The organism is Caldicellulosiruptor obsidiansis OB47, from assembly GCF_000145215.1.
Classification (GTDB): domain Bacteria; phylum Bacillota; class Thermoanaerobacteria; order Caldicellulosiruptorales; family Caldicellulosiruptoraceae; genus Caldicellulosiruptor; species Caldicellulosiruptor obsidiansis.
The window spans coordinates 1,346,030-1,403,700 of sequence record NC_014392.1; the positions used below are offsets into that span (position 1 = coordinate 1,346,030).

The following is a 57,671-nucleotide window of genomic DNA, read 5'->3' on the forward strand; positions in this document are numbered from 1 at the left end:
TTTATTGCAAGCATTATTCTCGAAAGTTCCCCGCCTGAAGCAATGGCAGAAAGAAGCTTTGGCTGCTGACCAACGTTTGTTGCTATCAAAAATTCAACTTCGTCAATTCCCTCTTCATAAAGCTCTCTTTCAAGAAACTTAATATAAAACTTTACATTTTTCATTTCAAGCTGTGAAAGAATTTCTAATACCTTTTGTTCAAACTCATTAGTCTTTTTCCGCCTGATCTCTGACATTTTCTTAGAAATTTCTTCAAGTCTTGTTTTGGTTTTGCTCAAATACTCTTTTAGTTCAAGAGCTTGTTCATTACTACTTTTGATTTTTTCTCTTTCTTCTAACAAATTATTTCTGTACTCCAGTATCTTTTCAATTGTGCTTCCATATTTTTTCTTTAACCTGTTTATTTTATCAAGCCTATCCACTATCAGTTCTATTTCCTCTTTATTCACTTCGTAATTCTGGCTTTTTTTGGAAATAGAAAATACGATATCTTCGATTTCATAATACACGTTGTTCAATCTTTCAGATATTGTCTCAAATTCCTTGTCAAATCTTGAATTTTCGTTAGCAAGTCTGATACACATCTCAAGAGAATCTATGATTGTGTTGTTAATAGTATCGAGAATCTTTTCACTGTTGTGCTTAAGTTTCCAACTGTTTTGGATAATCTCTTTTCTTTTTTCAAGCTCTGTATCCTCACCTATTTGGGGTTTTACACTTTCAATTTCATTTATTTGATAATTTAGTAAATCAAGTTGTCTTTCCCGCTCTTCTTCTTTTGTTATTATCTGTTCATAAAGCCTTTTTTTCTCTTGATAATCATGGTATAAATCCTTATACTCAGCTTTTAACTCTTCAAGTTCTTTCCCACAGAACCTATCTATGTACAAAAGTTGAATCCTTTTATCGTTTAGAAGATGAGTCTCATTCTGTCCATGAATTTCAAAGATGTGCTTAGTTATTTCTCTTAAAGTTGAGAGCAATACAAACTGATTGTTAACCCTGCAGATGTTTTTGCCACTGCTGTACACTTCACGGCTAACAATCAAAAAATTGTCTTCAAGAGAAATTCCCATTTGAATCAGCGCATCAAGAGTACTCTTTTTTTCAATTTCAAAAATTGCAGACACGCAGGCCTTTGAACATCCTGTTCTTATAACATCTTTTTTAAATTTTGTACCCAAAAGCAAGGATAATGAATCAATGATAATAGACTTGCCGGCACCAGTTTCACCTGTCAGTATAGTCAGACCTTTGTCAAATTCAATGTCAAGTCTATCAATTATAGCAATGTTTTCAATTAATAATCTTTTTAACATGATATCTACTCACCTTGGCTTATGATAGCTTTTATCCTCTCAACTATCTTGTCAGCTGCTGCACTGCCTTTAGTTGCTATAAAAATGGTATCATCACCTGCAATTGTACCCACAACTTCGGGCCAGCTCAGAGAATCAATGGCAGCAGCAGCACCCTGTGCAGCACCTGTAATTGTCTTTATAATAACCAGGTTATCAGCAGTGTCGTATTTGATTATCGACTCAGAAAAGACCTTGATAAGTTTTTCGGTAATATTTGCTTCTGGACCTGATAAAACTGCATATTTGTATTTCCCTGTTTCAGTCAAAACCTTGGTAAGTCTTAGCTCTTTGATGTCTCTTGAGACTGTAGCCTGTGTCACATCGTAGCCAAGTGCCTTGAGTCTTTCTACAAGCTCTTCCTGTGTTTCTATATCTTCATTTTGAATTATTTCTAAAATCTTTTGTTGTCTTTCAGACTTCATAGCAAAATTTCACCTCTATCTTTTACTGTTACTCTTTTATTTTTTCTCTAAGAATCTCATAAAAATTTCTTTGTTTAAGCCTTATAAGTTTTAACTTGTGTTGAGAAATTTTACATTCAATAAATTCTTCTGGCGCAAGCTCATCCACCAATCTACCATCTACTACTACCTGAACATTTTCAGAAGATGAATTTTCCACTTTTATTGTTCTTGTACTGCCAAGTATAAGACTTCTTGAACTCAAAGAATGAGGACAAATAGGGGTGACTAAAATCACCCCCAGCTGTGGCTCAACTATAGGTCCGCCTGCCGAAAGTGAATATGCAGTCGACCCAGTAGCTGTTGCTACTATGATACCATCACTTCTATACTCCTGAGCAAACACACCATCAATATAAAGACACAGATCCACTATATTAAAAGTATTTCTCACAACACACACATCATTCAGTGCAAAGAAAACCTTCTCCTTTACACCAGCTTCAACAATGTGCCTCTCTTCAATGAAATACTCTTTTTTTAACAGCTTAAAAATTACTTTTTCAATATCCTCTTCTACCTCTTCGGTAAGATACCCCAGCCTTCCACAGTTAATGGCAAGGACTGGTGTGGCTTCTATAGAAGCCTTTTCAACCACATTCAGAAGTGTGCCATCTCCTCCTATTGTTATAAGGAGGTCAAAATTTTTAGCTTTTTTGTTCTCTTCATTTATCAGTAACCAATTAACTCTGTTGTGGTTAAAAATAGATACAATATTTTCTAAGATTTCGCTGCTGTGTTCTTTCTGAAAATTCACAAAAATTCCAACTATCATTTGCAAAACCATACTCCTTTATCATGGCCAAAGCAAATTGTTTATTTAGCCAGCTGGCCAGGAAAATTTTCTGCCGCCAAGTAAGTGAAAGTGCAAATGGTCAATAGTTTGACCCCCGTCAGCTCCACAGTTTACCACAATTCTGTATCCTTTCTCGTCAATTCCAAACTTTTTTGCCAATTCTTTTGCTACAAGAAATACATGACCTATGAGTTCTTTGTGTTGCTGCTGGACAGCGTTTAAATTTTCTATATGTGGCTTTGGAACTACAAGGATGTGCACAGGTGCAGTAGGGTTTATGTCTTTAAAAGCACAAACAAGTTCGTCTTCATACACAATCTCAGACTGAATTTCCTTATTTAAGATTTTGCAAAAGATACATTCTATCATTTTTAAGCACTCCCCTTTAATATATCTTTCAAAATATTCTCAGCTGTCTGCACTGCTATGTCTATCTTCAGTATATCATTTCCACCGCCTTGGGCAAATTCAGGTCTTCCACCGCCTTTTCCACCAAGTACTGCACATATTTCTTTTACTACTTTTCCACAATCAACTCCCTTTTTAACTGCTTCTTTTGAACATGACATGAGTACAGTGACCTTGTTACCCTGCTCTAAGATATTGAGCACAATTGCTTTTGAATCTCTTTCTTTAATCTTGTCAGTAAAAAGTTTTACATAGTCCATATCGTCTGTCTCTTTTCTATTTACAATCAGCTTGAACTCGCCATAATTAACTGCTTTGTCAATAAGTGATGAAATTTCACTTTCGATAACTAAAAGCTTATACTTCTCTACCTCGTTTTCAAGATCCTTTATTCTATTTTCAAGCTGTTCTATTTTAGCTAATATTTCAGAATCAGTGCTGGCTTTCACTTTACTTCTTAACTGTTTTAACGTCTGCTGGGAATTTAGAATAAACTCATATACCTTGTTTCCAGTAATTGCTTCAATTCTTCTAACACCTGCAGCTACACTCGACTCAGATATTATCTTGAACATTCCTATCTGGCCTGTGTTATCAACATGTGTTCCACCACATAACTCCATACTAAAATCGCCTATTTTTATAACTCTTACCACATTGGAATACTTTTCGTCAAACAGAGCAGTAGCACCCATTCTCAAGGCGCTGTCCAAATCTGTTACAATTTTTTCAACTGGTATAGCCTGTTGAATAACATTATTGACCATCTTTTCAATTTCAATTATTTGTTCCTCGGACAATGGTTCATAATGAGCAAAGTCAAATCTAAGCCTATCAGCACTAACCTGCGAACCACTTTGTTGTGCATGCTGCCCTAATATTTTTCTGAGTGCACTGTGTAAAAGATGTGTTGCTGTATGATTCTTCATTGTTGCAAATCTCAAACCTTCATCAACCTTGGCAATCACACTTGACAAAACAGAGATCTCACCTTTTAAAACCTTTACCTTATGAAGAATTGTTCCTTTCGGTCCTTTCTTGACATCTAAAACCTCCGCTAAAACTCCTTCGCCTTCTAAAATACCCTTATCTGCAACTTGTCCACCACTTTCTGCATAAAAAGGAGTTTTATCTAAGATAACAAAGCACACATCTTCCTCTTTGGCGTATGCTACCTCTTCATCCTCCATAAAAATCTTTAGTATCTTTGACTCTTGTTTTAATGTTTCATATCCAACAAAGACTGTTTCAATATCCTCCTCAATGACAATGTTTATATCCTTCCAGCCAGCATTTTCAAGCTCTTTTTGAGCTGCGCGAGCTCTTTCCTTTTGCTGCTGCATAAGTTCATCAAATCTCTCTTGGTCAACAATAATTCCCTTTTCTGCAGCTATCTCCTTTGTCAGGTCAAGAGGAAATCCATAAGTGTCGTACATCTTAAATGCAATCTCACCATTTAGAATGGTTTCCTTGTTCTTTTTAAGCTTTTCAATCTCATTTTCAAGTATCTCAAGACCAACATCAATTGTCTGATTGAACCTGCTCTCCTCGTTATAGAGCACCTTCTTTATATACTCAGCCTTTTGAACAAGTTCTGGATATGGATTTTTGTAAGACTCTATAACTGTGTCTACAATAAGGTGCAAGAACGCTTCTTTTTTACCAAGCATCCTACCATGTCGTGAAGCACGCCTTATAAGCCTTCTCAAAACATATCCTCTTCCTTCATTCGAAGGCAAAATACCATCACCAATCATGAACACTATGCCACGAATATGGTCTGTGATAACACGTACCGACACATCTTTTTCAGCATTTTTTCCGTACTCATAGTTTGTAACTTCACATACTTTGTTACGAATAGCTTTTACTATGTCAATGTCAAAAAGAGAGTCAACCTCTTGCATAATTGCTGCAATTCTCTCAAGACCCATACCTGTGTCAATGTTTGGATTTTTCAACCTGTGGTATACACCATTCTCATCCTTATCAAACTGAGTAAAAACTAAATTCCAAAACTCAACAAATCTGTCACAGTCACATCCAATGCCGCAAGTGGGCTTGCCACAACCCTTATCTTCGCCTCTATCAAAGTATATCTCAGAACACGGTCCACATGGTCCTGTTCCTATTTCCCAGAAGTTATCTTCTTTCCCCATTCTCTTGATTCGCTGCGGCTCTAAGCCTACCTCTTTGTGCCAAATTTCAAACGCTTCGTCGTCTTCCTCATATATTGTAACCCATAACCTCTCTCTTGGAAGTTTCAAAACTTCTGTGACGAACTCCCATGCCCAGATAATAGCTTCTCTCTTGAAATAATCACCAAACGAAAAATTGCCCAGCATTTCAAAGAAAGTAGCATGTCTTGCTGTTTTACCCACTCTGTCAATATCCGGCGTTCTTATGCACTTCTGACATGTAGTAATCCTTCGGCGAGGAGGTTCTTCAATCCCCAAAAAATACGGTTTTAGTGGTGCCATACCAGCGTTTATCAAAAGAAGGCTCTTATCATTTTTAGGAATAAGCGAAAAACTTGGCAGTCTCAAATGACCTTTTGATTCAAAAAATTGGAGAAATTTTTCTCTTATTTCATCAGTAGACATGTACATCTTTCAATCAGCCTTTCTTTATGGTATTTTTTAAAAAATGGTTTTTATATTTTTTCAATACAATCAAAATTTTATTAAAGCCAAAATGCAAAGTCAACAATATTCACTCAATCTCTTCAGGTTTTATCCTTTTCATAATGTTAATAAATATAATTTTTATCACTGCAGCAATGGGAATAGCAAAGAACATGGCTACAAATCCAAATATTTTGTTTGCTAAGATGATAACTATAATAATTGTAAGAGGATGAAGTCCGACTTTTGAGCCAATAACTCGTGGGGATATGATAAAACTATCCACCTGCTGAAGTAAAACTAAAAAAACTATCACCAATATAGCCTTTATGTAGGAATCAGACAGCGCTATTATCACCCCTGGAATACTGCTAAATATTGGTCCAAAATAGGGAATCAAATTGCCAATACCGGTTATCACACCCAAAAGAGCTGCGTATCTTACAGAAAGTAGTGAGAACCCAAAAAAGCTCAACAGTCCAACTATAACAGCATCAAGAAGCTGTCCTCGAATATACTGATGAAGAACCCTATTTATATCAGCAAATATATAAAGTCCTTCCTTTCTATATTTCTCGGGTAATAACCATTTTATCCACATAACTAATCTCTTCCAATCTCTCAGGATGTAAAAAGATATAATAGGAATAAGAAGATAATACAAAATGTTAGAGGAAATACTCTTTACAATGTTCAAAAATATAGACAAAGTTTGTTTAGAAACTGCCTCTATATTGATGGAATTAGCATTTAGTATTTCTTTGATATCAATATTTAATTTGTTTAAAAGCTTGGAATCAATCTCGTAAAACCACTTTTGAATAAGTGCTATATATTCAGGAACGTTTTGAATAAGCTGCTTAGTTTCGCTAACAAATAAAGGAATAAAATATACAAAGACCATAACGGTGATACCAAAGATTATTGCAAACGAAATCAGGATTGAAATATCTCTTGACCGAATCTTTGTTTCTAAAAAATCTACGCAAGGTTTTAAGAGATATGAAAAAAATAGTGCAATCAAAAACGGAATCAGAATCGGCCAAAATGCCTTCATATTCGCAAAAAAATAAATAACGATTGCAATTAGAGCTATGAACAATATATCTGTAAAATATCTTTTTACCAATTTTATTATGTGCACTTTTTAACACCTCAAATAGAATTATTCTTATCCCTTAAAATATTAAAAAAGTAGGGAAGAAAACCTTCCCTATCGCAAAAGCTTATTTAGCATAGCCATCAGCTTTTTAGCAATCATTCTCTTTAAAAGCTTATTTTTCATATTCTTTGGAGATGACTGAGACAGCATGGCAGATATAATCCCGCCTACTATGCTTCCTATCAATACGTGTTTTGCAGAAATTCTTTTCAAAGTATGACACCTCAGCTTAATATTTTATTTTCTTTTAATATTATTTCCTCAGGGCTCAATATTATTTTTTTATTTTTTATATAGCTCCAAATACTCTCTGAAACCTGATATTCTGTTATTTTAAAGTTGTCAGAATCAAATACTATGTCAATTACAATCCCAATTAAAAACCCATTTTCATCTATCACTTCTTTCAAAAAAATTTCTTGTGCTCTTAAAAATGGCAAGCTGTCAATGGAAGTATGGATGCTGCGGACAATCATCAGTTGACTGTTTATAGACTCAATGTCCTCTGTCGGCACATATGCGCACGATGATACTTTAAATGAGTTTTTGACTCGTACCTTAAACCCAATCACCTTGTCATCTCTGAGTAACATGTCTTCTACTTTTCCTGTTATCTTATTATCTAAATTAAGGACGGGTTTGTTTTTCAAGATAGAAAATGAAATCTTCATAGGCTCTTAAAACATTAAATTTATTGTTCTAACTTTATATTCTTCACAAAATCAGCAAGTGTTATCACAAAGTCTTCGTTATGCTCAGTATCTATGTTTTCTTCTTCGTGCAAATCTTTTAAAGACAACGCAACCCTTCGCTTTTCTTCATCAATCTCTATAACCTTTGCTTTCAAGCTATCTCCAACTTTATATACGTTATGTGGTCTTTGGTTGTATCCAAGTGGAATATTTGAAATGTGAACAAAACCATCAACATCATGTTCTGTGATCCACACAACAAGTCCAAAAGATAACACCTTTGTGACTTCACAGTCAACAAGCATCCCTAAATACAAGTTTTTAATCCTTTTTGCCCACTCATCGTCTTGAGTCTTTTTTATGCTAAGATAAATCTGTTTTTTATTCTTGTCTATATCAAGAATCTTCACCTTGACTTTTTCGCCAATCTCAAACAATTTTTTAAGGTCTGCACCTTTTTTCAAATATCCAACTTCACTTGCAGGTACAAAACCACACAGGTTCTCAAAATTTACCACAATGCCTTTTTGTTTTATCTCAACAACAATGCCCTCATATTCTCTGGAAAAATCTAAAGACTCAATCTGTTTAATAAATCTCTCTTCTTCTTTTTGTTTTAGCAAAGATTTCCGACTACCAAAAGCTATCTTTTTTTCTTTGTTGACATCTGTAATTTCTATTTCAAATATCTTTCCTATATCCGAAGTTTGAACGTCTTCACCCCACTGAGAAATTGGCACATACACATTTGTCCCTCTAAAGTCACAAACAACACTTTTTTCTTTAATTGACTTTACAACCACTCTTACAGGTTCTTTATTTTCATACCTCGAAAGCAGCTCTTCAAACCCGTGAAGTACATCTGCCCGATACTTTGATAAAACCACATTTCCTTCTTCATCTGACTCTTTTATCACAACCGCTTCAATTGTCTCACCTATCTTAAACAGGTCCTTCAAATTTACATTTCCATTTTTAATTACCTCGTCTTTGTAAATTATACCCTCTGCCTTGTAACCAATATCAACAAGTACATAATCTTCCTCAACTTTTATTATCCTGCCTTTTACAACTTCACCTCTTTGCACTGTCAAAAAACTTCTATCAATAAGTCTCTCAAAATCTTTCAGATTCATCTCATTAAACTTTTCTTCCAGATGTTTTACCACCTCTTCAATCTGCTCAGGAGAAGTGGAAGCTCCTGCTGTTACCCCGATACTCTTTGCACTGCTATCTAATTTTATTGAATCTAAATCTTCAACTTTTTCAATAAAAAATGTGGGTTTTATCTCCTTCAGAAGCTGATACAATTTGTTGGTATTAGAACTTTTCTTATCACCGACCACCAACATTATGTCTACATGCTGTGCAAGTTCTGCTGCTTCCTTTTGCCTGTTTATTGTTGCTTTGCATATGGTATCAAATACTTTATAATTGGTATGAGACTCTAAAAAATCTTTTATACTGGTCCACTTCTTGCTGTCAAACGTGGTCTGACAGACAATTGCAGCTTTGCCTTCAATTTGATTAATCGCTTCTTTTACTTTTTCAATACCATCTACAACAAAACATTTTCTATTATTGCTAACATGGCCTACAATTCCCTTTACTTCAGGATGGTTCATATCTCCAACAACAATTATATCATACCCGTTTTCTGAATGCTCCATTACAATCTCATGAATCTTTTTAACATACGGACATGTAAAGTCATAAACTTTATCTGCCCTTTTTTCAATTTCAACATACTCTTCCTTTGAAACACCATGCGAACGTATAAAAATAATATCTTCTTTACAGATTTTTTCAATATCCTCTACAACTTCTACACCTAACTCTTTTAATTTATCTATAACATAGCTATTATGTATTAACATTCCATACACCTTTATAGATTTTCCCTTATTTGCTTTTGCCCATGCCAAAACGCCTTCTACTGCCCTTTGAACACCAAAACAAAATCCAGCACTTTGCGCAACTTTAATAATCATTCTTTTTACTTCCCCTCTTCCTTTATTTTAGGATAAGTTCTTTAATTTCATTCATAATTTTATCTACAATCTCTCGATTATCCATGCTACTGTCTTTTAGTTCCATTGGCTTTCCAATTTTCACCCTTATCTTGCCAAATGGAACTATTCTTCCAGAAATACCAACTGGTAAGACCTTTGCACCTGTTGCTTTTATTATGGTTGCAACTCCTTTTTCACCTTTTAAAATGATTTCTTTTGTCCTGTTTCTTTTTCCTTCCGGGAAAATACCCAAAATATTGCCAGATCTTATAACCTCTATAGCTTTTTTTATTGCACCAATATCGCTTTTGCCACGCTTGACAGGAAAAGCTCCAAAAGCTTTGATGATTGGTGCAAGCCACCATATTCTAAAAAGTTCACTTTTGGCCATGAAATACACTCGTTTGTCAAATATTAGTATAAGCAAAACTGGGTCAAGATAACTTCTATGATTTGCACAGATAATAAAAGGACCTTCAGGTATATTTTCTTTTCCTTCAACTCTTATAAAAAAAACACATTTCAAAATGATAAAAGCAATTTTTCTAATAAGATTGAGAAAAAAATTATACCTCATCTTTTATCACCTTGTTAATAAGCTCCAAAATTTTTTGCAAAACCTCTTCAATTGAAAGAGAAGTTGAATCTATGACAATGGCATCCTCAGCTATCCTCAAAGGTGCAAACTCTCTTGTCATATCATTTTGATCCCTTTTTTTTATCTCATCTAAAAGTTGATAGTAATCTACGTCATAGCCTTTTTGCTTTAGTTCCAAAAATCTTCTCTTTGCTCTTTCCTCTGCCGTAGCCGTCAAAAAAATTTTTAGTTCAGCATTGGGTAAAACATGTGTTCCGATATCTCTACCGTCCATTATAACGCCTTTTTGTTTTGCCAGATCTTGCTGCATCTTTACAAGTCTTTCTCGTACTTCCCTGATCTTTGACACGTCAGATGCATACATCGAAACTTCTGGTTGGCGAATTTCTTCTGTAACGTCTTCACCATCTAAAAAGACAAGCTGTTTACCATCAACAAGTTTTATTTTTATATCAGTTGAGTTTAAAATCTCAACAATTTTTCTACTGTCATGCGGGGAGATGTTATTCTTAAGTACTTTGAGCCCAACAGCTCTGTACATTGCTCCTGTATCGATATGAATATACCCAAGCTGGCTTGCCAAAAGCTTTGAAATTGTACTTTTCCCTGCCCCTGCAGGACCATCAATTGCAATGTTAATTTTCTTCATAAATCTTCACCTTTCTCGTCAGTCAAGTCTTCTCTGAGTTTCTTTGCATCTCTCAAATATACGTGTTTGGGAATAAAATTACTATCTCTTTGAATAAGCATAAGAAGCCTTATACATTTTGTAAGCGCTCCCTCAATATCAAGCTCTTGAGCACATATAAGAGGAATGTCCACAAACCCCATGAGTCTTGCTGCATACGCTGGAAAAGCCGATTTTAAGTCTTTGGTCATTGTAAATAAAATAAAAACAATCTCCTCTTTTTTAAGATTGTTTCTGAGCATAATTTCATTCAAAAGCTCCTGAGTACAGCTGACAATCTCATCTCTAGAATCTTTCTCAACAGTTGTAGCACCTCTTATTGCAAAAACCAAGGTCATTCCCCCTACTAATCATTCATCTTTTGCCAAAAACTTTCATATAACCCTGTGACCAAGTCCTATTGCTACCTCATTTAAATGTAAAAGACCTATCCCAAAAAATATGGCAACCGCAACATGCTCCTCAAACCTTGCAATGCCAATCTTTCCTCCTACGTTTAGCCCAATTGCTTTTTGCATGATTTGAGATATCGCTTCCCTTGTTGCTCCGGCAACAGCACCTTCCTCTTGATGTACCTCGTTTATAACACCTTCTCTTTTGGCAGCAACAACTGCTCTTTCAACAATTTTCATAACAGAGGTTATAAACTCCCCTCCAAAATCCACAGCTGCGCATTTAATTCCGATTTTAGTAAAATCTTCTTGAATCTTTTTTTCTTCTTGTCTGTTTTGGCTTAAAGCCATCAAAATAGCTGCTCTCGAAACGTCCTTGCTTCCAAATTCCTTCTTATCCACCATTTCATAGACCTCACTTTTTAAATTATCGGACGAACTTGTTCTGCTGTCAGATGAGACATGTCATTCAAAAGGCTGAGCATTGTCCTTTCTCCTTTTATATCAACAATGCTCAAACTTGCATTCCCAATCCAGCACTTTTTATAAAAATCAAGGGGAAGGTTCAAAAGATAGATAATCGAAAGTTTTACTATACCACCATGCGTGACAATCACAATATTACTAAAATTTTTTTGCAAAATATCATCAAAAAAACTTTTAACTCTTTTCATAACAGCACACAAGTTGCCTTCACCCGGAAAAATAGCCTTATCGGGATTGTTTTTCCACATTAAATAGACATGAGAGTATTTTCTTTCAAGCTCTTCAAAGCTCAATCCTTCCCACTCGCCAAAATTTATCTCATTAAGTTTTTCAGAGGTTTCAAATAAAGTGTCTGGATGATAAGATTTTATATAATTTGCAGTAGTATAAGCCCTTTTTAATGTGCTTGAAAATATTATATCAATCTTTTTGTTTTTAAGCCTCTCAGCAATCTTTTTTGCCTGTTCAATACCAGTTGAATTTAGTTCTGTATCGATTGAACCCTGAACAAGGTTTAATCTATTCCAGTCAGTTTCACCATGTCTTACTAAATAAATTCTTTTCAAACTGCATCACCTATTTTCCTTTTCATAGACCTGAAATTCATCCCAAATTTCTTCAAGTTTTTCAAGTGTTTTTGCAACCTCTTCTTTTTTCCTAAGACCTGTCGCAACAATTAATGCGTTTATTACACTCAGTGGTGCCACAAGCGAATCAGCAAATGATACCATATCGCTTCTGCAAATAAGAACATAATCACTGAATTTACACAGAGGTGATATTTTGCTATCTGTAAGCGAAACTATCTTAGCACCCTGTTTTTTTGCATACTGCAAAACCTTTAAAGTGCGCTTTGAATATCTCGGAAAACTGATGCCGATAATTAAATCGTCGCTTGTGATTCTGAAAACCTGTTCAAAGATATCACTAATACCACTTGTTGTGATGACCTTGACATTATCTAAAATCATGTTCAAATAAAAACCCAAAAAATCAGCAAGTGCTGCTGAACTTCTAATTCCAATGATGTATATCCTTTTTGCATTTACTATCTCATCTACAACCTGGTTAAAAATGTTTTCATCTATCTGCTCTAAGGTCTGCTTTATTTTGTCCATGTCAGAAAGGAGGACACTTCTTAAAACCTCTTTTTCGTTTATCCTACTTGCAGAAAGTTCTACTCTTTGCACAGATGTAAGCTTTGTTTTCATAAGCTCCTGCAAAGCTCTCTGAAACTCAGGATAACCTTCAAAACCAAGTCTTTCTGCAAATCTTACAACTGTTGACTCACTTACACCAACTGAATTGCCAAGTGCGAGTGCTGTCATATAAGCTGCTTTTTCCCCATGTTCTAAGATAAACTGGGCAATTTTTTTTTGCCCTTTACTAAACTCTGGCATAAGTTCAATTATCCTGGCTTCTAAATCGTGGGTCATCTTGCATTTCTCCTTATGTTTGGTAGATACTTATAACAATCTTATTGTGGCTTCTTGAAAGCCCTACAATAATATTTTTGTCTTTTAAACTTTTGTTAAGAAAATCTATTATCTTATAGATTGGAACATTTTCTTCGAATTCCATCGAAGAGATAAGTTCAAGCTTTTCATTTTCCATTTTAAAATTCCACATCCTGTTTTCTTATTTTATTCTTTATTAATTATATCACAATACTTACGTTCTTATAAGAGTATCTTTAAAAGAAAAAAGGAAGAACACAATTTTATATGTCCTTCCCCTCTCATACAGGATACACTTTGTTGTTCTGAACAAGATCAATGTCAACTTTGTAATTTTTTGCAAACCTTAATCTGAAAAAATTTTCTGCAAGTTGAGGGAATAAACAGTAAGTTACTACATCAGTATCATTTTCAATATACTCCTTGATTTTTTCCTTTGCATTTTCAAGCTCTGGTAAAATCAAATCTGCAGGTCTGCAGGTTATCTCTTTTTCATCTTTCAAAATTTTTCTTTTCACTTCTTCATTCACAGGAGCTGGAGGTTTTCCGTACTCACCTTTAAAATACGCTTTTGTCTCCTTTGTGACAAGCTTGTATCTCTCTCCTGCTACAACATTCAAAACAGCTTGCGTTCCCACAATTTGACTTGTAGGAGTTACAAGTGGTGGATATCCAAAATCTTTTCGAACCTCAGGGACCTCTTTCAAAACCTCATCTAACTTGTCTTCTTGCCCCTGTTCCTTTAGCTGGGAAATGAGGTTTGATAACATCCCTCCAGGTATTTGATAATGAAGAGCGTTTATATCAACACTTAATACTTTCGGGTCAAGCAACCCTTTTTTGATATACTCTTCTCTTAGTACTTTAAAATATTCACTTGCCCTGTTTATCATTTCTAAATCAAGTTTTGGAGCGTATTCTGTATTTTCAAGTGCATACACAATTGTTTCAGTTGGCGGCTGGGAAGTGCCCAGTGCAAGCGGAGATAGAGCTGTGTCAATACCATCCACACCTGCTTCGATAGCTTTCAAATATGTCATTGACCCAAATCCTGTGGTGTAGTGTGTATGAAGATGAATAGGAAGTTTTATCTGTTCTTTTAACGCTTTTATAAGTTTGTAAGCGTCGAATGGTGAGAGAAGCCCAGCCATGTCTTTTATACAAATTGAGTCTGCCCCAAGTTCTTCTATTTGTTTTGCTAAATTTACATAGTTTTCAATAGTATGATAAGGAGAGATAGTGTACGATATGGCAACCTGGGCATGTCCTTCTTCTTTTTTTGTTGCTTTTAGAGCTATTTCAATATTCCGAATGTCATTGAGTGCATCAAATATTCTTATAATATCAATACCATAGTATATAGCCTTTTTTACAAACTCTTCAACAACATCATCAGCGTAGTGCCTGTAACCAACAAGATTTTGTCCTCTAAGAAGCATCTGGAGCTTTGTCTTTTTAAAAGCAGTTCTCAGCTTTTTTAATCTTTCCCATGGATCTTCATTGAAAAACCTCAGACACGCATCGAATGTAGCCCCGCCCCAGCACTCAACTGAATAGTAGCCAACTTGGTCAAGCACAGGAGCAATTTCAAGCATCTGTTCTGTTGTCATGCGCGTCGCAATGAGTGATTGGTGAGCATCTCTTAGTATTGTCTCTGTTATTCTAACTCCCATTATTTTTTAAACCTCCAACAAATTTTCTATTCTATTTCGAACAGCAAATCTCCTTTTGCCACTTTCTGTCCTTCCCTTACATGTATTTTTTTGATCTTTCCCTTGCCAGGGGCAACTACTTCATTTTCCATTTTCATAGCTTCAAGAATTAAAACAGGTTCATTTGCATCAACAACATCGCCTTCACTTTTTAGTACTCTCACAATAGTGCCTGGAAGCTGAGCAATAACCGAGTTTTTATCAGAAGAAGGTACAGGATTTCGCTTTGTTTTATCTTCATACTTTTCCTGCCTCGGCTCAAAATGACCAATTTTGGGCCTTGGTACGACAGAAGTTTTATTTTCAACCCCTATCTCTTCCACTTCTACAACAAATTCTTGGCTATTAATCTTTACCTTGAATTTTCTCATCGCAAACTTTACCTCCATCTGTAAAACATCTGTGACTGATTGAGTATCATTTCTCTTGCACCTTTGACCCACTTGTTTTGCTGTTTAGTTATGTTGGTGATTTTATATTGACCTTCACCCATCACAATGTGCAAACATGCACAAATACAAGCAAGCTCTTCTTTAGTAATGGTTGAAATAGTGCTGACCAGAGCATACATTTTAAAACACTCTCCTTTTTTCACAAAAATACATTTTACAATGGAATATTGCCATGCTTTTTGGGGGGCCTTTGCTCTCTTTTTGTAATGGAAATTTTAAGCGCCTCGATGACCTTGTTGCGGGTAAGCTGCGGCTCAATTACATCGTCAACATACCCACGGGCAGCTGCAATGTATGGATTTGCAAACTTTCGAGTATACTCTTCTATCCTTCTTTTTCTTTCCTCTTCGGGATTTTGAGCACTTTGTATCTCTTTTCTAAATATAATATTTGCTGCACCGTCTGGTCCCATAACAGCTATCTCGGCAGTTGGCCATGCAAACACAAAATCTGCACCAATGTGTTTACTGCTCATTGCGATGTAAGCACCACCATATGCTTTTCTCAAAATTACATTTATTTTTGGAACTGTTGCCTCTGAGTAAGCATACAAAACCTTAGCTCCATGACGAATTATTCCATTGTGCTCTTGGTTAACGCCTGGCAAAAATCCAGGCACATCAGTAAATGTTATTATAGGAATATTGAAAGCATCACAAAATCTTACAAATCGCGCTATCTTGTCAGATGAATCATAATCAAGTACTCCTGCATTGACTTTTGGTTGATTTGCCACAATCCCTACACTGAAACCTCCTATTCTTCCAAATCCTATTACAGCATTTTGAGCAAAGTATGGTTGAACTTCCAAAAATTCTTCGTTATCTACTATTTTATATATAATTTCTTTGACATCATAAGCTTTGTTTGGCTCTGATGGAATTATGCCTTCAAGCTCGGGAACAAGTCTTTTTTCTGAATCAGATGACATTATAAACGGCGGATCTTCCATGTTATTTGAAGGTATAAATGTCAATAAATACTTTATCATGTCAAGCAGGTGATACTCATCCTCTGCAATAAAATGAGCAACTCCACTTTTGGAGCTGTGGGTAAAAGCGCCACCAAGCTCTTCAAATGATATCTCCTCTCCAGTGACAGCTTTTATAACCTGAGGTCCTGTAACAAACATTTGGCTGGTTTTGTCCACCATAAAAATAAAATCCATAATAGCAGGAGAGTATACAGCTCCACCTGCACAAGGTCCCATGATAGCTGCAATTTGCGGAATTACACCTGATGCCATGGTATTTCTATAGAAGATTTCACCATACCCTGCTAATGCATCAACACCTTCTTGAATTCTTGCACCACCAGAATCATTTATACCTATCACCGGGCAACCATATTTTAGCGCTAAGTCCAAAACTTTGCAAATTTTCTTTGCATGCATCTCTCCAAGTGAACCGCCTATGGAAGTAAAATCCTGGGCATAAACAAATACTTTTCTGCCGTTGATTGTTCCATAACCTGTTACAACACCATCACAGGGGACAAATGTATCTTTCATATCAAATTCTTGACATCTGTGTTCAACAAACATGTCTATTTCATTAAAGCTTCCAGGGTCAAGTAAATATTCTATCCTCTCTCTGCACGTAAGTTTTTTGCTATCATGCTGTTTTTTTACTTTATCTTCTCCACCAAGTTGTAATATTTTTTCTCTCTTTTGCTTGAGTTCTTTGAGCTTATCTGTCATTAAAAATCCTCCTTAAAGGCGATTTATCAGGTAGTATTAATATCTGGTATTAATATATTATGCTAATTTCTATTTTATAACATCCAAGTATTTTTAGCAAGAAAAAATTGAAAAAACAAAACAAGGGTGTGGACTTTTAAGGTACTCTTTTGTAAGTACTCCACACCCTGCTATTTTAAAAAAACCTATTAGAATTTTTTTACTTCATCATCAATATTAGCTCTCTTACTATTTTTGCAGCAAGTAATGCTGTTCTGTCAGAAATATCGTAATATGGTGCAACCTCAACTATATCTGCTCCTATTATGTCAAGATCTTTTAATTTAAGTAAAATGTCAAAAAAGTCCGAAGATAGAATTCCACCTGGTTCAGGTGTTCCTGTACCAGGGGCAAAAGCTGGATCAAAAACATCTATATCTATCGAAAGATATACCTTCTTGCTTTTTAGATTTTTTATTACATCATCAATTTTACCCCATTTGTTAACAAAATAAAGATTGCTATTCTTTTTCGCAAATTCAATTTCTTCTTTAGACCCAGACCTTATACCGAAGTGGTATATACTCTTAAAACCTATTACCTCACCCACTCTTCTCATGACAGTGGCATGAGAAAACTTTTCACCAAGATACTCCTCTCTCATATCAGCATGAGCATCAAAGTGAAGTACATAAAACTCCCCATCATTTGAGTTTGCCGCCGCTTTTATTAGAGGAAAGCTGATCAGATGTTCACCGCCTAAGAAAATAGGGACTTTTTTATCTTCAAACAGCTTACAAGCAAATTGGTATATTGTTTCAATACTTCTTTCGATGTTTCCAAAAGGAAGTTCCAGATCACCCATATCACAAAAAGTCTTGTCATACAGGCTTTTGTCCTGATAGATAGAATACTCTTCCAGCTCTATTGACACTTCTCTTATTTTTGCAGGAGCAAAACGCGAGCCAGGTTTAAAGCTTACTGTGAAATCCATAGGAATTCCTGCTAAAACTATGAGGCTATCTTCATACTTCTCTGAAGCACATAGGAAAAAAGGTTTGTAGAGATTAAAGCTCATTTATTTTAACTCCTTTTTTACTTTATAATTTCCTGGACAAAAGTTGGCAGTGCAAATAGAGCTTTGTGCAACTCTGGATTGTAATATTTTGTATCAATCCTTTTTATCCTTGAAATATCTACCTCAAGTGGGTCATACCTTTTAGAACCAAGAGTAAAACTCCAAAGCCCGCTTGGATATGTTGGAATAAATCCAAGATAGAGCCTTGTTATTGGGAAAATAGACTTCACTGTATGAAACACATTCTTTATCAAGTCCTTGTCATAAAAAGGCGACTCGGTCTGTGCAACAAAAAGTCCATCCTCTTTCAAGCATTCAAATACTGCCTTATAAAAACTATCTTGAAAAAGCCCCACTGCTGGTCCAATAGGGTCTGTTGAATCCACAATAATAACATCAAACATGTTTTTGTTTTCGGATACAAATTTTATTCCGTCGGTTATAATGACCTCTGCTCTTTCATCATCAAGTGCATAGCTTATCTCAGGAAGGTATTTCTTGCTTGCTTCCACAACTTCTCTATCAATCTCGATTAAATATGCCTTTTCAACCTCGTCATGTTTAAGAATTTCTCTAATAACTCCTCCGTCTCCCCCACCTATGACAGCAACCTTTTTGGGATTTGGATGAGTGAATAAAGGAACATGAGAAATTAACTCATGGTAACAAAACTCATCAGCAATAGTTGTTTGAACAGCACCGTCCAGTACAAGCATCCTACCAAACTGTTTGGTTTCAAGTATTGCCAAGTCTTGATATTGAGTCTTTGCCGTGTAAATGGTCTTTGTTATCTTGCATGTAAATCCCAAGTCAGGAGTCTGTTGCTCAGTAAACCAAAGTTCCATCTCAGCCAATTTCTATTTACCTCCTTGCCGAAAACTTTAAACAACAGTGAATATATTACAATATCCGATAAATAAATTCAAGTTGTTAATTTTTTCGTCCCAACATGTCTATAAAATTTAAAAACTTATTTCTTTCAATAACCTTTGAAAATGAGAGGCGTTCAGATAAAACATTCAGTACAAAAACCACTATAAACACAGCCCATATCAAAAACAAATTGTAACTTGCAGAATAGCTATTTGTCAAAATGAGAAAGAACAGATACCCTATTACGTTGGAACCGGCATCTCCAAGCATATAAAATTCTCTCAAATCACCTATAAAAAACGGAATGGTTAAAGTTAAAAGACCAACTGCTACCCTGTCGATATGCACAAAAAAGCTGAGCACAGCAACGGATATCCATAGCACCTTTATGCATCTGCCAGGTCGAAGGTCAAACAGGTTAAAGAGATTAACACACAACGAACCGAAAATAGCATAAAACACTGATTCGACTACTTTTTTTTGCAAAATCACGCTTGACACAAAAATCACAACTGGCATTGACACCATTTTTAACAGTCCAGTTGAAAATTCGCCATTTTTTAAAAATCTTGTAATATGACCTTTAAAACCTTTACTTTTATTGTCACCAAAGATGTCGTCCAATAAACCTACAACGGATATACAACAAATTGAAAGACTAAGAATTAACCATTTAATATCTGCAGTGCTAAAAAAAATCTGCAACAAATATATTGTCCAGCTCAATGATAAAACAATTCCCATACAACATGGAATTTTCTTGCCTATAAAATTTTTCTTCAACAAAACATTGTACTTTTTTAGATAAAAAGTAAAAATTATCAGGGTTACTATTTCAATTCCCAAAGAGATAAGCAAAAATTTAGTCAGATTTTTTCACACCCTCCATTTTGTAATAAAAACCAAGAATATATCTTTCATTTGTCGTGTTTTATGTAATATATCTCTCAAATTCTTTCCTTTTTCGTCATGCGAAAAATCAAACTCCATTTCTTTTATTTCACAGCCCATATTAATAAAATCAATTAACATTGAAATATCTACTCCATATCTATCAGGAATGTATTTAATATCTTTTAAAACAGAGAACGGAATTATCCTCTGACCACTTAGACAGTGTTCAACTTCTTTTTTTGTATAAATTTTTACTACAAATTTGGCAAACTTTTTTACAATTCCAAACCCCTTTTTTTTAACATTTATAGGATAACCAATTACTACTTGTCTATCATTTAGAATAAAAACTTTTTCACAAAATGCTTGCAACTCTTCTTTTTTTACCTTTAAGTCACCATCCAGAAGTATTATCCTGTCAAATGACCTTTCTTTGAGATATTCAAATGCTGTTTTTAAAGCCGCACCTTTTCCTTTGTTTTTACTATGAGTCAGCACAATGCACTTATCATAATAAGAGAAAATCTTTTTTTTAGAACCATCATCAACAACAAGTATATTTTTTATAAACTCTATATAAGACAAATCTTGTAATAACTTTTCAAAAGATTGCGGAGGATTATACACAGGAATTACTACAACAACATTCAATTGTATTTCTTCCCCTCATAAGAAGTTTGCAAAAACAAACTCTTTATGGCATAACATTTGTAGATTGTATATTTTGATATTGCTCAAGCAAACTTTCTCTTCTCTTTTTCAATGAATTTTCAGAAACCTCAACGCTTGTAAAGGTATTCGGCATCAAAAGGTTTGCCTCTTTTTTAGTCCCATAATTGCCATTTCCGCCTCTTATAAGCTCCATAAGCGAAACTTTTCCAGTCAGTTCATCAACGTTATCAACTGTATCCAAGCCCATGCTTTTGTACTTTTCACAATAGTTTAATTCACTGTACGATTGCTCAACTCCAACAATATTGAGATCGTTTATATTTTTCAACTTTTCAATAAATCTTCTATCAACTGCGTTAAAAGTATCATTCTGAAGAGTATTCCCGCCTGCTATCAAAATTGTATCAGCAATTTCTCCTGATAGTCTATTTATTTCTATATATCTTTTTTCTGTAAGTTTTGTTATAAAGTCATCTTTCATATCAAATACCGCATACAACATTAGAGTATTTATCGCATCTTCTGGAAGTTTGTATTCTGGAAAATCGCTTGTCTTATTATTCAAAACATCCACAAACGTCCGTTTTATCTTAACAATTCTTGCTAACTTTATTTGGTTCTTTCTCAAAAAATCTATTAGGTCGTTGTATGAATAATCTGTTGAGGTTACAATGAGACTTACAACTGCATTACTTTTGCACGTTTTAAGGTATGCATTTACAAGAGTGTCATTTATTTTTCCCAGTTGATTGATCTGTGATTTGTACTCATCAATTTCTTTTACAAGCCTGTCATTCTCTTTTTTTAACTCAACTAAGTTCTTATCTATAAGGCTTAGCTGTTGTTGAAACTGTTTTTGAACAAATTTTTCGCTATTTAACGAAAATCCAATAAGTATTCCAACCCCAAGAGCAACAAAGATGGAAGCAATCGTAATAACGAAATACTTTATACTCACTCCATTCATTCTTTCCTACCTCAAAATTACTCTCAGTTTTAATTGAATCAAATAGAAAAAGTATTGAAAAGGCGGAGTTACCATAAGGATTGCAAGTATAGGAATAAGCGCAGAAAATAACAAAACGCCGATATACTTAAAACTTACCTTTTCAGTATAAAGCTTGGACACACCTCTTGCATCTACAAGCTTTGGACCTATTTTTAACCTGACGAGAAAAGTGCTCGACATTCCTTTCCGACCTTTCTCTAAAAAATCAAGCATACTGCTGTGAGAACCAACCGAAACTATAAGCTCTGCTCCCTTTTCATAAGCAAGAAGCAAGGCAACATCTTCACTCGTACCAGGACATGCTACTATTTTTGCTGTGAGCCCCAAAGCCTCTACTTTTTTAAGTCCTGGTGCATATCCGTTTGGATACGAATGAACAATTATCTCATCACATTTGTAAAGACTTTCTTCCGACACACTGTCCATATCCCCGATTATAATGTTTGGTCTTATCTTTTCCTCAAGCAATGCGTCAGCAGCACCATCAACTGCAATCACTACCGGTTTTACCTCGGTTATATAACCTTTAATTGCTTTTATATCCTTTTTAAAACTGCTTCCTCTTGTAACAACAAGTACATGTCTTCCAGCTATTTTAGTTGAAATGTCAGGCATTTCAAATTGCCCTAAGATAAATCCTTTTTCTTTTTTTGCATACTCTAATGTATTTTCAATAAAGTCTTCTAAAAGATTTTCCATTTCTTTAAAACTCTTTTGATAAAAAGATTCAAACTCGTGTTTGGAAAGATATTTCGCATCGCACAAGTATTCATCATTCAAAAATATCTTGTCGTTTTTAATTTCTATAATGTCTCCTTCTTTTATTCGATTAAAGACTTCTTCTCCCAAATCGTCAATCATAATCACATCGTGTGAAAGAAGAATCTTCGCACCAACTGCTGGAAACTTCCCGGTAAAAGATTTAGCACAGTTGATTACAACCCTCACTTTTTTCTCCAAAAGAGAATATGCAGCTACCTCATCAATATCCTCGTGCAATATAACAGGTATCTCACCTGGTCTTAGTCTTCTTACCAAGTTTTTGGTTCTTCTATCAACTCTAACCTTCCCTTTTATCATCACTTATCACTCTTGTTTTTTTGCAATTTTGGATTTACAATTTCGCGCCATGATAAATCTCCTCTGTCAAGAGCTTTTATCAAGAGTTCTGCTGTCGCAATGTTTGTTGCAAGAGGAATATTATGGACATCACAAAGACGCAAAAGTGCATTTACATCTGGCTCATGTGGCTGGGCTGTAAGAGGGTCTCTCAAAAATATCACCATGTCGATCTGATTGTATGCAATCAAAGAACCTATTTGCTGATCCCCACCAAGTGGACCCGGAAGAAATCTATGAACTTCAAGTCCTGTTGCTTCCTGAATTAACCTTCCAGTGGTTCCTGTTGCATACAGCGTGTGTTTTGATAGGATAAACTTATAGGCTATTGCAAATTGAACCATAAGTTCTTTTTTCTTGTCATGGGCAATAAGTGCTATATTCATTCTCTTCACCTCAAAACATAGTTTTTATATTTTCCCTATAAATGCTTTGCACAATTCCAAGCGATGCCATGGAAGTAAGCATAGAACTTCCACCATAGCTTACAAACGGCAAAGGGATTCCAGTCACTGGCATTATCCCAAGAGTCATTGCAATATTGACAAACATCTGAAAACCAAACATTCCTGCAACTCCAGAAACAATGTAAGAACCAAGCTTATCTTTGCAGGTGGAAGCTATCTTTATAAGACTCAGTATAAGCAGCGCATATACTATTATTATAATTATACAGCCGACAAACCCAAGTTCTTCACCTGCTACACCAAATATAAAGTCAGATTCCTTTACAGGAAGATAGTCAAGCCTGTTGATTGTTCCCATAAATAAACCTTTTCCAAATACTCTTCCTGACCCTATAGCTATCTGAGAATATATTACCTGCCATCCTTTTCCCATCGGGTCAAGCTGAGGATTTAAAAATATTCTTATTCTATCTTTTTGATATTCATGAAGAACAAATTCCCATGCAATAGGAATAAACACCAAAAGAGCACCAATTGCAGCATAGAAATATCTCAAGTCCAGCCCTGCAACAAATAAAATTGTAGCAATTATAGCAACAAAGACAGAAGCTGTTCCCAAGTCAGGTTGTTTTAAAACAAGAACTATAGGAATTGCAGTGAAAATTAATACTTTAGCCAATGTTTTGAATTTATTAATATTTTCCTGCATTGTAACAACTTTTGCAAAAAATACTACCATTAGCAATTTAGAAATCTCAGACGGTTGAAACGAAAATGGTCCAATTTTTATCCATCTCTGACCGCCAAGTACATTTATGCCTTTTAAGTCTACATATAAAAGCAGAATAACCATTGTCATATAAATAATAACATAAAAGTTTGCAAACATTCTATAGTCAATTAATGAAAAAATGAGATACAAGCTGAGTCCTAAACAAAACCAAATGACTTGTGAAATGACCAGTTTATATTTTCCTGTCTCCAGAACATTAGTCGCACTTGCAATTAGAATAAATCCAGTAAGACAAAGAATTATCATTAAAATGGTTATGACAACATTGAACCTTTTTTTTATTGTTTGCTTGTTTTGGACCATCATTTTAATCGTCAGCCTCGTTGTTTAAAATCTCAGTTTTCTTTACAGATTTTATAGGAATATTGGCAATAAGTGCAGGAACAAATTCACCTTTCTGCTCAGACGGTGTTCTGGTTATTTGAATTTCCAAGAGCTTGTCGTCAATCACTATGTATTTTTGTATAGCTTTTAAAACTTCATTCTTTATAAGCTCTAAAAGTTCTGGAGACACGTTTGCCCTGTCGTGAATAATAACAAGTTTCAACCTTTCCTTTGCAATATCCTTTGAAGATTGTTTGTTAAAGAACTTGTTAAAGAATTCAAACATTCTTATTCCTCCTAAGAATTATTTAACCCCAAAAACCTTTTAAGCCTACCCAAAAATCCTAAATTTTCTTCCTCGCTCACAATAGGGATATTCTCCCCCAAGATTCTTCTTGCTATGTTCCTGTACTCTTGTCCTGCTCTTGATTTTTCGTCCATTACAACAGGTTCTCCTTTGTTAGTAGAGATTATAATCTTTTCATCATCAGGTATTATGCCAAGAAGTTCTATCGAAAGAATTTCGAGAATATCGTCAATATCCATCATATCTCCTCGTTTGACCATATCAAATCTTATCCTGTTTATAATGAGCTTAGGATTGTGCAGCTCATAAGCTTCTAAAAGACCAATAATCCTGTCGGCATCACGTACAGCAGAGACTTCAGGTGTTGTTACCACAATTGCCTTCTGTGCACCTGCAATTGCATTTTTGAACCCTTGTTCAATTCCTGCCGGACAGTCAATTAAGACAAAATCAAAATCATCTTTCAATTGCTCGCACAAAGCTTTCATTTGTTCAGGTGAAACAGCAGTTTTGTCCTTTGACTGAGCAGCAGGAAGTAAGTAAAGTCCATCAAACCTTTTATCCTTAATTAAAGCCTGTTTTGGTTTGCATCTTCCTTCTACAACATCTACAATGTCAAACACAATTCTGTTCTCAAGTCCCATAACAACATCCAAATTTCTAAGACCTATATCAGCATCAATCAAAAGTACTCTTTTCCCTAAAATGCTCAAATATGTCCCTACATTTGCAGTGGTTGTTGTTTTCCCCACTCCACCCTTACCAGATGTAATAACATAAACCTCTCCCATCTTCTAAAACTCTCCTTTTTTGATTATTTTAAAATTGTGTAACAGGCTTAACAACTATTGTTTCATTTTCTATATAAGCTATCTCAGCAACCCCTTTTTCATGCTTATTATCTTCATCAGGCGCCCTCGCAATTATATTGGCGATCCTGATCTGAACAGGGTCCATCTCAAGTGCAAAAACTACCGCATTTTTATTACCAGAAATGCCTGCATGTGCAATTCCTCTGAGCGCTCCCAGGACAATTATGTTATTTTTAGATATCACCTCAGCTCCTGGATTTACATCACCTATAATTATTAAGTCAGACTCGGATGTTATAACCTGTCCAGACCGAAGTGTTCCTTTATGTATCTTTGCATTAAGCTGCTCTTCTTTTATATCTTCGGAACTTTCTCCTACAGTTGAGAGAAGATTATGAAAACTAATCTCGTCCCATGGGAATATTATATCATGCACCCCTCCAAATGTTTTCATTATCTCTATTAGCTTTTGTAACTCATAACTATTAAGTCTTCTTCCTATAAACTGGATGGGAATTTCATATCCTGAAAAAAAATTTTTGCCGTTTATAACTTTTTGTTTAAAATGATCACAGATTATCTCAAAATCACAACTACTGTCCAAAATCACAGCTATTCCTTTCCCAAACCCCTTTAAAACAACAGGTTCGTTCAAAATAAATCCTCCCCCTTTATGGCAGCTTTTTCTCTTCTTGCTGAGGTAAATTAAAATAAGCATCTATTATATCCCTTGCAACATATGCAGCATATGAACCATGCCCACCATTTTCTAAAACAATAGCAAAGGCAATCTGGGGGTTATCATAAGGTGCAAAACCAACAAACCATGCATGAGCAGCTGATGAGTTTGAATACTGCGAAGTTCCCGTTTTTCCTGCTACAGTAAACGGCAAATCTTTAAACGCTTGTCTTGCCGTTCCTCCTTCTTCACTTGTAACGCTCTTCATCCCTTCAAAAACTGCCTTTTTTGTTGATTCATACATCTTTACCTTGCTGAGTACTTTTGGCACAGACTTATAGATGACTTTTCCATTGGAATCCACAATCCTGTCTATGAGGTTCACTTGATATCTTGTCCCACCATTTGCAACAGTTGCAATAAAACTTGCCATCTGGATAGGTGTAAATGCATTTATAGACTGACCAATAGCTGCTAAAATCGTATCACCTGGATACCAAGGTTGGTTAAAAATCTTCTTTTTGTTCTCTTCATTGGCAAGAATTCCATTTGATTCTCCATCAAGTTGAATACCTGTCTTCCCACCTAATCCAAATAATTGCGCATATTTAACTATTCTTTCTATTCCAAGTCTTCTACCAGTCTCATAGAAAAATACATTACACGAAACCTTAAGAGCGTCTTCCACATTAACCCAACCGTGTGTTGTATGATATCTATTCCATATCCAGCAAGCAGGAGTAAACCCTGACTTTGCGTAATACATATATCTACCTGTATCCAATATTTTTTCGTCTGGCTTGATGACACCTTCCTGAAGACCTGCAATTGCTGTGAGTATTTTAAAAGTTGAACCAGGAGGATAAACCCCGGCAATTGCCCTGTTAAACATTGGTCTTGTGGGGTCATTAATCAACTTATTCCATTCACTGGTAGTGATACCTTTTATGAATATGTTAGGATTGTATGAAGGATAACTTGTGAGAGCAAGAACATTGCCTGTTTTTACATCAATTACCACCGCAGCACCGCTGTTTGCTTTTTGAAATCTCTCACCATAATCACCATTTCTTATATTCTCTAAAACTTTTTTGAGCGATTCATAAGCAACTTTCTGAAGCTTAGAATCTATGGTCAGATAAACATTTGCTCCCTTTGTTGGTTGTTTTTCTATCTTGACATCATTTATCCTTCCAAATTTGTCAACTTCAATGAGCTGAAGTCCATCTTTACCACGCAAATAATCTTCGCATCTTTTTTCTATTCCATCAACACCAATTAAACTATCCTGAGAATATCCTTTGTCTTTAAACTTTTCGTATTGTTCTTGAGTTATTTTACCTATCCTTCCTACCACGAACGCGTTGTATATTGCATCCTTGTAAACTCTTACTGCCTTTGCTTCTATGTTTACAGACGAAAAATCTCTGCGCCTTTCTTCAATCTCAGCAATAGTCTTCATGGAAATGTCAATTGCAATTGTAACAGGTTGATACATTTGATAATAGTTATAAAATAGCATATCTTCAATAGCCATTACTTGAAGAGTAGTTTGCAGGTCAAGATTTTCTGGAATATAAAATTTCTTTCTCAAAAATTCAAAAGCTTGCTGCGCAGAAAAATTCAAAGGAATTTCTCTGTCTTTTTTCCATTGGATTTCTACTTTCTTTGCAAGTTTCTTGTCTTTAATACCAAAGTTAAATCTGATTGGATTTATGTCAATTTTAAATTGATTTATAATTTTGTCTCCATTTTTATTTAGAATATTCACAATTTCTATTATCTTTTTTGTAAAGTCTCTTTTTTGATTTTCAGTTCGAAGTTGCTGAGTTTTCATAATCTGGAGAACATAGGCAGGCCTGTTGTCAGCAAGTGGTCTACCATTTTTATCATAGATAATACCCCTTGGTGCCTCCAAGTTTGCTTTTTGCATTAATTTCTTTTCTGAAAGCTCATAATAATAGTCTCCCTTTACAATCTGCAAATAGCTCAAGCGCACAATAAGAATTAACACAAGGGATATAAAAAGTATGTATAAAAAAGTCCACCTGTTAAATATGTTTTTTTCTCTTAACTTTTCTATAAACAATATCTTCATTCTTCTCTTAAATTTCTCCCCTTTTTTAGTTTGAGCAGGTATTTACTTTCTTTGAGCACTGTATAATAAATGAATATCCCGAATACTGAGTCAAGAATGAACTGAATAACAGAATTATTAAAAAATACTGAGGGTAGAGGAACTTCTTTATAAGTCAACCCCACACTAATATACTCCAATAAGTTCAAAGTAAGGATGTACATTAAAAGAAACAACAAAAACATCTCAACTCTTTGTAAATAGACCTTCTCTTTCAATTTACTTGAAATAAATACAAGAATTACTATTAAAAAAAGATTTAAGAAGAAATCATTTGTAAACAAAAAACAAAAAACAAAAACAACAAAAAAATTAGCTATCAGTGCCTCTGAAAAATCAAAAAATATTGCATTACTAATAACAAGTGGTAAAAATAGTAATACAGTATTTCCTTTTACTTGAATAATCTCTTGCAGTACTGTTTGAAAAAAAATTATAAATACAATATTTAGTACATGCAAAATCAGTTTGTTTTTAAACAACTCACTTAACACCTACCGATAAATTTATATCCTTAAGTTGTTTTAGTACCATCACATATTCTACATTTTCTATATCCACTAAAGGTTCTATCACAATATTTTTTGTCAGTTCAAACTTATCATTCTTTATCTGAACCACTTTACCAATAGCAATTCCCTTGGGAAATATTTCACCCATCCCTGAAGTTATGACAATATCGTTAAGTTTTACTTTTGAATCTTTGGAGATATATCTCAGTTCACATAATCTCTTTGACAAAAGATTGACACTTCCTCTTACAACACCAATCTCCCTCGTCCTCACAACCATCGCAGATGCCGAAAAGTCAGGATCAAGTACTGTTATAACTTTAGCCCAGTTTGTCCCAGTGTCTATGATGTATCCTATCAATCCTTGGTTGTTGATAACAACCATGTTTCTCTTTACGCCATTTTTTTCCCCTTTGTCAATGATAAAATAGTTCAACCACGCTTCTTGAGATCTCTGAACAACTCTGGCAATTTCATAACTTGCTGATAATTTAATTTGATCTTTGAGACCTAAAAGTTCTTTCAATTTTGCGTTTTCACTCTTTATCTCTTCAATAGTAATTTTGTCACTATTTAATTTGCTTAGTTCTTCTTTTAATCGTTTGTTTTCAGCAATAATTTGGTTCAGATGAAATATCCCATTTATATACTCTCTTATATCTCTTACAATCTTAACTATTTGAGAATTTGCAGGGATATACCCTTCTTTTAATTTTCTCGAAACAATATTTGAATCATAGTTTTTGAGCGATATCACAGTGGCAACGATACTAAATAAAAATGCTAAAAATACAACAATGGTTAACAAAACATTTCTTTTCAAAACATTTCATCCTCCACTACCTTGAGCTCCTGTTGATCATCACCTTTTGCAAAGTTTCAAGTTCTTCCAAGGCTTTCCCCGCTCCCAGAGCAACACAATCAAGAGGTCTATCAGCTATGTGAACAGGAAGACCAGTTTCTTTGCTTATAAGTTTGTCAAGCCCTTTTAAAAGCGCACCACCACCTGTAAGCATAATCCCTCTTTCCATAATGTCTGCTGCAAGCTCTGGTGGAGTTTTTTCAAGAGTTTGTTTTATTGCATCAACTATTGCCATAACAGGTTCTTTCAAAGCATCTCTTATTTCTGTGGATGAGACCTTTATAGTCTTTGGAAGACCTGTTATAAGGTCTCTCCCTTTTATTTCATACCATTCTTCCTTTTCAAGTGGATAGGCAGACCCAATATTTATTTTTATCTCCTCTGCTGTTCTATCCCCTATCATTAAGTTGTATTCTTTCTTTATATAGTTTGAAATTGCTTCATCAAACTCATCACCAGCAACTCTGAGGGATTTACTAGTGACAATTCCACCAAGTGATATAACAGCAACCTCTGACGTGCCACCACCAATATCTACTACCATACTGCCAGACGGTTCATCAACAGGCAGTCCCGCACCAATTGCTGCTGCCATAGGCTCTTCCATTATATAAACCTCTTTTGCTCCTGCCTTGTAAGCCGACTCTTCCACAGCCCTTCTTTCAACTTCTGTAACACCAGATGGAACACAGATTACAACTCTTGGTCTTAACCCAAGAAAGGATTTTTTATATGCTTTTTCCATAAAATATTTTAACATGACTTGGGTTGTATAAAAATCAGCAATAACACCATCTTTCAATGGTCTTATTGCAACAATATTACCCGGTGTTCGGCCAATCATCTCTTTTGCTTCATTTCCTACTGCCAATATTTTCCCTGTATCCTTTTGAACAGCAACAACAGATGGTTCATTTACAACAATGCCTTTTCCACGCAAATGTACAAGAGTGTTTGCAGTGCCCAAGTCAATCCCCAAATCTCTGTAGAGTGACTTTAAAAGTCCCATCACAACTCTCCTTTCATTAAGTCATATCCAAGTTTTTGTAGCATGATGTTTAACCTGTACAAGGGAAGACCAACTACATTGTAAAAACAGCCCTCTATCCTTTCAACAATTAAGCTTCCAAAACCTTGGATTGCATATGCCCCTGCTTTATCAAAAGGCTCTTTTGTTGAGATATATCTGAGAATTTCTTCATCAGTCATATGTTTTATATAAACATTAGTTTTTTCATATTCCGCCAGAATCCTTTCCCATTCCCCGTCAATTATACATACACCAGTGTAAACACTGTGCCATTTACCATTTATTTTTCTGAGCATCCAGAAAGCTTCATCCTCATTAGAGGGCTTTCCAAGAATGAGTCCTTCAATATACACCACAGTGTCAGCTGCAATAACCAAACTTTGTTTACTATCTTCCCCAAGTTTATTAAAAACCTCTTGAGCTTTCTTTTTAGCAAGCTGCATTACATTTTCTTCAACCGAAAGACTTTGATCTATACTTTCATCAACGTTTGATGGAATTATTTCAAACTCAATGCCAAACTGCTTTAAAAGCTCTATTCTTCGGGGGGATGAGGATGCAAGAATTACTCTTTTCAATTTTGTCAAACATAACCCCTTTCATACACTGTGTTTTGAATGTGAATTTTGTGAAGTCTTTCTTAGCTCTCTGATATTCTATTATATCATTAATATGTTACAAAAAAAATAACTTTTGATAAAAAAAGAAGCTGGTAAACTCACAAACCAGCTTCTTTTACTTAAGGATTTAAGACTGAGCTCAGTACAGAGGTCTTTTCTTATAATGTGTATGCAGAATATGATGAGCTTTTTCGCTGTTTGGATGACCTAAGAACTCTTCATACAATCTTTTTACAGTAGGATTTTCATGAGACTTTCTTATTACCAGTGACCTATCCTCATCATATATTGCACTTGCTCTGAGCTTCGCAACATCTACTTTTTCTTTGACTTTTGCATGAACAATTGGCTGTCCACCACCCATTATACACCCACCAGGACATGCCATAATTTCTATAAAATGATACTCTTTCTCACCATTTTTGACCATCTCGAGAAGTTTTTTGGCATTTGAAAGACCATGTGCAACAGCTGCTTTAATTTTCATACTACCAACATCTATCTCAGCCTCTCTTATTCCTTCAAAACCACGAACTTGAGTAATTTCGACATTTTCAAGTGTTTTTCCTGTAAGCACCTCGTATACAGTTCGCAGTGCTGCTTCCATTACACCACCTGTTGTTCCAAAGATAACACCTGCACCTGTTGCATCTCCCATTGGATCATCAAAATGGCTATCTGGCAGGTTTACAAAGTCAATCCCCGCTTCTTTTATCATTCTAGCAAGTTCTCTTGTTGTCAATACTGCGTCAACGTCTGGATATCCACTTGCCGCAAGTTCTTCCCTTTGAGCTTCAAATTTCTTAGCAGTACACGGCATGACAGACACAACAAACATGTTCGCAGGATCAATTCCCATCTTCTGTGCAAAGTATGTCTTTAAAATAGCACCAAACATCTCATGTGGTGATTTGCAGGTAGACAAATTATCTAAAAATTCTGGGAAATAATGTTCACAGAACTTAATCCAACCTGGTGAGCATGAGGTTATCAACGGTAACTTACCACCGTTTTTAATTCTGTTGATAAGCTCTGTCCCCTCTTCCATAATAGTAAGGTCTGCAGCTGTGTCTGTATCAAACACCTTGTCAAATCCAAGCATTTTTAGAGCAGTTACCATCTTACCAGTAACTCTTGTACCTATTGGAAGTCCAAATTCTTCACCAAGCGCAACTCTAACAGCAGGAGCTGTTTGAACCACAACATATTTGTTCTTATCTGCAAGTGCCTTCCATACAATGTCTGTTGAGTCTTTTTCTCTTAAAGCTCCAACTGGGCAAGCCTGAATACATTGCCCGCACATTGTACACGCAACATCATTCAAACTTCTATCAAATGCAGTTGATACAACCGTCTTAAAACCCCTATAATTTGCATTGATAACTCCAACCTCTTGAACATTTCTGCATACATTGATACATCTCTTACAAAGTATACATTTGTTTGGATCTCTAACAACAGAAGGTGAAAAATCATCAAGAGGTCTTCTTATATTTTCGCCTTCATATCTAATTTGCTTTACATTTAAATCTTCTGCAAGTTTTTGAAGTTCACAGTTTCCGCTTCTGACACATGTCAAACAGCTCCTGTCATGATTCGAAAGAATAAGTTCAAGATTGACCTTTCTTGCTCTTCTTACTCTTTCACTGTTAGTAATAACTTCCATACCTTCTGAAACAGGATAAACACAAGCAGCCTGCAAGCTTCTTGCCCCTTTTACTTCAACAACGCACATTCTGCAAGCACCAATTTCATTTATACCTTTAAGATAACAAAGGGTTGGAATCTCAACTCCTGCTTCGCGTGCTGCCTGAAGCACTGTATAATCCTTTGGCACCTGAATCTTCTTGCCATCTATTGTTATATTCACCATTTCCATTTATCATACCCTCCCTTGATTATGCCTTCTTGGAGATTGCTTTAAACGGACACTTCTCTATGCAAACACCGCATTTGATACATTTGCTCTGATCAATCTCAAAAGGCTTTTTAATCTGGCCTGTGATAGCATTTGCAGGACAATTCTTAGCGCATATGCCACAGCCTTTACAAAGATCTTTGTCTATCACAATCCTGAGCAGTGCCTTGCAAGCACCTGCTGGACATCTCTTTTCTTTTACATGTGCTTCGTATTCATCTCTAAAATATCTCAGCGTGCTCAAAACAGGGTTTGGCGCAGTCTGACCAAGTCCGCAAAGAGCACTATCTTTAATTGAATATGCAAGTTCTTCTAACTTTTCCAAGTCTTCTTCTGTGCCATTTCCGCTTGTTATTTTTTGCAAAATTTCGAGCATTCTCCTTGTACCTATTCTACACGGTGGACATTTTCCGCATGACTCATCAACTGTAAACTCTAAGAAGAACTTTGCTATATCGACCATACAGGTGTCTTCATCCATCACGATCATTCCGCCAGAACCCATCATTGTACCAAGTGCTGTTAAAGAGTCAAAATCAATTGGCGTGTCCATAAGCGATGCTGGAATACATCCACCTGACGGTCCACCTGTTTGTACTGCTTTGAATTTCTTACCGCCAGGGATTCCGCCACCAATATCCTCAACTATTTCTCTTACAGTTGTTCCCATTGGAACTTCAATAAGTCCTGTATTGTTAACCTTTCCAACAAGTGCAAAAACTTTTGTCCCTTTGCTCTTCTCTGTTCCAATTGATGCAAACCACTCTGGACCCTTTAGAATTATTACTGGAATATTTGCGTATGTCTCAACGTTATTAAGCAAAGTAGGTTTTCCCCACAATCCTTTTACAGCTGGGAATGGTGGTCTTGGTCGTGGTTCTCCTCTGTGTCCTTCAATTGATGTCATCAGTGCTGTTTCCTCACCACAAACAAATGCACCAGCACCAAGCCTTATCTCAATATCAAATTCAAAGTCTGTACCCAAGATATTCTTGCCTAAAAGCCCGTATTCTCTTGCTTGATTTATTGCAATCTCCAGTCTTTTTACTGCCAGAGGATACTCTGCTCTGACATACACATAACCTTGCTTTGAACCAATTGCATACCCAGCGATAGCCATCGCTTCAATCACAGAATGCGGATCGCCTTCCAAGATACTTCTGTCCATATATGCACCTGGATCACCTTCATCTGCATTGCAAACAACATACTTAACATCACCTGGAGCTTTTGCTGCGAACTCCCATTTGAGTCCTGTTGGAAATCCACCGCCACCTCTTCCTCTAAGACCAGACCTTTTAACCCAGTCAATCACTTGTTCAGGTGTCATCTCTGTAAGAACTTTTGCCAAAGCCTTGTATCCATCATATGCGATATATTCTTCAATATTTTCTGGATTTATAAGACCACAGTTTCTAAGAGCAATTCGCATCTGTTTTTTATAGAATTTGACCTCATTTAACGATTTAATCTGACCTTCTTCTACTGACTCTTTATACAAAAGTCTTTTTACTATTCTTCCTTTTAAAAGATGCTCTTCAACAATCTCTTTTACATCAGAGTCTGCAACCTTGCTGTAAAAAGCTCCTTCTGGATAAACAATCACAATTGGACCTTCTGCGCAAAGACCAAAACAACCTGTACGAATTACCTGAACCTCATCCTTTAGATTTTGAGCTTCAATTTCTTTTAGAAATGCATCATATATTTTATCTGACCCACCTGATGTACAACCTGTCCCACCACACACAAGAACATGCGATCTATACAATGGCATATTAATCTTCCCTCCTTTTATTTATTTGCCTCACTATTTTCTTCGTAGCCAATTGTATACTCATAAACTGGCTTCCCGTTGACCAAATGTTCTGCAACAATCCTTGTGACCTTTTCAGGTGTCATCTTAACATAAGTAACTTTTTCTTTGTTAGGTTCATATACTTCAACAATTGGTTCATATTTGCAAAGTCCTATACATCCTGTTTGAACCACAGTTATATTTTTTAAATTTCTTTTTTGAATTTCTTCAACAAACTTGAGCATAACAGGTCTTGCACCTGCTGCTATTCCACATGTTGCCATTCCAACAACAACTCTTATACCTTCGCCTTGCTGTTTTCTGAACTCAAGCTCTTCTAACGCCTTTTTTCTTATTTCTTCAAGTTCTTGAATAGATTTAATCATTTATCATTTACACCTCCATTTAAATTTGATAAGCCACTTTCTAACTGGCTTCGAATAAAGTCAAGTACACTCAGAGTATTTAAAGGAATATCATCACCCAAAATATCTCGGATGCTTCTTGTGTCAAAAGTAAACTCGTTTCGGTCTTTTTTGTAACAAAACTTAAAATTCACATCTGGTGTTCCGGTTATAAGTGCAAGTAAGGTCTCGGTTATGTTTCCAAGAGGAGGTCTGTCTATATGAGAATGTTTCATCTTAAACACTATTTTAGTGCCTTTTTCAAGCCTTTCAATAGTAAAGCTTCCTTCACAGTCCATTGCAAGTTGTTTTGCTAAAGAAAGCCCAAGTCCTACTTTTCGCGTTTTTCTTGTGGTGTAAAAAGGGTCTGTCACTTTATCAATAACATCCTGTGGAATTCCTCTGCCGTTATCCTCTATTGTAATGGTAAAAAGATCCTCTTTTAAATCTTCGGCAATCTTAATTTTAACCAAACTTGCACCTGCTTCTATCGAATTTTGCACAAGGTCAAGAATATAAAGCGAAAGTTCGTTCAATTACATCACCTTATATTTTCTCACCATTGTCAATTTGTTAAGTTAATATCTTGACAAGATATTTTCAACATCATCTACACTCAATTTGCCATACACAGTATTGTCAATCACAACAACCGGTGCCAGTCCGCAAGCTCCCAAACATCTAGTTGCCTCAATTGAAAATTTCCCATCTTCTGTTGTTTCCCCTACATCAATCTTTAAAATTTCTTTTAACTTATCCAAAATCTTGTCTGCACCTTTAACATAGCAAGCTGTACCCATGCACACACTTATCTTATGGTCCCCTGTTGGCTTTAAGGTAAACCTTGTATAAAATGTCGCAACACCATAAACCTCTGCCATGGGTATATTGAGTCCTTCTGCTATTCTTTTTTGAACCTCATATGGCAGGTATCCAAAAAGTTCTTGTGCTTCATGCAAAACTGGAATTAAAGCCCCTCTTCTTGATTTATTTTTTTCAATAATCTCATCAAGCTTTCTAAAATTCTCTTCAGTCAAATTCTTACCTTGGCAACAAGACATAAATCTACATCCCCCTTCTATTGTTAGAAATTTAACATACTGAGTTAAAACTACTGTTAATATTGTAACATACAAAGGATTATAAATGAAGTATAAATTTTGGAGAATTTAATCGAAAAATATTGTATACAGTATATCACTTTCAATAAAAAACTCTCTTTCGTTTATCTCCCCCAGATGATGGGCATCTGATGAGTGTAAGAAGAAGTAGTTTTTATTTTGAGGAAGAAATTTGGTAAATTCTATTTCAGCAATCTTTGAAACCTCAAAAAAGGTCAAATCAGTTAGCTCTTCAGGCAAAAAACCAAGCCTTCCAATTATACCAAAAGACTGTCTGTTTATATGGGCGGGGACAAAAATCATATTATAAAATTTGGAAATATCATAAACTTCTTTTAAGCTCAGTGAAAGTGGTTGAAGAAGAAGTTTTTCATAGCTTCCAATTACATTGTCCTGGTTATCAACAGTGTACTGATTCCCATAAATATCTTCTCTGAGCTTTATAAAAGGTAGATGCTTTTCAATAATGCCCTGAAATTCTCTTATAATACAAACATCTTTGTGCTTAAAATACAGCAAAACATGAATCTCCTCTTCTGTTTCTATCTCAACTCCAGGTATAAACAAAATGTCAAGCAAGTTTGCCACTTCTAAAAAACTTTCAAGGTTCAAGGTGCAGTTATGGTCTGTTACAGATATAACATCTAAGCCCTTTAACTTAGCCATATTTATTATATTATGCGGGGTCATATCATTGTCTGCACACGGAGAAAGCAACGAATGAATATGAAGGTCATAATAAAGCTTCATTTTTATCTCCCTTTTCTTTAAGAATCAGCAGCCTTGCTGTTTCAAAATGTGAAAGTTCTGTTGTAAAAATTGGAATTTGCTGCTCTATTGATTTTTTAAGCATATCAGAATCGGGTTTTACTCCTTCTGTCAAAATTATTGCTTTCACTTCTCTGAGAGTTGCTATGGCAACCACATTCACATTGTTTTGAATGGTAATCCAGATACTGTTGTCCTTAATATGCGATATTGCGAAACTCAAAACATCTCCAATGTACACATTTTCATATTGCTCATCCTTTACAATCCCATTTGCCAATTCAAAATACCTGCCTAAATCCAAAATGCTTGGCACTATTCATCATTCCTTTCAAGTGATGGTGGTAGTTTATTTGAAAGCTCAACCATCTTGTTTGCAAGTTCTTTTATGTTTTCTCTGAGAATAAAGATACAGTCTGTGTCATTCGCAAAACCACGCACTATATCCTCAGCAAGAGTTTTGCATGTAGGTGAACCACAAGCCCCACAGTCCAAACCCGGCAACATACTAAGGATATTATTTAACTTTTCAAACTTTTCCATAGCTCTCTCAATATCAGAGTCAAGTTCAAGGACGGGGTTTGTTTCTAATTCTTTTTCAAAAAGAACATCCTCAAGCTTGAGAGAAAAACTATTAATAATCTCCTCTGTCCACGATGAAAAACTCTCTTCTTTGTCTTTTAATTTGGAAGACAATCTTTTAATACGATTTTTAGCAACATACGGATTTTCCACTGTAAGCGGTCCTCCTACACACCCACCGCTGCAAGCAAGACCTTCAAAATATACAATATCCTTGAGTCTGCCATTTTCAATCTCTTCTAAAACTTTTACTACATTGTGAATACCATCTACATTTACATACTCTTCAATTTCCAACGCCAAACTTTCACCGCCTGATGCTGCCCAACCAATACCTTTGCCCGAGGCAATTGAAAGATGTTTTATATCTTTTATCTCTCTTAGCTTGCTTCTTACAAGTCCATAAATATCTTTTATTGCTATTACTCCATCTACGTACGAACGACTAAATCCTAATGGTCTGTTTACATATGTCATCTTTGCCGCACATGGAGAGATAAAAAAAGCTCCTATTTTATCTTCTTCAATTCCTTTTTCTTTTTGTATTCTTTTTTTAGCAATGTAAGCAGCAACTTCCATAGGTGAGGCGATTGGCAGGATATTCTCTATAAGGTCTGGAAATTTTGTCTGGATAAGCCTGACAACTGCCGGACATGCAGAAGAAATTATTGGTTTTTTGTTTTTCTCAGATAAAATAAACTGCTTTGTGAAGTGGGTTACTATTTCAGCTGCTTTTGCTACCTCAAACACATCATCAAATCCCAGTTCAAGCAAAGCATACAGTAACTTATTTACATTGTCTACTTCAAATTGGGCGTAAAACGAAGGTGCAGGTAGAGCAATTTTATAATCAAATTTTTTTATTTCTTCCAAACTATTTGTTACAGCATATTTTGCATGGTATGGACATGTTCTTATACATTCTCCGCAGTCTATACATCTCTGATCAATAATCCTTGCTTTTGAGTTTCGTACTCTAATGGCTTCAGTTGGGCATCTTTTAATACAGTTTGTACACCCTTTACACTTATCTTTGTCAAGCATTATAGAATGCAAATTTTTCATTTATAGTTCACTTCCCCACATTTTAAAAATGGTCATTTATTGTAAATGATCATATATACCTTCGTACCTTTGCCTTTTTGCGAGTCAATCTCAAAATAATCTGAGTACTTCTTCATGTTCGGTAAACCCATACCGGCTCCAAATCCCAAGTTTCTTATCTCTTCCGGAGCAGTGGAATATCCTTCTTTCATGGCAAGCTCAATGTTTTCAATACCCGGTCCACTGTCTTGAGCTATTATTTCAATCTTGTCCTTTGAAATTATGGCTTTTAAAATACCCCCAATAGAATGTATAACAATATTCATTTCAGCTTCATAAGAGACAATTGCAACTTTTTTTAGTATCTCTGGTTTTACCCCAAGTTTTTTTAAAGTTTCTTTAATCTTAGAAGAAGCTTCACCAGCTAATATAAAATTGCCCGGCTCAATTTCAAATTCCAGCTCAAGCAGCATCTTTCTTAGCAACACCCTTCTTTCCCAAGTCCGTTTTCATAGAGTATTCCACATGCTTGAAACATAGGATAATCCGTTCCAAGAAGAGCTATGCATTTCTCCCTTGCAAGTTTTAACATTTCTTCGGATGGCTGTTTGCCCCGAACAATTATTACAGCTTTTATATCCATCATCTCTGCAGTCCTTATCACTTGAGGATTTACAAGACCTGTCAATAAAATCACCTTCTCTTTTACAAATGCCAAAACGTCGCTCATAAGATCAGAACCACATGCATTTAAAAATTCTTCGCTACATAGTTCTTCCAGCTCGAAATAAACCTTGCAGTTTAAAAGTTCCTTGATCTTTGTTAATTTCATAACAAATAACCCCCAAATTTTTACTTTTTCTCACCTAATACTTCAAACGCCTGATTGACAATTTCTTCTATTGACATATCATTCACACAATTTTTTGCTTCTTCCCCCATTTTAATATAGAGAAGATATTCTATATTTCCCTCTGGTCCTGTGATTGGCGAATATGTCAGACCATTAATTGAGATTCCAACTGAAAAATAGTGATCAATTACCTTTTTGATCACACTTTTATGAGTATCTTTAGACTTTACAACTCCTCTTTTTCCAACCTCCTTTCTTCCCGCTTCAAACTGGGGTTTTATCAGCAAAACGCCTTCTGTACCATTTTCCATAAACTCTTTTATTTTTTCTGAAATTAGGTTCAAAGAAATAAAAGAGACATCGCATACTATAATATCAATCCTATCCTGAATACTTTTTCTATCAAAGTACCTAAAATTAGTCTTTTCAAAATTTACTACTCTCGGGTCTTCTCTCAACTTCCATGCAAGCTGACCATACCCAACATCCACACAATAGACCTTTTTAGCGCCATGTTGGAGCAAACAGTCTGTAAAACCTCCTGTTGAAGCACCAATGTCAAGGGCAATCTTACCTTCAACGTCAATCTGAAAAAACTCTAAAGCTTTTTCAAGTTTAAGGCCGCCTCTGCTAACATATTTTAGTGGTTCTTTTATTATTATCTGGCTGCTTTCATCTATCATCTCTCCTGCCTTTTCTATCTTTTGATTATTCACATAAACGTTGCCACTCAAAATTAATGCTCTTGCCTTTTCACGTGATGCTGCCAGTCCTTTTTCAACAAGGAGTATATCAGCCCTTTTTTTCAACTTTCTATCAACTCCATAATTACTCTTGTTAAGTTTTCTCTATCCATCCCAAGCATGGAATAAAGCTGAGAAATTGAACCATGAGGAATAAATCTATCAGGTATAGCTATGTGCTTAATCTTTGCTGATTTTCCTTCAGCTATAACACTTTTTATTTTTTCACCAAGTCCACCGATAACACTATTGTCCTCTACAATTAGAATTTTCGGGTGTACAGCAAGTATTCTTTTTATAATCTCAGTATTTAAGGGTTTTATAAATCTTACATTTACCAGTGTTACATCCAACTTGTTTTTGCTAATAATATCATACAACATTGAAACATGTCTTCCAATAGAAAATATGGCTAGGTATTTTCCTTCTTTTAATATCTCTGGTTCAGAAAGTTTAATTTCATCATAAAGACCTACCTGTTTGCAGCTTCCGCGCGGATATCTTATCGCAATAGGTCCGTCCTGATAGAAAGCTGCAAATTCTATCATCATTTCAAATTCTTTTGTATCCTTTGGCACCATCAATGTTAAGTTAGGAATTAGGCTCAAATACGATATATCAAAACTTCCATGGTGCGTCTCTCCATCTTCGCCAACAAGACCTGCCCTGTCTACACAGAAGACCACATTCAAATTTTGAAGACACACATCATGAATAATCTGGTCAAAAGCTCTTTGTAGGAAGGTTGAATATATGGCAACAAACGGTTTAAATCCCTCTTTCGCAAGAGCACCTGCAAAAGTAACCGCATGTTCTTCTGCTATTCCAACGTCAAAAAACCTTTGAGGATACATCTTTGCAAACCTGCTAAGACCAGTACCATCTGGCATTGCAGCGGTGATTGCTAATATCTTCGGATTATTCTTGGCAAGCTCGCAAAGTTTATCACCCAAAACCTCAGAAAATGTCTTTGAAGTATTGTCAGACAGATGATTTCCTGTTTCTATGTCAAATGGCGGAACACCATGGAATTTTTCTGGAAATCTTTCAGCATGTTCATATCCTCTCCCCTTTTGTGTAACCACATGAACCAAAACAGGTCTTTCAAAATCCTTAACACTTTCAAATACTTCACAAAGTCTTTCTATGTCATGACCATCAATAGGTCCATAATATTCAAATCCAAGCGCTTCAAACAAAGTTCCAGGAAAGAAAAAGTATTTTAAACTCCCTTTTACTTTTCTTACAAACCTGCTAAGATTTTTGCCAATAACTGGTATTCCTTCTACCAAGCTATCAGCAGCTTTTTTCAATTTAAAATAACGTGGTTTTGTTCGTACCTTTGATAGATATTTTGCAATCGCACCAACATTTTTGGAGATTGACATGTCGTTGTCATTCAAAATGACAAGAAGCTTTCCATTGTACCTGCCGGCATTATTGAGTCCTTCATATGCAAGTCCTCCAGTTAAAGCTCCATCTCCTATTACTGCAATTACATTATAGTGCTCATTTTCAAGATCGCGCGCAACTGCAAATCCCAGTGCAACAGAAATAGAAGTAGAACTGTGACCAGTATCAAATGCATCAAAAATACTCTCTTTTGATTTTGGAAAACCGCTCAAACCACCAAATTTTCTTAAAGTATTAAATTTTTGTTTTCGCCCTGTCAATATCTTGTAAACATAACACTGATGCCCTACATCCCACACAATTTTATCTTTTGGTGGGTCAAATACTTTTAGCAAAGCAAGAGTCAGTTCAACAACCCCTAAATTTGCTGCCAAATGTCCACCTGTATTGGCAATGTTATATAACAGAAATTCTCTTATTTCTTCGGCAAGTTTATAGAGTTCGGATATACTCAATCTTTTTATATCTTCAGGATAGTTTACCTTTTCTAATATACCCAATACCTCTCACTTCCCAAACTACATTTTTAGAAATATTCCAAGAATCTTTCCGCTTATTTTTACAATTTCATTACTCTTTTTGATTGCAAAATATTTTCCAATTGATTTGCCAGATATTGTTATAGCAGCAACCATTGCAGTCAAAAGTATTGAAAGAAGAATGGGATTGGCTTTGCTATTTTTTGATATATAAAATACAATACTTGCAGAAAGTGCTCCACTCAATATTCCGCATATATCTCCTATAACATCGTTGCAAATAGAAGATACTTTGCTTGCATTTTTTATGAGCCATACACTCACCTTTGCACCTTTTACTTTCTTTGCAGCCATTGCGTGAAAAGGAACCTCATCAGCTGCGGTTGTAGCAATCCCAATTATGTCAAAGATTATTCCTAATAAAATTATACAAAATAAAAGTATGAATGAAATTGTCACAGGTAATCTTTCTGATACATAGCTTGAAATGTAGTTTAGAGTAGCCGACAGTAAAAACGATAAAATAAACAATATTAGTGTCCATTTGAAATATTCTCTTTTTTTATTCTGCATTTTTTTCTTATTTTTCATTTTTCATCTCCCAAAACACACTTTTGAAAAATATATAAATTTATTGGGATAGGGTGATTTTACGAAGGGTAAATTTTGCGGCTTAAGGTCTGGTAGGATTTCCCCCAAACTTACCTCCCGTCGCCAGGAGGCGGTTTCCCTTTAAAAGTTTGGGTGTGCGGTTGCCCAACACACAACCAGATCGCCACTTAGTCCGCACTTTAATCCCCTTCGTAAAGCCAAATACTTGGCACAGCCTAGGAGCTTTCCTCGACAGAGGGCATGCTTTCTAGCCTCTTTTGCGAAATAGATTTCAGGCCTCAAGACCTTCCTAAAAACGGGCCCTATTTTTAGGAAGGCCAGAAATTCGGCCATCCGTCTATTCCGCTCAAGGCAGGCTACACTACCCCAAGCACATCCTTTCTCAAAAAGGACGCACCTGGCGGTAGGTTTTACTAACGCACAAAAAGTTTTGTCTTTTTGTGCGTTAGCCTCCACGGGAAAAGGGTTGCATCCTGCATGCCGTTGCAGGACTCCCTTAACCCTTACTCCCAGCTCCAACCCCTGACTGGGCGTCAGAAGCCGAAACCAGGAACTTCATCGGTGTGCCCTTTGGCGGATTTTTAGGCCCGCCTTCGAAAGCAGCCACTCTGACTAGGATACTGCATCACCCTATCCCATTTTAACGTTCTTGATTATTTAGTTTTCAGAATAATATTATATCACAGCTTTTGTTTTGCTTCAAATCATTATTGTGGCAATTAATATTCCAACTACAGCTCCTGCAAAGACCTCTGTAGGTTTGTGTCCTATGAGCTCTTTTAGTTTATATTGAGGCTTGTAATGTGGTGAAAGATACATCTCAATTATCTCGTTCAAAGTCTGTGCCTGTTTTCCAGCCTCTCTTCTTACTCCTGCCGCATCGTACATCACAATTAACGTAAATGTTAATGATATAGCGAAATTGGTGGAACTAAAACCATCTATTAGTCCCACAGCAGTTGAAAGCCCACATGCAAACGCTGAATGAGAACTTGGCATCCCCCCAGAGCTTATGAACCATTTAAGGTCAATTTTTCGTGTCATGATAAATGCTATCACAATTTTTAAAAACTGTGCAGCAAACCAGCTGACAACACCAACCTCAAGCGCCTTATTCTTTAAAATCTCTAACACAACCTCTTTCATCTTTCCCTCAACCAATCCTTTTAAGATTTGCATAGGACAGAAGCAACCTCTTCTGACCAATCTCTTCAAACTCTACTACTACCTCTTTCATATCGTCTGAAAGCCAAATAACCTTCCCAACTCCAAACTTGCCATGCTGGACCTTGTTTCCAACTTGTAGATTGCTGATAGAAGCATCTTCAGCTCGATTAATCCCGGCAGAAAATGTTTGGTGAATTTTAGTAATAGGCCTGTAAACAGTTTGAATGTATCTTTGAGGAATCTCCTCAATGAAACATGATTTTTGACGTGAAGAAAACCTGCCAAATACTCTTCGATTGTTAGCATATGTCAGAACAAGAAGCTTTTTGGCTCTTGTAATTGCTACATAACACAGTCTTCTTTCCTCTTCAAGTTCCTTTTCAGCCTCAAGAGGTTCTTCTGCCCTAACAAGTGGAAACAGTCCTTCTTCCAACCCTGTAAGGAAGACAACTTCAAATTCCAATCCTTTTGCAGCATGAACTGTCATAAGCGAAACTTTTTCTTCTTTTTGAGTATCTTCCTCTTCAGAGTTCAAAGTAATAGAGTTTAAAAAGTTTTGCATAGTAGGCTCCTCATTTTCTTCTTCAAAAATAGCTGCAGCGCTTATAAGCTGTTCAATATTCTTGGCCCTTTGAAACTCCTCTTCACTTTTGCTACTGAGCAAACTTTCTAAATACCCCGTCCTGTCAAGCACAAGTTTAATGGTCTGACTTACAGACAAATTTTCCGACTCAGCTTTCAACTCTTCTATCAGAGATACAAAGCTATTTAGCTTTTCATATGTCTTTTTGTCAAAATCAAATTTTGCTCGCTCGAGTAAAACTGTATACGCTGAAACGCCATACTCTTCACTCAAAACTTTTATTTTCTCTAAGGTGCTGTTCCCAATTCCTCTTCGGGGAACATTGATAATCCTAAATAGACTCAAATCGTCATGCGGATTTGTAATGAGTCTCAAATAAGCAATAATATCTTTTATTTCTTTTCTTTCATAAAATCGCAAAGCACCTACAACTTTATATGGTACAGAATAAGCCGAAAGTGCATTCTCAAAGTTTACAGACTGAGCATTTGTCCTGTAAAGGACTCCTATTTCGGATGGTGAAAGTCCGCTTCCAATGAGGTTCTTCACGCTTGATGCAACAAACTCTGCTTCATTCATTTCATCAAAAGCTGAATATAGAAAAATCTTTTCACCATCAATGTTGTCTGTCCACAGCTTTTTAGATTTTCTGTAGTAATTGTTTTTTATAACCTCATTTGCAGCTGAGAGTATTGTCTTTGTAGACCTGTAGTTTTTTTCTAATTTTATCACCTTGGCCTCGCTAAACATCTTTTCAAATTCCAAAATATTTTTTATATTTGCGCCTCTGAAACTGTATATACTCTGGTCGTCATCACCGACAACACAGATATTTCTGTGTTTCTGTGAAAGTAAATAAATAAAATAAAACTGAGCGTGATTAGTGTCCTGGTACTCATCTACCAAGATATATTTAAACTTGTTTTGATACTTTTCCAGAATATCAGGGTTTGTCTCGAAAAGAACTACAGTATAATACAGAAGGTCGTCAAAGTCAAATGCGTTGTATTCTCTCAAAAGTTTATTGTAAAGTTTATACACATCAACAACACGACCATCAACCTCACCGTATCTGTATACATCAGAAGGTCCAATTAACTGATTTTTGAAATTGCTAATCTGCCTTGATACATATCTGATATCAAGCCTCTCTGTGTCGATGTTTAGCTTGTCAAAACACTCTTTCAAAAGCTGGTTTTTATCCTGTGTATCAAATATTACAAAGTTGTTTGAAAATCCTATATTATGAGCTTCCATTCTCAAAATCCTTGCACATGCAGCGTGAAAAGTAGACACCCACATCTCTGAAAATGACTGGGTGTTAACAAGCCTTTTTATCCTTTCTTTCATCTCATCAGCAGCTTTGTTTGTAAAAGTAATTGCAAGAATATTGCCCGGATTTGCTAACCCCATATTCAATATATATGCTATCCTATATGTTATGACACGAGTTTTCCCTGAACCTGCACCAGCCAATACTAAAAGCGGCCCTTCTGTTGAAAGAACCGCCTCTTTCTGCTGGTCATTTAGTTCTTTTAACCATTCCATGTCTCTTTCTACTCCCGCAAACTTATATTGTAATTTTTTAGCTCATCTAAGATCTTCTCTTGAACCTGATTAATATCACTATCTGAAAGTGTTTTTGACTTTGATCTAAAGATTGCTTTATAAGCATAGCTTTTAAAACCCGGCTTTATTTGTTGTCCTTTGTATACATCAAACAGATGAAACTCTTCTAAAATATCAGAGCTATATTTCTTGAAGATTTCTTCAATTACCCTGCTTTCTACATCGTCTGGCACAACAAATGCATAGTCCCTCTCAACTGCGGGATATTTGGGAAGTTGAGTATATCTCTTCTCTTTCTTCTCTGCCTCAAGCAGCTCATCTATATAAACCTCGGCATATACAACTCTTGCAGGTATGTCAAACCTCTCCAATATATCAGGATGGACTTCTCCAATATAACCTAAGAGCAACTGGTCGTCGGTATAAATCTTTGCTGAACGTGTTGGATGCAAATTTAGATTTTGATGTTCTGATGAAAATCTGACTTCTTTGATTCTCAGCATATCAAAGAGATTTTCAAGTACTCCTTTGACAGAATAAAAATCCTGAGCCGAACTTCCTATTGCCAAAACAAGTTTTTCTTCCGGAAGTTTTTCGTCTGACTTTTTGAATACTGTAGATAGCTCAAATACTTTCACATCTTTTATATTTCGCGATATATTGAGATAAACTGTTTTTAATATGGAAGACAAAAGCTGCATTCGCATAACCGAAAAATCCTCACCAAGCGGATTTAAAATCTTGACTGCATCGTCCAAGTTATACCCTTTTAAAACCTCATAAACCTTTGGCGATTCAAAAGAATATGAATAAATCTCATAATAACCACTATTGGCAAGAAAATTCTTTATATTATTTACCATTCTTTGCTTTTGAGTAAGTCCAGAAGATATGGCATTCCCCATGAAAACCCTTGAAGGCAGTTTATCATAGCCATATATTCTTATTACCTCTTCAGAGATATCGGCCATATCTTCAATATCAGTCCTAAAAGGTGGTATTATAAATACCTCTTTTTCTTCATCATATTTTATTTCAAGTCTGTTAAGAATATTCACCACTTCATCTTTTTCAATCCTAAGACCAAGAAGCTTCTGTATATATGAAAAATCAGCTTTTACTTCCACTTGCTGCCATGGGTCAACGTACGTATCCACAGTCCCTTTTACAACTTCGCCTGCTCCTATTTGCTCAATGAGAGCACATGCTCTTTGAATTGCAACCTCTGCAAAGTAGGGGCTCAAACCTTTTTCAAACCTGTTTGAAGCCTCTGTTCTAAGCCCTAAATATCGTGCTGTTCTTCTTATCATTGCAGGATTAAAAGTTGCAGATTCTAAAAGTACAAGTGTGGTATTCTCATCAACCTCAGTATCTAAACCACCCATCACGCCTGCAACTGCTATAGCCCTTTTTTCATCTGCAATAACAATATCAGATGATCGCAAAACCCTCTCCACACCATCAAGAGTTACAATCTTTTCGCCGTCGCTTGCAAGTCTTACAAAAACGTTCCTGCCACAAATCTTGTCGAGGTCAAACGCGTGAAGAGGCTGCCCCATCTCAAGCATTACATAATTTGTCACGTCGACAATATTATTTATTGGTCTTACACCGCAAGCTACAAGTCTTCTTCTTAGCCACAGAGGTGACTCCTCAATTTTTACGTTTTTTATTACCCTTCCCATATATCTTCTACAAATCTTTTTGTCCTTGATTTCAATACTGTCCAAATAATTTTTTACTGGTTCATCAGTCTCTTTGAAATTCATGCTTGGAAATTTCAGCGGTTTGTTTAAAATAGCAGCTATTTCCCTTGCAATACCCAAAACACTCAAACAGTCAGGCCTATTTGAGGTTATTTCAAAATCAATTATTACATCATCTATTCCCAGTGCAGTTTTTATATCAATTCCTATCAAGCTGTCATTCATACCTTCAAGGATAAATATGCCATTCTCATCAGCATATGAAAACTCACCGCGGGTAAGCCCAAGCTCCTCCAACGAACACAACATTCCTTCCGATACTATTCCCTTGAACTCAAGAACATCAATTGTTTTACCATTTGCCAAAACGGCTCCTGGCTTTGCCACAGGAACATATGAACCTACTTTTACGTTCTTTGCTGCAGTGATTATGGTCAGGATTTTATCTTTTGTATCAACGTTGCAAACAAAAAGATTTTGGTTATGAGGATGCAAAGAGATTTCTAAAACTTTACCCACCACTACATTCTTAATATTTTCAAGTCTTTTTTCATACCCCTCTACTTTTGTTCCACTCATAGTAAGCTTGTCAACAAGCTCTTCTACCGAACATTCTATATCAACAAAACTTTTTAGCCATTCCAATGAAACCTTCAATACTTTTCACTCCTTTTGTATTAAGTTTTTATCTGAACTGTTTCAAAAATCTTAGATCATTTTCATAAAAGAGTCTGATATCTTCAATCTCATATCTCAAAAGTGCTATTCTCTCAACTCCCATACCAAAAGCAAAACCAGTGTATATGTCGGGATCAATTCCACAGTTCAAAAGAACTTTTCTGTGAACCATTCCTGCACCTAAGATTTCTATCCAACCCTCACCCTTACATGTTCTACACCCTTTCCCACCACAGAAGATACACGAAATATCAACCTCGGCCGACGGCTCAGTAAACGGAAAATGATGTGGTCTGAACCTGACCATTGTTTCTTTGCCGAAAAACCTCTTTGCAAACACTTCAAGTGTCCCTTTCAAATCAGCCATTGTAACCCCTTTATCAACAAATAGACCTTCTATCTGATGAAAAATAGGAGAGTGTGTGCTATCTACCTCGTCCGACCTGTACACCCTTCCAGGAGAAATTATCTTAATTGGAGGTTTTTTGCTTTTCATGACCCTGATCTGAACAGGGGAGGTATGCGTTCTCAAAAGTACATCATCGGAAATATAAAAAGTATCTTGAGTATCTCTTGCAGGATGATCAGCAGGGATATTCAGTGCTTCAAAGTTGTAATAATCAAGTTCTATCTCCGGTCCTTCTGCAATTTCATATCCCATGTTCATAAAAATTTCAGCTATTTCATTTTGAACCTGAGAGAGGATGTGAATAGCTCCTATCTCCACTCTTTTCCCCGGTATAGTAACGTCAATGCGTTCACTTTGTATCCTTCTTTGCTTTTCTTCCTCTAAAAACCTTTTTCGCAAGTTAGCGATGTTTTCCTCAATGTACTCTCTCAGACTATTTAGTTCTTTTCCCATTTGAGCGCGAATTTCTGGTTCAAGTGAAGAAAGCTCTTTCAGTTTACTTTTCAAAATGCCTTTTTTACCTAAATATTTGATCTGAAAATCTTCAAGTTCTTGCAAATTTTTGATTTTTGATAGTTCTTCCACACATTGGTTTTTTAAATTTGCTATATCAGCGTTCAATATTACACACCACCTTTTTGTATTTTTATTAGATTATTTCTCCTTTGACATATTGTTCATAAGCCTGTGTAATCTTAACCTTGTAAATTTCACCAGGTACTATCATATGACTTTTCCTTACTAACGTACGGATATAATTTCCTGAATACCCTTCATAATATCCATCAAAATCAGAATCTTGTTCAATTAAAACCTCTAACCACTTGCCAACAAACTTTCTGTGAAATTGATATGAAAGGTTCGCTGCCACTTCTTTCATTACTTTGCTTCGCCGTTCTTTTTCTTTGCTATCTATTTGATTTGGCATATCATAGGCTTTAGTACCTTTTTTTGGCGAAAATCTAAAAACATGAATTCGTGAAAAACCTATCTCCTGAACAAACTTTACAGTGTCATTGAAATCTTCCTCTGTTTCACCCGGAAAACCCACTATAATATCAGTGGTGAACGCTACATCATCCCATTTTTCTTTTATTCTCTCTACTATACCTTGGTACTGTGCTGTAGTGTAATGCCTGTTCATAAGTTTCAATATTTTGTCACTGCCACTTTGAAGGGAAAGATGCAAATGATGGCACAGCTTATCAAAACTCAATAGCCTACTTATAAACTGTTCGCTCATGATAAGTGGTTCAAGAGAACTTAGTCTAATCCTCTTGACCCCTTCAATCTCATTTATTCTCTCAATTACATCTATCAAGGTTATCTTCCCGTCTAAATCCTTCCCATAAGCTGAGATGTTAATTCCTGTTATAACAAATTCTTTATATCCATTTGAAACAAGTCTTCTAACTTCCTCTTCAATACTCTCTAAACTTCTGCTTCTAACTGCCCCCCTTGCATATGGAATTATACAATAAGAACAAAACTGGTCACAACCTTCTTCTATCTTTATGAAAGCTCGGCTGCGCTCATTAAATTCTGATATTTTGAGTTCTTCAAATGATTCCCTTTTATATCCTTCATCTATTGCTACAATTTTCTTTTTGTTATCCAAATATTCTTTAACATAATCAACAATTTTTTGTCTATCTTTAGTTCCAATTATAATATCTATATCTCTTATTTTCTCAACCTCATGGGGATACACTTGAGGATAGCATCCCATTACAACTACGATACTTTCCGGAGAAAGTTTTTTAGCCTTTTTTATTGCCTGTCTTGACTTTCTATCGCTCATGTTGGTAACCGTACATGTATTTATCACGTACACATCTGCCTTGCTGTCAAAGTCGACAATTTCAAACCCGCTTTCTTTAAAAAGTTCAGCCACTGCTTGGGTTTCATACTGGTTCACCTTACATCCAAGTGTATAAAAGGCAATCCTCAATTTAATTTGTTCACCTCCACATTTAAGTTATATTATAATATTTAGCAGCCAATTAGTGAAGAGCTAAAAATTTATCTTCAATTGTTATTTTTCTATGAAAAAAGGGTATAGAAAATGTGTAAGGAGTTAATTGATTTAAGCCTCATAAACATGATATGATAAATAATAAGCATTATTTTTGTTGTGAAGGGAGGAATTTAAAATGAAAACAGTAACAGTAAAGCTGAACACAATTGACGCTGTTAAGAACTTTGTCAACATTGTTAGCAAATATCCATTTGACATCGATCTTACATCAGGAAGGTATGTTGTTGATGCCAAATCCATCATGGGAATATTTAGCTTGGACCTCAGCAAACCTATCAAGGTAGAAATTCATTCAGACAACTGCGATGATTTGCTCAAAGAGCTTGAACCGTTTATGGAAAAATAAAAATAAAAATAAATAAATTTAGCGTGGATTTAAGTCCACGCTAAATTTATTTTTGTCTCATTCTTTTCCCAAATAACCTCTCTCTCATTCTATCCCATAAGGATTTCCTGGCACACTCTTGTAAAGTAACAATTGGAACAATTTCTTTTTCACTTTTGAGATACACATTCAACATCCCAATTACCTTGTTTTTCTCAACAGGGGCATCTAGCGGCTGCATCAGCATATCTATTTTCGGGAAACAATCTGAGTCCACCACCCAGTATTTTTGATGTGTTGTTCCTACTTTTACCCAACCCATTTTCCCATTATTAACCTTTACATAACCTATCTCGCCTGGTGGGAGTTTTAACACTTTAAAATTACGGTAAGAATAGTCAAGAATCTTTCGCGTATCATTCCACATATCCTGAGCATTTAAAACCACGCATATGACTCTAAAATCATCTCTGCAAGCAGAAGTGACAAGACACCTACCAGCCTTTTTTGTAAATCCAGTCTTTACACCTTCAGCCCCCGGATATAATCTTAACATCTTGTTTTTGTTTCTTAGTATTCGATTGTAAGGCCTTGTTGTCCATGGTACTTCTTTTTCTGTGGTCTTTACAATCTGCCGAAAAATGGGATTTTTCATAGCATATGCTGTGAGAAGTGCCAGGTCATGAGCTGTTGTATAGTGCTGACCTTGTTCTAAGCCATGCGGTGATGAAAATACGGTATTTGAAAGTCCAAGCTCTTTTGCTTTCTTGTTCATAAGATTAACAAATTTTTTTACATCACCGGCTGTTACTATTGCCAAGGCTACAGCAGCATCATTTCCAGAAGAAAGCATAAGTCCGTATAGAAGGTCTATTATTTTCAGTTTTTCTCCTTTTTCGAGGTACATAGATGAGCCTGGAACTCCTACAGCCTGCGGAGGAATTTCAATTTCTTTGTTTACATCACAGTTTTCTAACACCAAAATTGCCGTCATTATTTTTGTAGTACTTGCCATTGGAAGTTTCAAATCCTCGTTTTTTTTAAAAAGAATTTTTCCTGTCATCCATTCAATGGCTATGGCAGACTTGCTACTTACCTGTGGCAAGTTCTTTTCATTTGCATAGCATATCTTAGCAAGTTCTGTGCTTACTATCAGCAGAAATATCAAAGTAAATACCCTTACTTTCAAAAAGAGCACCCCCACATCCATTAGTATACCCACTGATGTGAGGGCATATGTACCTCCAGCTTATTTATTATAGATTCTTTTGAAAGTCTCTAACATTGTTTTGACTGAGTCTCCTCCTAACCTTTCTATCAAAGCATTTGCTAAAACATATGCAATTGCCGCTCTCATGACAACGCTCCCTGCCGGTACAGCGCATGTATCAGACCTTTCAACGGCTGCCTCAGCAGGTTGAAAAGTCTGTATATCCACACTTTTGAGAGGTTTATAAAGTGTTGGTATGGGTTTGAAAGCAGCCCGAACAACAATATCCATGCCGTTTGAAATTCCACCTTCTATACCGCCTGCGTTGTTTGTTTTTCGGTAAAAACTTCTCTTATCATCATAATAAATCTCGTCATGAACTTCAGAACCAAACCGTCTTGCCGCTTCAAAACCCATACCAATTTCAACACCCTTGACAGACTGGATGCTCATCACAGCCTGAGCAATTAATGCATCAAGTTTCCTATCCCAATGAACATGACTGCCAAGCCCATATGGGACATTTTTGCAAATCACCTCAGCAACCCCACCTACACTGTCACCCATTTGTTTTGCTATATCAATCTCCTGTTTCATCTGAGTTTCTGTCTCTTCATCAATACAAAATAGCTCTGAAGAAGATAAAGCCTCTTCAAAAAGATCTATGCTGTCTGTGGAATATGATTTCGTAAGTCTAACTTTGCCAATCTCCACAACGTGGTTGTAAAGCTTAATTCCAAACATTTTTAAAAGTTCTTCACAAATAGCTCCAACTGCAACTCTTATAGCAGTTTCTCTTGCACTTGCTCTTTCCAATATATTTCTTGCATCATCAAACCCATATTTTAAACAACCAGCCAAATCTGCATGACCAGGTCGTGGAACTGTTACTTTTTTTGTCTCGAGGTCACATTGTATTGCGTCCATAAAACTTTTCCAGTTTTCATAGTCTCTATTTTCAATCATTAGTGTAATTGGAGCTCCTGTTGTATAAGAGTTTCTAATACCAGAAAGAAATATTACTTTATCCTTTTCTATTTCCATTCGTTTTCCTCTGCCGTAACCTCTCTGTCGCAGTTGCAAAAGATGATTTATATTTTCGATATCTATTTTCACATGTGCAGGAAACCCTTCCACTATAGCTATCAAAGCTTTTCCGTGGGTCTCACCAGCGTCTAAAAACCTCATTGTTTCACCTCAGCTTCTTTTGTTTTTGTATCAAACAAATTACCCTTTTTAAATATAATGATAATATACCAACCCTTATCGTTTTTGAGTAGGTAAAAAGATGAAAAGAAAGCTTGTTAGCATAATTTTTACTTTGATAGTGGTTTATATAATCTTGAGCATACTTATCATCAAAAACTCAGAAAATTATATATATGTCTACCACGAACCTTCGAATTTATCTGTCCACTACGGTGAGTCGCAATATTCATCAATAGTACAAAACCTAAAAGTAAGTCTTGAAAAAGTGACAAAAGAAAAATTTTTCATCACATACTCACAAGTTACCGGAAATCAAAGTTATTTTGGTTTAACACTTATCATTGACAACTTAGAGAAAAAGAAGATTGATAAGACTGCATTTGAATATATTTATATTGAAGATACAACCACAAACCAAAAATATTATCCAATCCCTTATTTTGAAATAGAAAACTTTCCCCAAGATCAACCTCTTTTATATAAAGCAAAACTCTATGCTAAATTTCAGCCTTTACCATATGATACTATTTCAATAAATATCTACTTTAAATTTGCAGGAAGATTGTTTATCCTCCAGAATGTCGATATAAGATAAATACCTTTTTAGTAGTCGTTCAAAGCCAGATTGAGGAGATATCTCAACTCTTCTAAATTTGAATTTAGAGCAAGTAGCCTTTCTGAAGAAATAGCAGAGTGTTTTATACCTTCTTTCAATCTGTTAAGTTCATATTCAATATCCTCAATCTGAGCAAGTATTGAAAGATTGATAAAGGAAGGAAGTTCTGAGAACAACCTTTCTTTGGACAAAACATATTCAGGTCCAATTTCATACATCTCGCCGCGCGCAGGAACAATTACATCTGCTCCGAACCTGTTTTTTAGTTCTTCTGCAAACTCAAGTTGTACCTCTTTTTCACCGTGGACCACAAAAATCTTCTTTGGTTTTTCGCTCATGTGTTCAATCCACGAAAAAAGGCCACCTTTATCTGCATGCCCTGAATAAGCCTCGATATACTCTATCTTGGCTTTTACTTCCACTTCTTCACCAAATATCTTTACCTTTTTCTGCCCATCCAAAAGTTTTCTTCCAAGCGTGTTTGGTGCCTGATATCCAACAAAAAGTACAGTGTTTTTCTCATTCCACAAATTATGTTTAAGATGGTGCTTTATTCTTCCTGCCTCACACATTCCACTCGAAGAAATTATTATACAGCTCTTGTCGTACTCATTTAACCACTTTGATTCGTCAACAGACTTTATAAACCTCAAATTAGGTGGTTCAAGAGGATATATACCATTCTTTATGAACATAGCTGCTTCTGTATCAAAATACTCTATATGTTTTTTATAGATAGCAGTCGCAGAAGTTGCAAGTGGACTGTCAACAAAAATTTCTACATCTCTTATAACTTTGGCTTTTTCGGAATGGGTCACAATCTCTTTTGCAATTTCATATAATATCTCTTGTGTTCTACCTACAGCAAACGAAGGGATTATAACCTTTCCTCCATTTGATATGGTAGTGCAAATTATGTCTATAAGCTTTTTAGATTTGTTTTCAACATCCACATGAAATCTATTGCCATATGTGCTTTCAATAAACAGATAATCACAACCATCTATAATGGTGGGATCTCTTAAAATAGGAACATTTTTATTTCCTAAATCACCAGAAAAAACAAGCTTATATTCTTTACCATCTTCTATTATATAGAGCTCAATTATCGCCGAACCAAGCATGTGTCCTGCATCTTTAAATACAAAACTCAAATTTTTGTTTATTTGAACTTTTTGATCATATTTTACACCTCTAAAGTGCTTGAGAACATTTTCTGCATCTTCTAAAGTATAAAGCGGCTTTAATTGTTCTTTCCCTTCTCTTTTTCTCTTTCTATTTTTCCATTCAATCTCGCTTTCCTGAATATGAGCACTGTCGGGCAGCATAATATTACACAGGTCCACTGTTGCATCTGTTGTGTATATTACTCCTCTAAAACCATCCTTGTAGAGTTTTGGAATTCTTCCACTATGGTCAATATGGGCATGAGAAAGAATAACAAACTCAATTTCTGACGGATTAAAAGGAAATGCTTCATAGTTGAGCAGTTCTTCAGTTAAACCTCCTTGAAACATACCACAATCTATCAGAAATTTTACCCCTTCAAATTCAAAAAGATAACATGAACCTGTTACGCTCTGGGCCCCACCTATAAATGTTATCTTCAAATTCTCTTCTCTCCTCTCATTCAATCTTAACCTTACCGTATTGCGGTACAATCTCAAACCATGTATTTCCTTTTAAAAGTTTAATTTCTTGACCATTTTCATCTTTTAATGTAAATGAATTTTCCATATCAAATTCATAAGTGATTGGAATTGTTTTTCCCATCTGTAGAACATACCCTTTTCCTTTTGAAAAATCCACTTCTTGTCTACCTTTGTCATCATTTTTTATTGTGCCATAATGAGCAAATAATATTACTACGTTTTTAGCAGTCAACTGAACTCCTGTCTCTTTGTCAAGATGAGGTTTTTCTTTGATAAATCTTTTGTAAACTTTTTTCTGAGCATCGTATTCATAAGTAATATAATACCATCCTGAAAAAGTAATCTTTACCTTCGAATTTTCTGAATCCCATTTATTAATAACATTATCTGTTAAAGGATATGTTTTGTAAGTCTTTTGCATCATGTAACCTTTTTTATCGAAAAAAGTTATAAGTTTTTCCATCGATGAATAAAGATTATGTGGCGCTTTTCTATCTGAGGTTCTGTAGAAAATTCCGCCACCTGTGTATATGGCATCAATATGAGGTATAAAATTTTGTTTAAAAAGCCTGTAAGCTTGTGGACTACCACCACAATGTACAAAGTAAGCTTTGAGCGACTTTGCTATTTGCATAAAATACGGTCTTGCACTCCTTATAGGTCCCACTTTTTTAGGATATGTATGATGGTATATTGCCATAATTCGTGTGGCTCCACCTTCAATCAAAGCTTCATAAAGGTATTCAGCTTGATTTAATGAAGATTGAGGAATTGCTCCTGGTTCATTATTAATCATAACTGCTATTACTTGATGTTCCTCTTTTTGGTAAATGGCCTCTCCGGTGAATTTGCAAAGATAGTCAAATTGTTCAGTTTGAGCATTTTTCTCCTTTTCTTTTTTGTCTGCTTGCAAAGTTTTATCTGCTTTTGAGATATTAACTTTTTGACTATTTTTTTTACCACACGCTGATAAAGAAAAAAGTAGTATTCCAACTATTATAAGCGTTAAAATCTTTTTTAAACAAGGCCTTTTCTGGCATTTCATAAAGGTCCCTCTTTCACTTTATTTTGAATATTAAAAGCGTTACAAGAATTCCAATAAGTGCACCTACAATTGTTTCCCAAACTGTGTGAATCTTTGCTTCTATCCTACTCTCAAGTACCAATAAAGCCATAAAAACAGCAAGTGACACTATAATGAGGTTGTTTGTGAGCATTAAAATAGCAGTTGCCGCAGCAAAAGCTAAAGCAGTATGACCACTTGGCATTCCACCTTGCATGAATTTCGTTCTATTTGTTACAGCTTTTACAACTATTATCACCATTGCAACAATTATAAGGGATAAGAACACTACATGAAAAGAAATACCCCTAATGTGCTTAAGGGTTATTTCTATAGGAAGCTTCATTCTATCATAAAAAAGGAAATATCCTATAGCCAAGGACATCAGTGCAGATACCAAAACAGCTCCCGCTGCTACGTCCTTTGCAATTTTTGCTTTCGGCTCAAATTCTTTTGCTACAAGGTCCACGGTATTTTCTATTGCTGTATTTATAAGTTCTGTTGCTATAACCAACCCGATGCAGATCAACACCAATATTGTCTCAATTTTGTTAAGTTTAAAGACAATTGTCAAAAAAAGAATTGCAAAAGCTATTATAAAATG

The 57,671-nt window shown here is 35.6% G+C and carries 60 protein-coding genes (2 of these 60 running past the window's edge); 2 read left to right on the top strand and 58 right to left on the bottom strand.

Annotated elements, in window-relative coordinates:
- The 53 genes from recN to mtaB form a co-directional block, all read right to left on the bottom strand.
- Positions 1-1,319: the 5' portion of a DNA repair protein RecN gene (gene recN / locus COB47_RS06170; protein WP_013290514.1), read on the bottom strand. Its footprint begins 337 nt before the window's first position; 1,319 of the gene's 1,656 nt are visible here — the first part of the coding sequence; its start codon is at positions 1,317-1,319; its stop codon lies off the left edge, out of view.
- A gap of 5 nt (positions 1,320-1,324) precedes the next feature.
- Positions 1,325-1,783 carry an arginine repressor gene (locus COB47_RS06175; RefSeq protein WP_013290515.1) on the bottom strand — a complete coding sequence of 153 codons (459 nt, stop codon included), beginning with the start codon at positions 1,781-1,783 and terminating at the stop codon, positions 1,325-1,327.
- A gap of 28 nt (positions 1,784-1,811) precedes the next feature.
- A complete protein-coding gene (locus COB47_RS06180; RefSeq protein ID WP_013290516.1) occupies positions 1,812-2,597 on the bottom strand; it encodes an NAD(+)/NADH kinase in 786 nt (261 codons plus the stop codon).
- Positions 2,598-2,642: 45 nt separating this feature from the next.
- Entirely contained in the window at positions 2,643-2,987 is a 345-nt protein-coding gene (locus COB47_RS06185; RefSeq protein WP_013290517.1) for a histidine triad nucleotide-binding protein, read from the bottom strand.
- A gap of 2 nt (positions 2,988-2,989) precedes the next feature.
- Positions 2,990-5,635 (bottom strand): alanine--tRNA ligase, encoded by a 2,646-nt coding sequence (gene alaS / locus COB47_RS06190; RefSeq protein ID WP_013290518.1) that lies wholly within the window; start codon positions 5,633-5,635, stop codon positions 2,990-2,992.
- A 103-nt stretch (positions 5,636-5,738) separates the two neighbouring features.
- Positions 5,739-6,794: an AI-2E family transporter gene (locus COB47_RS06195; protein ID WP_013290519.1), complete on the bottom strand. Its 1,056-nt coding sequence runs from the start codon at positions 6,792-6,794 to the stop codon at positions 5,739-5,741.
- A gap of 69 nt (positions 6,795-6,863) precedes the next feature.
- The gene (locus COB47_RS12300) at positions 6,864-7,025 is read right to left on the bottom strand and encodes a hypothetical protein (RefSeq protein ID WP_013290520.1); all 162 of its coding nucleotides are present in this window, start codon (positions 7,023-7,025) and stop codon (positions 6,864-6,866) included.
- Between the two features lie 11 nt (positions 7,026-7,036).
- Positions 7,037-7,483: a PRC-barrel domain-containing protein gene (locus COB47_RS06200; protein ID WP_013290521.1), complete on the bottom strand. Its 447-nt coding sequence runs from the start codon at positions 7,481-7,483 to the stop codon at positions 7,037-7,039.
- 20 nt (positions 7,484-7,503) lie between these two features.
- Positions 7,504-9,495 (bottom strand): 4-hydroxy-3-methylbut-2-enyl diphosphate reductase, encoded by a 1,992-nt coding sequence (ispH, locus tag COB47_RS06205; protein WP_013290522.1) that lies wholly within the window; start codon positions 9,493-9,495, stop codon positions 7,504-7,506.
- A 22-nt stretch (positions 9,496-9,517) separates the two neighbouring features.
- Positions 9,518-10,093 (bottom strand): lysophospholipid acyltransferase family protein, encoded by a 576-nt coding sequence (locus COB47_RS06210; protein WP_013290523.1) that lies wholly within the window; start codon positions 10,091-10,093, stop codon positions 9,518-9,520.
- Positions 10,083-10,763: a (d)CMP kinase gene (gene cmk / locus COB47_RS06215; RefSeq protein WP_013290524.1), complete on the bottom strand. Its 681-nt coding sequence runs from the start codon at positions 10,761-10,763 to the stop codon at positions 10,083-10,085. The genes COB47_RS06210 and cmk overlap by 11 nt, the downstream gene beginning before the upstream one ends.
- Positions 10,760-11,134, bottom strand: a complete 375-nt coding sequence (gene aroH, locus COB47_RS06220) for a chorismate mutase (protein ID WP_013290525.1) — start codon at positions 11,132-11,134, stop codon at positions 10,760-10,762. The genes cmk and aroH overlap by 4 nt, the downstream gene beginning before the upstream one ends.
- 42 nt (positions 11,135-11,176) lie before the next feature.
- Positions 11,177-11,599 carry a HutP family protein gene (locus COB47_RS06225; protein WP_013290526.1) on the bottom strand — a complete coding sequence of 141 codons (423 nt, stop codon included), beginning with the start codon at positions 11,597-11,599 and terminating at the stop codon, positions 11,177-11,179.
- 17 nt (positions 11,600-11,616) lie between these two features.
- Entirely contained in the window at positions 11,617-12,246 is a 630-nt protein-coding gene (locus COB47_RS06230; RefSeq protein WP_013290527.1) for a histidine phosphatase family protein, read from the bottom strand.
- A gap of 6 nt (positions 12,247-12,252) precedes the next feature.
- Entirely contained in the window at positions 12,253-13,116 is an 864-nt protein-coding gene (locus COB47_RS06235) for a MurR/RpiR family transcriptional regulator (protein ID WP_013290528.1), read from the bottom strand.
- Positions 13,117-13,129: 13 nt separating this feature from the next.
- A complete protein-coding gene (locus COB47_RS11965) occupies positions 13,130-13,294 on the bottom strand; it encodes a YpmA family protein (protein ID WP_013290529.1) in 165 nt (54 codons plus the stop codon).
- A gap of 124 nt (positions 13,295-13,418) precedes the next feature.
- Positions 13,419-14,810: an oxaloacetate decarboxylase subunit alpha gene (locus COB47_RS06240; protein ID WP_013290530.1), complete on the bottom strand. Its 1,392-nt coding sequence runs from the start codon at positions 14,808-14,810 to the stop codon at positions 13,419-13,421.
- A gap of 26 nt (positions 14,811-14,836) precedes the next feature.
- The gene (locus COB47_RS06245; RefSeq protein ID WP_013290531.1) at positions 14,837-15,220 is read right to left on the bottom strand and encodes an acetyl-CoA carboxylase biotin carboxyl carrier protein subunit; all 384 of its coding nucleotides are present in this window, start codon (positions 15,218-15,220) and stop codon (positions 14,837-14,839) included.
- An 8-nt stretch (positions 15,221-15,228) separates the two neighbouring features.
- Positions 15,229-15,420, bottom strand: coding sequence for a hypothetical protein (locus COB47_RS06250; protein WP_013290532.1), 192 nt, complete (start codon positions 15,418-15,420; stop codon positions 15,229-15,231).
- Between the two features lie 35 nt (positions 15,421-15,455).
- A complete protein-coding gene (locus COB47_RS06255; RefSeq protein WP_013290533.1) occupies positions 15,456-17,000 on the bottom strand; it encodes an acyl-CoA carboxylase subunit beta in 1,545 nt (514 codons plus the stop codon).
- A 199-nt stretch (positions 17,001-17,199) separates the two neighbouring features.
- On the bottom strand, positions 17,200-18,057 hold the full coding sequence (gene speB / locus COB47_RS06260) for an agmatinase (RefSeq protein ID WP_013290534.1): 858 nt from the start codon (positions 18,055-18,057) through the stop codon (positions 17,200-17,202).
- Positions 18,058-18,074: 17 nt separating this feature from the next.
- A complete protein-coding gene (speE, locus tag COB47_RS06265; protein WP_041742744.1) occupies positions 18,075-18,902 on the bottom strand; it encodes a polyamine aminopropyltransferase in 828 nt (275 codons plus the stop codon).
- 85 nt (positions 18,903-18,987) lie between these two features.
- The gene (locus tag COB47_RS06270) at positions 18,988-19,638 is read right to left on the bottom strand and encodes a hypothetical protein (RefSeq protein ID WP_237698864.1); all 651 of its coding nucleotides are present in this window, start codon (positions 19,636-19,638) and stop codon (positions 18,988-18,990) included.
- Positions 19,639-19,806: 168 nt separating this feature from the next.
- The gene (locus tag COB47_RS06275) at positions 19,807-20,475 is read right to left on the bottom strand and encodes a glycosyltransferase family 2 protein (RefSeq protein ID WP_013290537.1); all 669 of its coding nucleotides are present in this window, start codon (positions 20,473-20,475) and stop codon (positions 19,807-19,809) included.
- Between the two features lie 43 nt (positions 20,476-20,518).
- Complete coding sequence (locus COB47_RS06280; protein ID WP_013290538.1) at positions 20,519-21,463, bottom strand: copper transporter; 945 nt, start codon at positions 21,461-21,463, stop codon at positions 20,519-20,521.
- Between the two features lie 6 nt (positions 21,464-21,469).
- Positions 21,470-22,585, bottom strand: a complete 1,116-nt coding sequence (steA, locus tag COB47_RS06285; protein WP_013290539.1) for a putative cytokinetic ring protein SteA — start codon at positions 22,583-22,585, stop codon at positions 21,470-21,472.
- Complete coding sequence (mgsA, locus tag COB47_RS06290) at positions 22,585-23,010, bottom strand: methylglyoxal synthase (RefSeq protein WP_011917393.1); 426 nt, start codon at positions 23,008-23,010, stop codon at positions 22,585-22,587. Before mgsA ends, steA begins: the two co-directional genes overlap by 1 nt.
- 10 nt (positions 23,011-23,020) lie before the next feature.
- Positions 23,021-24,130: a rod shape-determining protein RodA gene (gene rodA, locus COB47_RS06295; protein WP_013290540.1), complete on the bottom strand. Its 1,110-nt coding sequence runs from the start codon at positions 24,128-24,130 to the stop codon at positions 23,021-23,023.
- A 1-nt stretch (position 24,131) separates the two neighbouring features.
- The gene (minE, locus tag COB47_RS06300) at positions 24,132-24,434 is read right to left on the bottom strand and encodes a cell division topological specificity factor MinE (protein WP_013290541.1); all 303 of its coding nucleotides are present in this window, start codon (positions 24,432-24,434) and stop codon (positions 24,132-24,134) included.
- An 11-nt stretch (positions 24,435-24,445) separates the two neighbouring features.
- Complete coding sequence (gene minD, locus COB47_RS06305; protein WP_013290542.1) at positions 24,446-25,246, bottom strand: septum site-determining protein MinD; 801 nt, start codon at positions 25,244-25,246, stop codon at positions 24,446-24,448.
- Positions 25,247-25,274: 28 nt separating this feature from the next.
- Positions 25,275-25,922 carry a septum site-determining protein MinC gene (gene minC, locus COB47_RS06310; RefSeq protein ID WP_013290543.1) on the bottom strand — a complete coding sequence of 216 codons (648 nt, stop codon included), beginning with the start codon at positions 25,920-25,922 and terminating at the stop codon, positions 25,275-25,277.
- A gap of 16 nt (positions 25,923-25,938) precedes the next feature.
- On the bottom strand, positions 25,939-28,044 hold the full coding sequence (gene mrdA / locus COB47_RS06315; RefSeq protein WP_013290544.1) for a penicillin-binding protein 2: 2,106 nt from the start codon (positions 28,042-28,044) through the stop codon (positions 25,939-25,941).
- A 522-nt stretch (positions 28,045-28,566) separates the two neighbouring features.
- Positions 28,567-29,418: a rod shape-determining protein MreC gene (gene mreC / locus COB47_RS06325; protein WP_013290546.1), complete on the bottom strand. Its 852-nt coding sequence runs from the start codon at positions 29,416-29,418 to the stop codon at positions 28,567-28,569.
- A gap of 16 nt (positions 29,419-29,434) precedes the next feature.
- Positions 29,435-30,466 (bottom strand): rod shape-determining protein, encoded by a 1,032-nt coding sequence (locus COB47_RS06330; RefSeq protein WP_013290547.1) that lies wholly within the window; start codon positions 30,464-30,466, stop codon positions 29,435-29,437.
- Entirely contained in the window at positions 30,466-31,065 is a 600-nt protein-coding gene (locus tag COB47_RS06335) for a Maf family protein (protein WP_041742747.1), read from the bottom strand. Before COB47_RS06335 ends, COB47_RS06330 begins: the two co-directional genes overlap by 1 nt.
- A 181-nt stretch (positions 31,066-31,246) precedes the next feature.
- Positions 31,247-32,986, bottom strand: coding sequence for an NADH-dependent [FeFe] hydrogenase, group A6 (locus COB47_RS06340; RefSeq protein WP_013290549.1), 1,740 nt, complete (start codon positions 32,984-32,986; stop codon positions 31,247-31,249).
- A 19-nt stretch (positions 32,987-33,005) separates the two neighbouring features.
- The gene (gene nuoF / locus COB47_RS06345) at positions 33,006-34,802 is read right to left on the bottom strand and encodes an NADH-quinone oxidoreductase subunit NuoF (protein ID WP_013290550.1); all 1,797 of its coding nucleotides are present in this window, start codon (positions 34,800-34,802) and stop codon (positions 33,006-33,008) included.
- Positions 34,803-34,819: 17 nt separating this feature from the next.
- Complete coding sequence (locus tag COB47_RS06350; RefSeq protein WP_013290551.1) at positions 34,820-35,209, bottom strand: (2Fe-2S) ferredoxin domain-containing protein; 390 nt, start codon at positions 35,207-35,209, stop codon at positions 34,820-34,822.
- The gene (locus COB47_RS06355; RefSeq protein ID WP_013290552.1) at positions 35,206-35,763 is read right to left on the bottom strand and encodes an ATP-binding protein; all 558 of its coding nucleotides are present in this window, start codon (positions 35,761-35,763) and stop codon (positions 35,206-35,208) included. The genes COB47_RS06350 and COB47_RS06355 overlap by 4 nt, the downstream gene beginning before the upstream one ends.
- 42 nt (positions 35,764-35,805) lie before the next feature.
- Positions 35,806-36,288 carry an NADH-quinone oxidoreductase subunit NuoE gene (gene nuoE, locus COB47_RS06360; RefSeq protein WP_013290553.1) on the bottom strand — a complete coding sequence of 161 codons (483 nt, stop codon included), beginning with the start codon at positions 36,286-36,288 and terminating at the stop codon, positions 35,806-35,808.
- Positions 36,289-36,396: 108 nt separating this feature from the next.
- Complete coding sequence (locus COB47_RS06365; RefSeq protein WP_013290554.1) at positions 36,397-37,098, bottom strand: PHP domain-containing protein; 702 nt, start codon at positions 37,096-37,098, stop codon at positions 36,397-36,399.
- Positions 37,082-37,432, bottom strand: coding sequence for a DRTGG domain-containing protein (locus COB47_RS06370; RefSeq protein ID WP_013290555.1), 351 nt, complete (start codon positions 37,430-37,432; stop codon positions 37,082-37,084). Before COB47_RS06370 ends, COB47_RS06365 begins: the two co-directional genes overlap by 17 nt.
- A complete protein-coding gene (locus COB47_RS06375; RefSeq protein WP_013290556.1) occupies positions 37,432-38,763 on the bottom strand; it encodes a [Fe-Fe] hydrogenase large subunit C-terminal domain-containing protein in 1,332 nt (443 codons plus the stop codon). The genes COB47_RS06370 and COB47_RS06375 overlap by 1 nt, the downstream gene beginning before the upstream one ends.
- Positions 38,764-38,795: 32 nt before the next feature.
- Positions 38,796-39,215: an ATP-binding protein gene (locus COB47_RS06380; protein WP_013290557.1), complete on the bottom strand. Its 420-nt coding sequence runs from the start codon at positions 39,213-39,215 to the stop codon at positions 38,796-38,798.
- A gap of 5 nt (positions 39,216-39,220) precedes the next feature.
- Complete coding sequence (locus COB47_RS06385) at positions 39,221-39,574, bottom strand: hypothetical protein (protein ID WP_013290558.1); 354 nt, start codon at positions 39,572-39,574, stop codon at positions 39,221-39,223.
- A gap of 20 nt (positions 39,575-39,594) precedes the next feature.
- The gene (locus tag COB47_RS06390) at positions 39,595-40,404 is read right to left on the bottom strand and encodes a TlyA family RNA methyltransferase (RefSeq protein ID WP_013290559.1); all 810 of its coding nucleotides are present in this window, start codon (positions 40,402-40,404) and stop codon (positions 39,595-39,597) included.
- Positions 40,401-42,251 (bottom strand): 1-deoxy-D-xylulose-5-phosphate synthase, encoded by a 1,851-nt coding sequence (gene dxs, locus COB47_RS06395; RefSeq protein WP_013290560.1) that lies wholly within the window; start codon positions 42,249-42,251, stop codon positions 40,401-40,403. Before dxs ends, COB47_RS06390 begins: the two co-directional genes overlap by 4 nt.
- 18 nt (positions 42,252-42,269) lie before the next feature.
- Positions 42,270-42,821: a hypothetical protein gene (locus COB47_RS06400; protein WP_013290561.1), complete on the bottom strand. Its 552-nt coding sequence runs from the start codon at positions 42,819-42,821 to the stop codon at positions 42,270-42,272.
- 720 nt (positions 42,822-43,541) lie between these two features.
- Positions 43,542-43,988, bottom strand: coding sequence for a divergent PAP2 family protein (locus COB47_RS06410; RefSeq protein ID WP_041742750.1), 447 nt, complete (start codon positions 43,986-43,988; stop codon positions 43,542-43,544).
- Between the two features lie 7 nt (positions 43,989-43,995).
- Positions 43,996-46,140: an ATP-dependent helicase gene (locus tag COB47_RS06415; protein WP_013290563.1), complete on the bottom strand. Its 2,145-nt coding sequence runs from the start codon at positions 46,138-46,140 to the stop codon at positions 43,996-43,998.
- An 8-nt stretch (positions 46,141-46,148) separates the two neighbouring features.
- Positions 46,149-48,524, bottom strand: a complete 2,376-nt coding sequence (pheT, locus tag COB47_RS06420) for a phenylalanine--tRNA ligase subunit beta (protein WP_013290564.1) — start codon at positions 48,522-48,524, stop codon at positions 46,149-46,151.
- A 28-nt stretch (positions 48,525-48,552) separates the two neighbouring features.
- A complete protein-coding gene (gene pheS / locus COB47_RS06425) occupies positions 48,553-49,575 on the bottom strand; it encodes a phenylalanine--tRNA ligase subunit alpha (RefSeq protein ID WP_013290565.1) in 1,023 nt (340 codons plus the stop codon).
- A gap of 28 nt (positions 49,576-49,603) precedes the next feature.
- Positions 49,604-50,905: a tRNA (N(6)-L-threonylcarbamoyladenosine(37)-C(2))-methylthiotransferase MtaB gene (gene mtaB, locus COB47_RS06430; protein ID WP_013290566.1), complete on the bottom strand. Its 1,302-nt coding sequence runs from the start codon at positions 50,903-50,905 to the stop codon at positions 49,604-49,606.
- Positions 50,906-51,107: 202 nt separating this feature from the next.
- Between mtaB and COB47_RS06435 the strand changes: the two genes are divergently transcribed.
- Complete coding sequence (locus COB47_RS06435; RefSeq protein WP_013290567.1) at positions 51,108-51,338, top strand: HPr family phosphocarrier protein; 231 nt, start codon at positions 51,108-51,110, stop codon at positions 51,336-51,338.
- A 46-nt stretch (positions 51,339-51,384) separates the two neighbouring features.
- On the opposite strand, the gene COB47_RS06440 is transcribed toward COB47_RS06435, so the two are convergent.
- Positions 51,385-52,506 (bottom strand): D-alanyl-D-alanine carboxypeptidase family protein, encoded by a 1,122-nt coding sequence (locus COB47_RS06440; protein WP_013290568.1) that lies wholly within the window; start codon positions 52,504-52,506, stop codon positions 51,385-51,387.
- A gap of 60 nt (positions 52,507-52,566) precedes the next feature.
- Positions 52,567-53,715 carry a chorismate synthase gene (aroC, locus tag COB47_RS06445; protein ID WP_013290569.1) on the bottom strand — a complete coding sequence of 383 codons (1,149 nt, stop codon included), beginning with the start codon at positions 53,713-53,715 and terminating at the stop codon, positions 52,567-52,569.
- Between the two features lie 100 nt (positions 53,716-53,815).
- On the opposite strand from aroC, the gene COB47_RS06450 reads away from it, so the two are divergent.
- Positions 53,816-54,331, top strand: coding sequence for a hypothetical protein (locus COB47_RS06450; RefSeq protein WP_013290570.1), 516 nt, complete (start codon positions 53,816-53,818; stop codon positions 54,329-54,331).
- A gap of 8 nt (positions 54,332-54,339) precedes the next feature.
- Here COB47_RS06450 and COB47_RS06455 read toward each other — a convergent pair whose 3' ends face one another.
- The 3 genes in view from COB47_RS06455 to COB47_RS06465 are tightly spaced (at most 16 nt apart) and all read right to left on the bottom strand, a layout consistent with a single transcriptional unit that may run on beyond the window.
- Positions 54,340-55,962, bottom strand: a complete 1,623-nt coding sequence (locus COB47_RS06455; RefSeq protein WP_013290571.1) for an MBL fold metallo-hydrolase RNA specificity domain-containing protein — start codon at positions 55,960-55,962, stop codon at positions 54,340-54,342.
- 16 nt (positions 55,963-55,978) lie between these two features.
- Positions 55,979-57,049 carry a DUF3048 domain-containing protein gene (locus COB47_RS06460; protein ID WP_013290572.1) on the bottom strand — a complete coding sequence of 357 codons (1,071 nt, stop codon included), beginning with the start codon at positions 57,047-57,049 and terminating at the stop codon, positions 55,979-55,981.
- A 13-nt stretch (positions 57,050-57,062) separates the two neighbouring features.
- A protein-coding gene (locus COB47_RS06465) for a diacylglycerol kinase (protein ID WP_013290573.1) crosses the window boundary here: on the bottom strand, positions 57,063-57,671 show its 3' portion. The gene runs 90 nt beyond the window's last position; only the last 609 of its 699 coding nucleotides appear in the window; the start codon falls outside the window, past its right edge — the gene reads right to left on this strand; its stop codon occupies positions 57,063-57,065.

Excerpts from the sequence above, each read along its gene's own strand:
- nuoF (WP_013290550.1), bottom strand. The coding sequence starts at position 34,802 with ATGCCATTGTATAGATCGCATGTTCTTGTGTGTGGTGGGACAGGTTGT.
- COB47_RS06385 (WP_013290558.1), bottom strand. The coding sequence starts at position 39,574 with ATGAAATTAACAAAGATCAAGGAACTTTTAAACTGCAAGGTTTATTTC.
- COB47_RS06235 (WP_013290528.1), bottom strand. The coding sequence starts at position 13,116 with ATGACCCACGATTTAGAAGCCAGGATAATTGAACTTATGCCAGAGTTT.
- COB47_RS06225 (WP_013290526.1), bottom strand. The coding sequence starts at position 11,599 with ATGGTGGATAAGAAGGAATTTGGAAGCAAGGACGTTTCGAGAGCAGCT.
- minE (WP_013290541.1), bottom strand. The coding sequence starts at position 24,434 with ATGTTTGAATTCTTTAACAAGTTCTTTAACAAACAATCTTCAAAGGAT.
- COB47_RS06240 (WP_013290530.1), bottom strand. The coding sequence starts at position 14,810 with ATGGGAGTTAGAATAACAGAGACAATACTAAGAGATGCTCACCAATCA.
- COB47_RS06350 (WP_013290551.1), bottom strand. The coding sequence starts at position 35,209 with ATGATTAAATCTATTCAAGAACTTGAAGAAATAAGAAAAAAGGCGTTA.
- ispH (WP_013290522.1), bottom strand. The coding sequence starts at position 9,495 with ATGATTATTAAAGTTGCGCAAAGTGCTGGATTTTGTTTTGGTGTTCAA.
- speE (WP_041742744.1), bottom strand. The coding sequence starts at position 18,902 with ATGGAACTTTGGTTTACTGAGCAACAGACTCCTGACTTGGGATTTACA.
- alaS (WP_013290518.1), bottom strand. The coding sequence starts at position 5,635 with ATGTACATGTCTACTGATGAAATAAGAGAAAAATTTCTCCAATTTTTT.
- rodA (WP_013290540.1), bottom strand. The coding sequence starts at position 24,130 with ATGATGGTCCAAAACAAGCAAACAATAAAAAAAAGGTTCAATGTTGTC.
- mrdA (WP_013290544.1), bottom strand. The coding sequence starts at position 28,044 with ATGAAGATATTGTTTATAGAAAAGTTAAGAGAAAAAAACATATTTAAC.
- COB47_RS11965 (WP_013290529.1), bottom strand. The coding sequence starts at position 13,294 with ATGGAAAATGAAAAGCTTGAACTTATCTCTTCGATGGAATTCGAAGAA.
- COB47_RS06280 (WP_013290538.1), bottom strand. The coding sequence starts at position 21,463 with ATGAATGGAGTGAGTATAAAGTATTTCGTTATTACGATTGCTTCCATC.
- COB47_RS06365 (WP_013290554.1), bottom strand. The coding sequence starts at position 37,098 with ATGAAGCTTTATTATGACCTTCATATTCATTCGTTGCTTTCTCCGTGT.
- steA (WP_013290539.1), bottom strand. The coding sequence starts at position 22,585 with ATGATAAAAGGGAAGGTTAGAGTTGATAGAAGAACCAAAAACTTGGTA.
- mgsA (WP_011917393.1), bottom strand. The coding sequence starts at position 23,010 with ATGAATATAGCACTTATTGCCCATGACAAGAAAAAAGAACTTATGGTT.
- aroC (WP_013290569.1), bottom strand. The coding sequence starts at position 53,715 with ATGAGGTTTTTAGACGCTGGTGAGACCCACGGAAAAGCTTTGATAGCT.
- COB47_RS06200 (WP_013290521.1), bottom strand. The coding sequence starts at position 7,483 with ATGAAGATTTCATTTTCTATCTTGAAAAACAAACCCGTCCTTAATTTA.
- COB47_RS06435 (WP_013290567.1), top strand. The coding sequence starts at position 51,108 with ATGAAAACAGTAACAGTAAAGCTGAACACAATTGACGCTGTTAAGAAC.
- COB47_RS06375 (WP_013290556.1), bottom strand. The coding sequence starts at position 38,763 with ATGAAAAATTTGCATTCTATAATGCTTGACAAAGATAAGTGTAAAGGG.
- COB47_RS06400 (WP_013290561.1), bottom strand. The coding sequence starts at position 42,821 with ATGAAAAATAAGAAAAAAATGCAGAATAAAAAAAGAGAATATTTCAAA.
- COB47_RS06210 (WP_013290523.1), bottom strand. The coding sequence starts at position 10,093 with ATGAGGTATAATTTTTTTCTCAATCTTATTAGAAAAATTGCTTTTATC.
- minD (WP_013290542.1), bottom strand. The coding sequence starts at position 25,246 with ATGGGAGAGGTTTATGTTATTACATCTGGTAAGGGTGGAGTGGGGAAA.
- COB47_RS06410 (WP_041742750.1), bottom strand. The coding sequence starts at position 43,988 with ATGAAAGAGGTTGTGTTAGAGATTTTAAAGAATAAGGCGCTTGAGGTT.
- COB47_RS06180 (WP_013290516.1), bottom strand. The coding sequence starts at position 2,597 with ATGATAGTTGGAATTTTTGTGAATTTTCAGAAAGAACACAGCAGCGAA.
- COB47_RS06415 (WP_013290563.1), bottom strand. The coding sequence starts at position 46,140 with ATGGAATGGTTAAAAGAACTAAATGACCAGCAGAAAGAGGCGGTTCTT.
- COB47_RS06255 (WP_013290533.1), bottom strand. The coding sequence starts at position 17,000 with ATGACAGATAAGCTCAAAGAACTCAAGCAAAAGAGAGAAAAAATATTA.
- speB (WP_013290534.1), bottom strand. The coding sequence starts at position 18,057 with ATGAGCTTTAATCTCTACAAACCTTTTTTCCTATGTGCTTCAGAGAAG.
- COB47_RS06175 (WP_013290515.1), bottom strand. The coding sequence starts at position 1,783 with ATGAAGTCTGAAAGACAACAAAAGATTTTAGAAATAATTCAAAATGAA.
- COB47_RS06340 (WP_013290549.1), bottom strand. The coding sequence starts at position 32,986 with ATGGAAATGGTGAATATAACAATAGATGGCAAGAAGATTCAGGTGCCA.
- cmk (WP_013290524.1), bottom strand. The coding sequence starts at position 10,763 with ATGAAGAAAATTAACATTGCAATTGATGGTCCTGCAGGGGCAGGGAAA.
- COB47_RS06250 (WP_013290532.1), bottom strand. The coding sequence starts at position 15,420 with ATGTATGCTCTGGTCAGCACTATTTCAACCATTACTAAAGAAGAGCTT.
- COB47_RS06245 (WP_013290531.1), bottom strand. The coding sequence starts at position 15,220 with ATGAGAAAATTCAAGGTAAAGATTAATAGCCAAGAATTTGTTGTAGAA.
- COB47_RS06185 (WP_013290517.1), bottom strand. The coding sequence starts at position 2,987 with ATGATAGAATGTATCTTTTGCAAAATCTTAAATAAGGAAATTCAGTCT.
- COB47_RS06450 (WP_013290570.1), top strand. The coding sequence starts at position 53,816 with ATGAAAAGAAAGCTTGTTAGCATAATTTTTACTTTGATAGTGGTTTAT.
- COB47_RS06460 (WP_013290572.1), bottom strand. The coding sequence starts at position 57,049 with ATGAAATGCCAGAAAAGGCCTTGTTTAAAAAAGATTTTAACGCTTATA.
- nuoE (WP_013290553.1), bottom strand. The coding sequence starts at position 36,288 with ATGTCTTGTTGCCAAGGTAAGAATTTGACTGAAGAGAATTTTAGAAAG.
- COB47_RS06330 (WP_013290547.1), bottom strand. The coding sequence starts at position 30,466 with ATGGGACTTTTAAAGTCACTCTACAGAGATTTGGGGATTGACTTGGGC.
- COB47_RS06380 (WP_013290557.1), bottom strand. The coding sequence starts at position 39,215 with ATGCTGCTTGAGCTGGAATTTGAAATTGAGCCGGGCAATTTTATATTA.